52 protein-coding genes, 6 tRNA genes and 1 pseudogene (1 of these 59 only partly in view) are annotated in these 54,573 nt (G+C 63.0%); 30 read left to right on the top strand and 29 right to left on the bottom strand.

The features are described from left to right. From APH28_RS09885 to APH28_RS09875, 3 genes are all read right to left on the bottom strand, one after another. Positions 1-77, bottom strand: partial view of a Smr/MutS family protein gene (locus APH28_RS09885; protein WP_060508879.1) — the beginning only. The gene continues 484 nt to the left of window position 1, outside the view; 77 of the gene's 561 nt are visible here — the first part of the coding sequence; its start codon is at positions 75-77; its stop codon lies beyond the left edge, outside the window. Between the two features lie 104 nt (positions 78-181). Further along, the gene (locus APH28_RS09880) at positions 182-502 is read right to left on the bottom strand and encodes a hypothetical protein (protein ID WP_060508877.1); all 321 of its coding nucleotides are present in this window, start codon (positions 500-502) and stop codon (positions 182-184) included. Between the two features lie 89 nt (positions 503-591). Further along, positions 592-1,182: a cysteine hydrolase family protein gene (locus tag APH28_RS09875; RefSeq protein ID WP_060508875.1), complete on the bottom strand. Its 591-nt coding sequence runs from the start codon at positions 1,180-1,182 to the stop codon at positions 592-594. A 180-nt stretch (positions 1,183-1,362) separates the two neighbouring features. Here APH28_RS09875 and prmB point away from each other — a divergent pair, with 180 nt between their 5' ends. Next, a complete protein-coding gene (gene prmB / locus APH28_RS09870) occupies positions 1,363-2,271 on the top strand; it encodes a 50S ribosomal protein L3 N(5)-glutamine methyltransferase (protein WP_060508873.1) in 909 nt (302 codons plus the stop codon). Positions 2,272-2,393: 122 nt separating this feature from the next. On the opposite strand, the gene APH28_RS09865 is transcribed toward prmB, so the two are convergent. Further along, positions 2,394-3,182 carry a hypothetical protein gene (locus APH28_RS09865; RefSeq protein ID WP_060508871.1) on the bottom strand — a complete coding sequence of 263 codons (789 nt, stop codon included), beginning with the start codon at positions 3,180-3,182 and terminating at the stop codon, positions 2,394-2,396. A 103-nt stretch (positions 3,183-3,285) separates the two neighbouring features. Continuing rightward, a complete protein-coding gene (locus APH28_RS09860; protein ID WP_060508869.1) occupies positions 3,286-4,248 on the bottom strand; it encodes an alpha/beta hydrolase in 963 nt (320 codons plus the stop codon). A gap of 142 nt (positions 4,249-4,390) precedes the next feature. On the opposite strand from APH28_RS09860, the gene aroC reads away from it, so the two are divergent. The 3 genes from aroC (at position 4,391) to APH28_RS09845 (ending at position 7,292) form a co-directional block, all read left to right on the top strand. Then, on the top strand, positions 4,391-5,482 hold the full coding sequence (aroC, locus tag APH28_RS09855; protein WP_060508867.1) for a chorismate synthase: 1,092 nt from the start codon (positions 4,391-4,393) through the stop codon (positions 5,480-5,482). A 119-nt stretch (positions 5,483-5,601) separates the two neighbouring features. After that, positions 5,602-6,759 carry an MFS transporter gene (locus APH28_RS09850; protein ID WP_060508865.1) on the top strand — a complete coding sequence of 386 codons (1,158 nt, stop codon included), beginning with the start codon at positions 5,602-5,604 and terminating at the stop codon, positions 6,757-6,759. Beyond that, positions 6,756-7,292, top strand: coding sequence for an oxidase (locus APH28_RS09845; protein WP_060508863.1), 537 nt, complete (start codon positions 6,756-6,758; stop codon positions 7,290-7,292). The genes APH28_RS09850 and APH28_RS09845 overlap by 4 nt, the downstream gene beginning before the upstream one ends. A 118-nt stretch (positions 7,293-7,410) precedes the next feature. On the opposite strand, the gene APH28_RS09840 is transcribed toward APH28_RS09845, so the two are convergent. Continuing rightward, entirely contained in the window at positions 7,411-7,683 is a 273-nt protein-coding gene (locus APH28_RS09840; protein WP_027596016.1) for a DUF3509 domain-containing protein, read from the bottom strand. A gap of 267 nt (positions 7,684-7,950) precedes the next feature. Between APH28_RS09840 and APH28_RS09835 the strand changes: the two genes are divergently transcribed. Both APH28_RS09835 and APH28_RS09830 read left to right on the top strand, forming a co-directional pair. Then, the gene (locus APH28_RS09835) at positions 7,951-8,475 is read left to right on the top strand and encodes an ankyrin repeat domain-containing protein (RefSeq protein ID WP_060508861.1); all 525 of its coding nucleotides are present in this window, start codon (positions 7,951-7,953) and stop codon (positions 8,473-8,475) included. Positions 8,476-8,534: 59 nt separating this feature from the next. Beyond that, positions 8,535-9,065, top strand: a complete 531-nt coding sequence (locus APH28_RS09830) for a hypothetical protein (protein ID WP_060508859.1) — start codon at positions 8,535-8,537, stop codon at positions 9,063-9,065. A gap of 124 nt (positions 9,066-9,189) precedes the next feature. Here APH28_RS09830 and APH28_RS09825 read toward each other — a convergent pair whose 3' ends face one another. Further along, positions 9,190-10,128 (bottom strand): ZIP family metal transporter, encoded by a 939-nt coding sequence (locus tag APH28_RS09825; RefSeq protein WP_060508858.1) that lies wholly within the window; start codon positions 10,126-10,128, stop codon positions 9,190-9,192. Between the two features lie 124 nt (positions 10,129-10,252). Between APH28_RS09825 and APH28_RS09820 the strand changes: the two genes are divergently transcribed. The 4 genes from APH28_RS09820 to APH28_RS09805 all read left to right on the top strand — a co-directional run bounded on the left by APH28_RS09820 (position 10,253) and on the right by APH28_RS09805 (position 13,532). After that, positions 10,253-10,444 (top strand): PLDc N-terminal domain-containing protein, encoded by a 192-nt coding sequence (locus APH28_RS09820; protein WP_060508856.1) that lies wholly within the window; start codon positions 10,253-10,255, stop codon positions 10,442-10,444. Positions 10,445-10,588: 144 nt separating this feature from the next. Continuing rightward, entirely contained in the window at positions 10,589-12,646 is a 2,058-nt protein-coding gene (locus tag APH28_RS09815; protein WP_060508854.1) for an LTA synthase family protein, read from the top strand. A 142-nt stretch (positions 12,647-12,788) separates the two neighbouring features. After that, the gene (locus APH28_RS09810) at positions 12,789-13,025 is read left to right on the top strand and encodes a hypothetical protein (protein WP_060508852.1); all 237 of its coding nucleotides are present in this window, start codon (positions 12,789-12,791) and stop codon (positions 13,023-13,025) included. A 174-nt stretch (positions 13,026-13,199) separates the two neighbouring features. Beyond that, positions 13,200-13,532, top strand: a complete 333-nt coding sequence (locus APH28_RS09805) for a ribonuclease E inhibitor RraB (RefSeq protein ID WP_060508850.1) — start codon at positions 13,200-13,202, stop codon at positions 13,530-13,532. 55 nt (positions 13,533-13,587) lie between these two features. On the opposite strand, the gene APH28_RS09800 is transcribed toward APH28_RS09805, so the two are convergent. Continuing rightward, positions 13,588-14,388: a cytochrome c gene (locus tag APH28_RS09800; protein ID WP_060508848.1), complete on the bottom strand. Its 801-nt coding sequence runs from the start codon at positions 14,386-14,388 to the stop codon at positions 13,588-13,590. Positions 14,389-14,866: 478 nt separating this feature from the next. Between APH28_RS09800 and APH28_RS09795 the strand changes: the two genes are divergently transcribed. Beyond that, positions 14,867-15,601, top strand: a complete 735-nt coding sequence (locus APH28_RS09795) for an amidotransferase (RefSeq protein WP_060508846.1) — start codon at positions 14,867-14,869, stop codon at positions 15,599-15,601. 99 nt (positions 15,602-15,700) lie between these two features. Here APH28_RS09795 and APH28_RS09790 read toward each other — a convergent pair whose 3' ends face one another. The 3 genes from APH28_RS09790 to APH28_RS09780 all read right to left on the bottom strand — a co-directional run bounded on the left by APH28_RS09790 (position 15,701) and on the right by APH28_RS09780 (position 18,226). Continuing rightward, positions 15,701-16,672, bottom strand: coding sequence for a magnesium and cobalt transport protein CorA (locus APH28_RS09790; RefSeq protein ID WP_060508843.1), 972 nt, complete (start codon positions 16,670-16,672; stop codon positions 15,701-15,703). Between the two features lie 63 nt (positions 16,673-16,735). Further along, positions 16,736-17,455 carry a 1-acyl-sn-glycerol-3-phosphate acyltransferase gene (locus APH28_RS09785; RefSeq protein ID WP_060508841.1) on the bottom strand — a complete coding sequence of 240 codons (720 nt, stop codon included), beginning with the start codon at positions 17,453-17,455 and terminating at the stop codon, positions 16,736-16,738. A gap of 81 nt (positions 17,456-17,536) precedes the next feature. Next, on the bottom strand, positions 17,537-18,226 hold the full coding sequence (locus APH28_RS09780; RefSeq protein ID WP_060508839.1) for a crotonase/enoyl-CoA hydratase family protein: 690 nt from the start codon (positions 18,224-18,226) through the stop codon (positions 17,537-17,539). A gap of 290 nt (positions 18,227-18,516) precedes the next feature. Here APH28_RS09780 and APH28_RS09775 point away from each other — a divergent pair. Beyond that, positions 18,517-18,606: transfer RNA gene (locus tag APH28_RS09775), tRNA-Ser, on the top strand. Between the two features lie 120 nt (positions 18,607-18,726). Here APH28_RS09775 and APH28_RS09770 read toward each other — a convergent pair. The 4 genes from APH28_RS09770 to APH28_RS09755 all read right to left on the bottom strand — a co-directional run bounded on the left by APH28_RS09770 (position 18,727) and on the right by APH28_RS09755 (position 23,524). Beyond that, positions 18,727-20,865 (bottom strand): TonB-dependent siderophore receptor, encoded by a 2,139-nt coding sequence (locus tag APH28_RS09770; protein WP_060508837.1) that lies wholly within the window; start codon positions 20,863-20,865, stop codon positions 18,727-18,729. Between the two features lie 178 nt (positions 20,866-21,043). Next, a complete protein-coding gene (locus APH28_RS09765; protein WP_060508834.1) occupies positions 21,044-21,424 on the bottom strand; it encodes a hypothetical protein in 381 nt (126 codons plus the stop codon). A 119-nt stretch (positions 21,425-21,543) separates the two neighbouring features. Beyond that, positions 21,544-22,725, bottom strand: a complete 1,182-nt coding sequence (locus APH28_RS09760; RefSeq protein ID WP_060508832.1) for an MFS transporter — start codon at positions 22,723-22,725, stop codon at positions 21,544-21,546. Between the two features lie 49 nt (positions 22,726-22,774). Further along, positions 22,775-23,524: a 3-oxoacyl-ACP reductase family protein gene (locus APH28_RS09755; RefSeq protein ID WP_060508830.1), complete on the bottom strand. Its 750-nt coding sequence runs from the start codon at positions 23,522-23,524 to the stop codon at positions 22,775-22,777. 117 nt (positions 23,525-23,641) lie between these two features. Between APH28_RS09755 and APH28_RS09750 the strand changes: the two genes are divergently transcribed. Further along, positions 23,642-24,574, top strand: a complete 933-nt coding sequence (locus tag APH28_RS09750; RefSeq protein WP_060508828.1) for a LysR family transcriptional regulator — start codon at positions 23,642-23,644, stop codon at positions 24,572-24,574. Between the two features lie 84 nt (positions 24,575-24,658). On the opposite strand, the gene APH28_RS09745 is transcribed toward APH28_RS09750, so the two are convergent. Then, positions 24,659-25,129, bottom strand: coding sequence for a GreA/GreB family elongation factor (locus APH28_RS09745; protein WP_060508827.1), 471 nt, complete (start codon positions 25,127-25,129; stop codon positions 24,659-24,661). A gap of 2 nt (positions 25,130-25,131) precedes the next feature. Continuing rightward, positions 25,132-25,524 carry a hypothetical protein gene (locus APH28_RS09740; RefSeq protein WP_060508825.1) on the bottom strand — a complete coding sequence of 131 codons (393 nt, stop codon included), beginning with the start codon at positions 25,522-25,524 and terminating at the stop codon, positions 25,132-25,134. 130 nt (positions 25,525-25,654) lie between these two features. Between APH28_RS09740 and earP the strand changes: the two genes are divergently transcribed. Both earP and efp read left to right on the top strand, forming a co-directional pair. Next, positions 25,655-26,788, top strand: a complete 1,134-nt coding sequence (gene earP / locus APH28_RS09735) for an elongation factor P maturation arginine rhamnosyltransferase EarP (RefSeq protein WP_060508823.1) — start codon at positions 25,655-25,657, stop codon at positions 26,786-26,788. 48 nt (positions 26,789-26,836) lie between these two features. Further along, a complete protein-coding gene (efp, locus tag APH28_RS09730; RefSeq protein WP_060508821.1) occupies positions 26,837-27,406 on the top strand; it encodes an elongation factor P in 570 nt (189 codons plus the stop codon). A 56-nt stretch (positions 27,407-27,462) separates the two neighbouring features. Here the strand turns inward: efp and APH28_RS09725 are convergent, their stop codons facing one another. Next, positions 27,463-27,891: an organic hydroperoxide resistance protein gene (locus tag APH28_RS09725; RefSeq protein WP_060508819.1), complete on the bottom strand. Its 429-nt coding sequence runs from the start codon at positions 27,889-27,891 to the stop codon at positions 27,463-27,465. 141 nt (positions 27,892-28,032) lie between these two features. Next, a complete protein-coding gene (locus tag APH28_RS09720; RefSeq protein ID WP_060508817.1) occupies positions 28,033-28,488 on the bottom strand; it encodes a MarR family winged helix-turn-helix transcriptional regulator in 456 nt (151 codons plus the stop codon). Positions 28,489-28,664: 176 nt separating this feature from the next. Here APH28_RS09720 and APH28_RS09715 point away from each other — a divergent pair, with 176 nt between their 5' ends. Continuing rightward, on the top strand, positions 28,665-29,414 hold the full coding sequence (locus APH28_RS09715) for a sulfite exporter TauE/SafE family protein (protein WP_060508895.1): 750 nt from the start codon (positions 28,665-28,667) through the stop codon (positions 29,412-29,414). Positions 29,415-29,417: 3 nt separating this feature from the next. Here APH28_RS09715 and APH28_RS09710 read toward each other — a convergent pair whose 3' ends face one another. Beyond that, positions 29,418-30,269 (bottom strand): LysR substrate-binding domain-containing protein, encoded by an 852-nt coding sequence (locus tag APH28_RS09710; protein ID WP_060508893.1) that lies wholly within the window; start codon positions 30,267-30,269, stop codon positions 29,418-29,420. A gap of 96 nt (positions 30,270-30,365) precedes the next feature. On the opposite strand from APH28_RS09710, the gene APH28_RS09705 reads away from it, so the two are divergent. Together APH28_RS09705 and APH28_RS09700 are read left to right on the top strand one after the other, a co-directional pair. Continuing rightward, positions 30,366-30,584, top strand: coding sequence for a DUF1127 domain-containing protein (locus APH28_RS09705; RefSeq protein WP_027919490.1), 219 nt, complete (start codon positions 30,366-30,368; stop codon positions 30,582-30,584). 120 nt (positions 30,585-30,704) lie between these two features. Beyond that, positions 30,705-31,925: a winged helix-turn-helix domain-containing protein gene (locus APH28_RS09700; RefSeq protein WP_060508815.1), complete on the top strand. Its 1,221-nt coding sequence runs from the start codon at positions 30,705-30,707 to the stop codon at positions 31,923-31,925. On the opposite strand, the gene APH28_RS09695 is transcribed toward APH28_RS09700, so the two are convergent. After that, positions 31,906-33,252 (bottom strand): class II 3-deoxy-7-phosphoheptulonate synthase, encoded by a 1,347-nt coding sequence (locus tag APH28_RS09695; RefSeq protein ID WP_060508891.1) that lies wholly within the window; start codon positions 33,250-33,252, stop codon positions 31,906-31,908. The two genes, APH28_RS09700 and APH28_RS09695, sit on opposite strands and share 20 nt — an antisense overlap. Positions 33,253-33,369: 117 nt before the next feature. Between APH28_RS09695 and APH28_RS09690 the strand changes: the two genes are divergently transcribed. Together APH28_RS09690 and APH28_RS09685 are read left to right on the top strand one after the other, a co-directional pair. After that, positions 33,370-34,125, top strand: a complete 756-nt coding sequence (locus APH28_RS09690) for a spermidine synthase (protein ID WP_060508813.1) — start codon at positions 33,370-33,372, stop codon at positions 34,123-34,125. A gap of 398 nt (positions 34,126-34,523) precedes the next feature. Further along, a pseudogene (locus APH28_RS09685) lies at positions 34,524-36,249 on the top strand (DEAD/DEAH box helicase). 65 nt (positions 36,250-36,314) lie between these two features. On the opposite strand, the gene APH28_RS09680 reads toward APH28_RS09685, so the two are convergent. After that, positions 36,315-37,067 (bottom strand): class III extradiol ring-cleavage dioxygenase, encoded by a 753-nt coding sequence (locus APH28_RS09680; protein ID WP_060508809.1) that lies wholly within the window; start codon positions 37,065-37,067, stop codon positions 36,315-36,317. Between the two features lie 101 nt (positions 37,068-37,168). On the opposite strand from APH28_RS09680, the gene APH28_RS09675 reads away from it, so the two are divergent. Continuing rightward, positions 37,169-37,816 (top strand): thiopurine S-methyltransferase, encoded by a 648-nt coding sequence (locus APH28_RS09675; protein ID WP_060508807.1) that lies wholly within the window; start codon positions 37,169-37,171, stop codon positions 37,814-37,816. A 50-nt stretch (positions 37,817-37,866) separates the two neighbouring features. On the opposite strand, the gene htpX is transcribed toward APH28_RS09675, so the two are convergent. After that, positions 37,867-38,754 (bottom strand): protease HtpX, encoded by an 888-nt coding sequence (gene htpX / locus APH28_RS09670; RefSeq protein ID WP_023661073.1) that lies wholly within the window; start codon positions 38,752-38,754, stop codon positions 37,867-37,869. 245 nt (positions 38,755-38,999) lie between these two features. Further along, positions 39,000-40,211, bottom strand: coding sequence for a pyridoxal phosphate-dependent aminotransferase (locus tag APH28_RS09665; protein WP_060508805.1), 1,212 nt, complete (start codon positions 40,209-40,211; stop codon positions 39,000-39,002). Positions 40,212-40,389: 178 nt separating this feature from the next. On the opposite strand from APH28_RS09665, the gene msrB reads away from it, so the two are divergent. Beyond that, positions 40,390-40,791, top strand: coding sequence for a peptide-methionine (R)-S-oxide reductase MsrB (gene msrB / locus APH28_RS09660; protein WP_060508803.1), 402 nt, complete (start codon positions 40,390-40,392; stop codon positions 40,789-40,791). A gap of 2 nt (positions 40,792-40,793) precedes the next feature. After that, positions 40,794-41,282 (top strand): glutathione peroxidase, encoded by a 489-nt coding sequence (locus APH28_RS09655; RefSeq protein WP_060508802.1) that lies wholly within the window; start codon positions 40,794-40,796, stop codon positions 41,280-41,282. On the opposite strand, the gene APH28_RS09650 is transcribed toward APH28_RS09655, so the two are convergent. Further along, a complete protein-coding gene (locus APH28_RS09650) occupies positions 41,272-43,626 on the bottom strand; it encodes a response regulator (protein ID WP_060508800.1) in 2,355 nt (784 codons plus the stop codon). The genes APH28_RS09655 and APH28_RS09650 overlap by 11 nt on opposite strands. A 76-nt stretch (positions 43,627-43,702) precedes the next feature. Here APH28_RS09650 and APH28_RS09645 point away from each other — a divergent pair, with 76 nt between their 5' ends. Together APH28_RS09645 and APH28_RS09640 are read left to right on the top strand one after the other, a co-directional pair. Continuing rightward, positions 43,703-44,590, top strand: a complete 888-nt coding sequence (locus tag APH28_RS09645) for an ATP-binding protein (RefSeq protein ID WP_060508798.1) — start codon at positions 43,703-43,705, stop codon at positions 44,588-44,590. A gap of 2 nt (positions 44,591-44,592) precedes the next feature. Then, the gene (locus APH28_RS09640) at positions 44,593-45,075 is read left to right on the top strand and encodes a GAF domain-containing protein (RefSeq protein WP_060508796.1); all 483 of its coding nucleotides are present in this window, start codon (positions 44,593-44,595) and stop codon (positions 45,073-45,075) included. Between the two features lie 129 nt (positions 45,076-45,204). On the opposite strand, the gene APH28_RS09635 is transcribed toward APH28_RS09640, so the two are convergent. Beyond that, a complete protein-coding gene (locus APH28_RS09635; protein WP_060508794.1) occupies positions 45,205-45,972 on the bottom strand; it encodes a hypothetical protein in 768 nt (255 codons plus the stop codon). 337 nt (positions 45,973-46,309) lie between these two features. Between APH28_RS09635 and APH28_RS09630 the strand changes: the two genes are divergently transcribed. The 5 genes from APH28_RS09630 (at position 46,310) to APH28_RS09610 (ending at position 46,874) form a co-directional block, all read left to right on the top strand. Then, a tRNA-Glu gene (locus APH28_RS09630) sits at positions 46,310-46,385 on the top strand. A gap of 4 nt (positions 46,386-46,389) precedes the next feature. Next, positions 46,390-46,465: transfer RNA gene (locus tag APH28_RS09625), tRNA-Gly, on the top strand. A 92-nt stretch (positions 46,466-46,557) separates the two neighbouring features. After that, positions 46,558-46,633 (top strand) — tRNA-Glu (locus APH28_RS09620). A gap of 3 nt (positions 46,634-46,636) precedes the next feature. Continuing rightward, a tRNA-Gly gene (locus APH28_RS09615) sits at positions 46,637-46,712 on the top strand. Positions 46,713-46,798: 86 nt separating this feature from the next. Then, positions 46,799-46,874 (top strand) — tRNA-Gly (locus APH28_RS09610). 102 nt (positions 46,875-46,976) lie between these two features. Here the strand turns inward: APH28_RS09610 and APH28_RS09605 are convergent. From APH28_RS09605 to APH28_RS09595, 3 genes are all read right to left on the bottom strand, one after another. Next, positions 46,977-48,056 (bottom strand): fimbrial protein, encoded by a 1,080-nt coding sequence (locus tag APH28_RS09605; protein WP_060508792.1) that lies wholly within the window; start codon positions 48,054-48,056, stop codon positions 46,977-46,979. Positions 48,057-48,089: 33 nt separating this feature from the next. After that, positions 48,090-50,597 (bottom strand): fimbria/pilus outer membrane usher protein, encoded by a 2,508-nt coding sequence (locus tag APH28_RS09600; RefSeq protein WP_060508790.1) that lies wholly within the window; start codon positions 50,595-50,597, stop codon positions 48,090-48,092. Positions 50,598-50,838: 241 nt separating this feature from the next. Then, positions 50,839-54,531 (bottom strand): RHS repeat-associated core domain-containing protein, encoded by a 3,693-nt coding sequence (locus APH28_RS09595; RefSeq protein WP_218186518.1) that lies wholly within the window; start codon positions 54,529-54,531, stop codon positions 50,839-50,841. Positions 54,532-54,573 lie beyond the last annotated feature (42 nt).

Genomic DNA, 54,573 nt, shown 5'->3' with positions numbered 1-54,573 from the left:
ACGTCGGCGCGGTCATGCTTGATCGGCTTGACGCCGCGCACTTCGGCGCTGAACAGGGAAAAATCGTCGTCTTGCATGGTGCCTCCACGTGGGCGGCGTAGTTTACGCGATCAACCCAGTGTCGTCAGTACCGGCCTTGTGGGAGCGGGTTCACCCGCGAAGAGGCCAGCAGCACAAACCACTAATCATGCTTTTTCATCAAGTGCGGCGACAGGTTCAGCTCCCGCCCGCGGCGCAGGCGGATGCGGCTGCGCCGCCAGAAGCGCACGCCAAAATACAGCAGTAACAACCCGGCTACCGCCAGGATGGCGGCCAGCGGGCGGTTGGCATTGAGTTCGGCCAGGGCGGTGTAGTTGCCGAGCAGCCCGGCGATGCCGGCCATGGCCAGCAACACGCCGAGCGTGGCGATCAGGGCCGACAGGCCGGCGGCAATGCGCGCACCCCAGTTACGCGGTTCCCGCGGGCGCAGACGCTTGGCGTCGAAACTGCCTTTGAGCTTCATTCCAGTTTCCTCTGTGGACATCCGGAATTCGACCTGGGCCCGGGTCCCGGGTTCCGCCCGGCTGCCGGGCGGTCATCGCACCGTCCGCCTCAGATCAGGCTGGCAGTTGGGGCGACACAGGCGAAGTTATCGGCCATCACGGCCATCTCGCACGCGTGGATCTGCGCGGCGGGGATCACTTGATCCTTGAGCGCCAGGTCGCGCGTTGCCGAGGCGTCTTCCACCAGCGTGCAACGGTAACCATAGTCCTTGGCGCGGCGCACGGTGGTGCTGACACTGGAGTGGCTCATGAAGCCGCACACGATCAGGTCCAGGTGCCCCAGCGCCTGCAGGGTGTCGTGCAGCTTGGTGTTCTTGAAGGCGTTGGGCATGCGCTTTTCGATGACGATTTCACCTTCGTGCGGCTCCAGGCCCGGGATGAACTGGCCCGCCGGGCCCTGCGGGTCGAAGCGCCCGCCGACGGTGCCGAGGTGACGAACGTGGATGATCGGACGGCCAGCCTTGCGGGCGGCGTCGAGCAACCGGGCGATGTTAGCCACGGCCTCGTCCATGCCCGACAGTTGCAGAGGACCGCTCAGGTATTCCTTCTGCGCATCGATGATGATCAGGCTGGCTTGGCTCAGCTTGGCCGGCGGATAGTCGCGGCCAGTGAGGCGGAACATCGTGGTTGGAACAGACATCAAGGGCTCCTTCGGTAGGGCTTTTGTATACCTATTCTCCCCTGCCTTGGCGCCAATGGGAATGGTTGACATCGAAAGCGGCGTGGTTACTGGCCTGTGGCTTGCCGCTGGGGCATTGCGAGGAACAAATGTGCGGGTTGGGCTGTTAGACTTTTGTACGGTCTGAATTAGGAGTACCCCGTGATCACATCTCGTCTGCGCACGTTGCGCGACCATATCCGCTGGGCGGTCAGCCGCTTCCATGAGCACGAGCTGTTCTTCGGCCACGGTGCCGACAACGCCTGGGACGAAGCTCGCCTGCTGGTGCTGGGCGCCGTGCACCTGCCATGGGAAATTGCCGACAGCTACCTGGATTGCCAGCTCGAGGACGACGAGCGGGTACGCCTGCAGCACCTGCTCAAGCGCCGCATCGAAGACCGCGTGCCGACCGCCTACCTGCTGGGCGAAGCGTGGTTCTGCGGCATGTCGTTCATCGTCGACGAGCGTGTGCTGGTGCCCCGTTCGCCGATCGGTGAGCTGATCGAAAAGCGCTTCGAGCCGTGGTTGGCGCAGGAGCCGGCCCGTATCCTTGACCTGTGCACCGGCTCTGGTTGCATCGGCATCGTGGCCGCCGAAGTATTTCCGGAGGCCGAGGTGGTGCTGGCCGACCTGTCGTTCGACGCGCTGGAAGTGGCCAACCAGAACATCGAGCGCCACGGTCTCGACGAGCGTGTGTTCACCGTGCAGGGTGACGGCTTTGCCGGCCTGCCGGGGCAGCGTTTCGACCTGATCCTGTCCAACCCGCCGTACGTCGATGCCGAGGACTTCGGCGACATGCCGGCCGAGTATCACCACGAGCCGGAAATGGGCCTGGCCTGCGGCAATGACGGCCTGGACCTGGTGCGGCGGATGCTGGCCGAGGCGGGCGATCACCTGACCGAGAAGGGCTTGCTGATCGTCGAGGTCGGCAACAGCCAGGTGCATGTCGAGGCGTTGTACCCGGAAGTGGACTTCGCCTGGCTGGACTTCGAGCGTGGCGGGCATGGCGTGTTCATGCTCACCGCCGAGCAGTGCCGTCAGCACCAGGAGCTGTTCAAGGCCCGCGTCTGACGCCTGCCTGCCGGGGCTGCTTTGCAGCCCATTCGCGACACAAGGCCGCTCCTACAGGAGACCGCGATCCCTGTAGGAGCGGCCTTGTGTCGCGAAAGGGCCGCAAAGCGGCCCCCGGATGTTCAGCGGGTAGCGATCCAGATCAGCAACCCCGCCTGGAACACGGCAAATGCCACCAGGCAGGTGATGGTAAAGCGCAACCCGCCGTCCTCGCGCCGGTATTTGGCCACCCGCTCATCGCGCTCGCGCAGCTGCCCCTCTTTTTCCAGCAACTGCTGTTCGGCCTGCTGCAGCATGCCCGCCGCATCGAGCATGCTCACCTGCTGCACCTTCTCGGTATTCCAGCCGCCCTTGAGCTGGCTCACCGTGGTGTCGAGGGTGCGGCCCTTGAGGTGCTGCGGGTCGGCGTATTCCACCTCCAGGCCAGTGGCGGTGATGAAGCGGTCGCGGCGCAGGCGGGTGTCTTCGTTCAGCGCATCCTTGTTCGGCAGCGCCATGCCTTCGACCCGGTAGTTCGACCAGCGGCGCTGCAGCCACTGCACAGCCTGGCCCAGCATGAAGCGGCCGACGCCGCGGTTCAGCGGCTCCAGTTGCAGGCCGCTGTCACTGCCCAGGGTCACCAGGCGCTCGGTGTGATCCACCCGCACATCCAGCTGGTTCTGCTCCTTGCGCACTTTTTGCCCAGGCAGGCGGATTTCCATGCGCAGCAGGCTGTGGGCCTTGTCATGGCGCTCGGCGTAGGCGAACTCGACGAAGCGCAATGGCCGTGCTCCGCTGTTGCGGTCGGTGGGCATGGGTGCCAGGCGCAGTAGCTGGAAGTGTTCGACGGCCAGGTCGGACCAGGGCAGGGCGGCGGGTTCCGGGGCGTGCGGCTCTTCGGCCGGCTCTACGGCGGCGGGGGCATCGGTCATCAAGGCATTTCCTCAGATACGGGCGGGCGCTGACCGACGCCGCAAAGCGGCCACGTTCAGCACCAATACCGCGTTATCGGCAGGTTTTGCTGATGTTTGAGGGTCAGGCCGAAGGCAACTGGTGAATGAAGCTGACCACCCGCTCGCCGAGCTCCCGTGCCAGGGGCAGTTCCGGGTTCAGGTAGCTTTCACGCTGCTGGTGCATGTCCTTGGGGCTGATGCGCAACATGTGGTTCATGCCGTCGATCAGCACCAGCTGGGCGTCCGGCTTGGCCGCCTTGAGGCGTTCGGCGTCGGCCACGTCGACCTGCACGTCGTTGCGGCCCTGCACGATCAGCGCCGGCATCGGCAAGCGGGCGAAGGCCTGCGCAGGGTCCTGCTGCAGCAGGGTGATCAGGTACGGCTGCACGCTGGGCCGGAACACCTGGCGCAGCGGTGCCGGCACGTCCAGGCTGGTCTGCCCGGCCTGCAGGCGGTCGAGCAGGGCGCTGCCACCGGCCAGCTGCGCCGGCGACATGCGCTGGGCCAACTGCTCGCGCAGCACGTCTGCCAGGGGGCGGCCCATGCCGGCCAAGGTAATCACTGCGCTGGCACCGGCACGCTCGGCGGCCAGGCTGGCAATCAGCGCCCCTTCGCTGTGGCCGACCAGGATCAGCGGACCGAAGCGTGGGTCGGCCTTGAGCTTGCGGCTCCAGGCCACCACGTCGTCTACATAGCGTTGCACGCTGAGGTCACGCTCATCGGGCGTCGCCGGCTGGCTGGCGGCGACCCCGCGCTTGTCGTAGCGCACGCTGGCGATGTGCTCGTTGGCCAGCACCAGCGCCAGGCGCTTGAGGTTGTCGACGCGCCCCGAGGCGGGGTTGTTGCCGTCGCGGTCAGTGGGCCCGGAGCCAGCGATGATCAACACCACCGGCGGCGGTGTGGCCTGTTGCGGCAACAGCAGGCTGCCGTGCAGCACACCCTGGCCGGTGTCCAGATCGATGGGGCGTTGCAGCACGGTGGGGGCGGCGGCCTGGGCCAGGCCGGTGCACAGCAGGAGGAGGAAGGCGACGAGGCGCGACATCATGCGGTACTACAGTGGGAAGATGACGGTTTGACCCAATGTTTGCGGGAAGGTTCGCCGGCATGGCCTGCGCAGCGCACAGACAGCCATTCCATCTGTATACTGCCGGCTTTCGTTCATCTCAGGCAGATTTCGCGGAGCGTCCATGTCCGGCAATACCTACGGCAAGCTGTTCACTGTCACCACCGCTGGCGAAAGCCATGGGCCGGCGTTGGTCGCCATTGTCGATGGTTGCCCACCTGGCCTGGAAATCTCCCTCGCCGACCTGCAGCACGACCTCGACCGGCGCAAGCCCGGCACCAGCCGGCACACCACCCAGCGCCAGGAAGCCGATGAAGTGGAGATCCTCTCCGGCGTGTTCGAAGGCCGCACCACCGGCTGCTCGATCGGCCTGCTGATCCGCAACACCGACCAGAAGTCCAAGGATTACTCGGCGATCAAGGACCTGTTCCGCCCGGCCCACGCCGACTACACCTACCACCACAAATACGGCATCCGTGACTACCGCGGCGGTGGCCGCAGCTCGGCCCGGGAAACCGCCATGCGCGTGGCTGCTGGCGCCATCGCCAAGAAGTACCTGGCCACCCAGGGCATCCAGGTGCGTGGCTACATGAGCCAGCTGGGCCCGATCGAAATCCCGTTCAAAAGCTGGGATTCGGTGGAGGAGAACGCCTTCTTCAGCCCCGACCCGAGCAAGGTGCCGGCGCTCGAGGCCTACATGGACCAGCTGCGTCGTGACCAGGACTCGGTCGGGGCGAAGATCACCGTGGTCGCCGAAGGCGTGATGCCGGGCCTGGGTGAGCCTATTTTCGACCGCCTCGACGCGGAACTGGCCCATGCGCTGATGAGCATCAACGCAGTCAAGGGCGTGGAAATCGGCGCCGGTTTCGCCAGCGTTGCCCAGCGTGGCACCGAGCACCGTGACGAACTGACCCCGGAAGGCTTCCTCAGCAACAACGCCGGCGGCATCCTCGGCGGCATCAGTTCGGGCCAGCCGATCGTCGCTCACCTGGCGCTGAAGCCGACCTCGAGCATTACCACCCCGGGCCGTTCGATCGACGTCGATGGCAACCCGGTCGACGTCATCACCAAGGGCCGCCATGACCCGTGTGTCGGCATCCGTGCCACGCCGATCGCCGAAGCGATGATGGCCATCGTGCTGATGGACCACCTGCTGCGCCACCGTGCGCAGAATGCTGATGTGAAGGTCGACACCCCGGTGCTGGGCCAGCTCTGACTCAAGCAGGGCCGGCCTGTTCGCGGGGCAAGCCCGCTCCTACAAGGATACCCACTCACCCTGTAGGAGCGGGCTCGCCCCGCGAATAGGCCGGCACAGGCAAACCCAAGGCCCCACCCATGCCCCCGATCCCCTACTGGCGCCTGTCCAGCTTCTACCTGTTCTATTTCGCCTTGCTGGGCTCCACCGCGCCGTTCCTGGCCCTGTACTTCGATCACCTGGGCTTCTCCCCGGCACGCATCGGCGAGCTGGTGGCGATCCCTATGCTGATGCGCTGCATCGCCCCCAACCTGTGGGGCTGGCTGGGCGACCGCAGTGGCCAGCGCCTGCTGATCGTGCGCCTGGGCGCCTTGTCGACCCTGGCCACCTTCTCGCTGATCTTTTTCGGCAAGAGCTACGCCTGGCTGGCGTTGGTCATGGCACTGCACGCGTTTTTCTGGCACGCGGTGCTGCCGCAATTCGAAGTCATTACCCTGGCCCACCTGCATGGGCAGACCTCGCGCTACAGCCAGGTGCGCCTGTGGGGCTCGATCGGCTTCATCCTCACCGTGGTCGGCCTTGGGCGGCTGTTCGAATGGCTGAGCCTGGACATCTACCCGGTGGCCCTGGTGACCATCATGGCCGGCATCGTCGCCGCCAGCCTGTGGGTGCCCAACGCCCAGCCGGTGGAGCAGGGTGAGCGCCGTGAGGCGGGCGGTTTCCTGCGCCAGCTGACGGCGCCGGGGGTGATTGCCTTCTACATCTGCGTGGCGTTGATGCAGCTCAGCCACGGGCCGTATTACACCTTCCTCACCCTGCACCTGGAACACCTGGGCTACAGCCGCGGCGCCATCGGCTTGCTGTGGGCGCTGGGGGTGGTCGCCGAAGTACTGATGTTCATGGCCATGAGCCGCCTGTTTGCCCGTTTCAGCGTGCAGCGGGTGCTGCTGGTCAGCTTCCTGCTGGCGGCGCTGCGCTGGCTTTTGCTGGGCAACCTCGCCGATGAGCCGGCCGTGCTGATTTTTGCCCAATTGCTGCATGCAGCCACCTTCGGCTGCTTCCATGCAGCTTCCATTGCCTTCGTCCAGTCCAGCTTCGGCGCCCGCCAGCAAGGCCAGGGCCAGGCGCTCTACGCGGCGCTTTCGGGTACCGGCGGTGCATTGGGCGCCTTGTATTCGGGTTACAGCTGGAAACTGCTGGGGCCGACCTTCACCTTTGGTATGGCCAGTGCCGCAGCGCTGACGGCAGCCGTTATCATTGCCACCCGTTCGAAATCGACCAGGACCAGCAGCCGATGAGTATCCTTTGTGTTTTTCACCCGTCCAGCCCGGCCCTGCCGAACAAGGTGCTGACCCACCACGACGATATCGCCGCGACCCTGGCCGAGCAGGGCGTGCGCTTCAGCCACAGCTCGCTTGAACTGCGCGTGCGCCCGGGCAGCAGCCAGGCTGATGTGCTGGAAGCCTGCCGTGACCACCTCGACCAGCTGATGACCGCCCAGGGCAGTGCGGCGTTCACGCTGCTCAACCGCGATGGCCTGGACCCGACGCAGGCCGATGTGCGTGACGAGCATGTGCACGATAGCGATGAAGTGTTTGCCGTTGTGAGCGGCCGCGCGCAAGTCGGCCTGCGCCTGGGCGATTACGTGTATGCGGTGTTGTGCGAGAAGGGTGACCAGCTGGTGGTGCCGGCGGGGGCGCGGCGCTGGGTGGAGCTGGGGGACAATCCGTTCTGCCTGGCGTTGCGCCTGTTTGGCAGTGAGCAGGGCGTGGAGCCTCGGTTTACCGGCGATGCTACAGCTCGGTCGTTTCTTGGGATCGACGAGTTGTAATGACTGTGCCGGCCTCTTCGCGGCTAAAGCCGCTCCCACATGAACCCCGCCATCCCTAAGGGCAATGCAGTACCTGTGGGAGCGGCTTTAGCCGCGAAAGGGCCGGTACAGATAAACCTTAGCGGTAGGTCGGCAGCGCAAAACGCTGCTGGCTCTGCAGCATGGAAATCACCGGCAACTCACTGGCCTGCTCGGCCAGGTCACGGCGAATGGCACTGATCGCCCAGGACAGTTGCTCGGCACTGTGCAACTGGCCGTAGGTCAGCACGCGGCGGGTGACCTTACCGTCAGCGGCGCGCAGGGTCAGCAGCACGCCACCGTCAGGGCGAGGCTGGGTGGCAACCTGGTAGGCCGAGAACACCGAGACGAATTTTTCCTGGATGAGGTCCATATCAACTCCTGACTGTTGTGTGGGCAGACGTGAGTTGATGGTTGCAGTGACCGTGCCAGAATTTGGAGGTGGGGAAAATCCAGCAAATACAGGGTGTTACGAGGATTTTTCAGAGACGGGGTCGTGCAGGCTGCAAGGTCGTGCATTTTGCACAGTGCATTTTGCACGGATCAGGCTTCGCCTATCGGGCCCATAGAATCTGAACCTTTGACCGCAATGGCGTGCCTGACAAAAACTTAGGCAATCATTTATGCCAGGAGGTTCCCGATGTCCGCTCAACCCACCGCTACCGCCATGACCGATGACGAAACAGCCGCCTTCGCCGAGCAGGTCTTCGAGCGTGCCCGTCAGGGCGACGCCGAGATGCTGGAGCGTCTGCTGGCCAGCGGCCTGCCCGCGAACTTGCGCAACCACAAGGGCGATACGCTGCTGATGTTGGCCAGCTACCACGGCCAGCATGAAGCCGTACGGGTGTTGTTGGCCCACGGGGCCGACCCGCTGATCGCCAACGATAATGGCCAGCTGCCTATCGCCGGTGCGGCATTCAAGGGTGACCTGGCGATGATCCGCCTGCTGCTGGAAAGCGGCGTTCCGGTGGATGCTGCCGCGCAGGACGGGCGGACCGCGCTGATGCTGGCGGCGATGTTCAACCGCAGCGAGATTCTCGAGTATTTGCTGGCCCAGGGTGCCGACCCGGCGCGCCAGGACGCCCGCGGTGCCACGGCGCTGATGGCGGCGCAGACCATGGGCGCGGTGGACACTGCTGCACGCCTGCAAGTGCTGGCCGGCTAACTGCCTGGGGGCATTTGCGGCTATCCTTGGTGACTTTTCACCCGTCGCAGGCCCCCTTCATGAAAAACCAGTTGCTCGAATTCATCAGTCTCATCGGCGCCGGCTGCATGCGCGATGAGGACATCGAGCGCATTGCCGACGAGGCTGCCCAGGCCTACGCCGACCCCGCCGCCTTCCTGGCCGCCAACCCCGATATCAACTACGACGACAGCTTTCCCATCCCGTTGGGTGAATGGGTCGTGCTCGGCAGCCTGCCTGACACCGTGCTGTTCCAAGCTGACAGCTACCAGGAACTGTTCCAGCACATCAGCGACTCGTTCGACCAGAGCGTGCCGTTCACCCTCAAGCCCAAGCAACTGGCGCGCACCGAGCCGCTGACTGCGCTCAACCGCATCCAGGTGCAAATGGGGGCGTTGAACAAGGAAGCCGGTGGTTATGTACTGTTGAACTTCAGCCAACTGCTCGATGATGAATTGCAGATGGTGATGGTTGGCCAGCAGGACCTGGCGCGGGTGCTGGAGCTGGGGGCAGAGGTGGGGATCAAGGTTGAGCCGGCGCTGGAGGCCCTGAAGGTCGCGGTTCACGTCTGAATGCATCTTCTGCTTCTTCGCGGGCATGCCCGCTCCCACAGGACCTCTACAAGTCTTCAGTTGTGTGAGGAACCTGTGAGAGCGGGCGCGCCCGCGTAGAGGCCAGCACAGTCAACCAACAGCGTCAGCCCAGCGCAGTATCGAGAAACATCATCACCGCAAACCCACCCATCAACCCCAATGTCGCCGAAGTCTGGTGCCCGTTGCGGTGGGTCTCGGGAATCACCTCGTGGGACACCACGAAGATCATCGCCCCCGCCGCCAGCCCCATGCTGATCGGGTAGGCCAGGGCAAACCCGGTGGAAATGCCCAGGCCGATCACCGCGCCCAAGGGCTCCATCAGCCCCGAACCGATCGCCACCAGTGCAGCCTTGAGGTTGGACAGCCCGGTTGCCCGCAAGGCCAGGGCTACGGCCAGGCCTTCGGGGATGTCCTGAATGGCGATGGCGCTGGTCAGTGGCAAGCCGATGTTCATGTCGCCATTGGCGAAACTCACCCCGATCGCCATGCCCTCGGGCAGGTTGTGCAAGGTGATCGCCAGCACGAACAGCCACACCCGGTTGATGCGCTCGGCCTCCGGGCCGCAGGGGCCGGTGCTTTCATGCTCGTGCGGGGTGAAGCGGTCAAGGCCAAGCATCAGCAGCACGCCCAAACCCATGCCCAGTACCACGGTGAGCGCTGCCGCCGGGCCGTTGCCGGTGATTGCGCGCGCGGCATCCAGGCCCGGCAGGATCAGTGAGAACGAACTGGCGGCGAGCATCATGCCGGCGGCAAAGCCGAGCATCACATCCTGGCTGCGCGCGCTGACATCGCGCAACACCACGGCCAGCACCGCGCCCAAGGCCGTGGCGGCGAAACCGGAAAGCCCGCCCAGTGCGGCCAGGTGCAGGTTGTCGGCATGGTCGCCGTTGATGGCATTCCAGAAGCTGGCCGCCAGCAGCACGATGACCGCCAGCAAGCTCACGCCCAGGCCCGCGCTTAGCCATGGTGTGCTGAGCACTTGCTGGCGCCAGGCGCTGAGCAGGGAAGGTGGGGTGGCGCTGTGGCTGTGGGCGGGGGGCATACGAACCTCGAATCCATGAATGCTTGCAGTTTATGCAGTGACCAGCGTCGCAGGCCAAGGATTCCCTTCTATGACCCCAATAGAGGACTATGCTCAGCAACAGCCTTTCAAGGAGAACGTGGCAATGGGCTCTACCTTCAATGGCCTGGTCGGCCTGATCATCCTCGCCCTGGACATCTGGGCAATCCTCAATGTGATCAAGAGCGGCAGCGAAGTCGGGATCAAGGTGCTGTGGATTCTTCTGATAGCCCTGTTGCCGGTGCTCGGCCTGGTGATCTGGGCGATTGCCGGGCCACGGGGTAATGTGCGGATATGAAAGCCGCGTCCCAGACAAAATCAGCAATAGTGACGTGACAAAATTTTCACATTGGATTAAACAGAATCCGCTCCCGCATAATGCTTGCGTTGGGCCAGCCCCAGCGCCACCTCCGCAAACCGCAATCCTAGGACCTTCCCATTCATGGCTAACACGGATGCCTTGAGGCAACAGGGCGCGCGAGCGTTCACGCCGACCTTGAAATCGCACCTGGCCTATACGCTGCTCAGCGGCCTGGTGATCATGTTGATGCTCAGCCTGGTGCGCCTGGCGCTGCTGGTCTACAACAGCGACATGATCGGCGACACCCCATACTCGACGGTCGCCGAAGGCTTCCTCAACGGTTTGCGCTTCGACCTGCGGGTGGTGGTGTACCTGAGCATTCCTCTGCTGCTGGCGATGCTCAGCCCCTGGCTCATGGCCCGGCGCGGGCTGTTCCGCTTCTGGCTGACCCTCGCTTCGAGCGTGGTGATGTTCCTCGGCCTGATGGAGATGGACTTCTACCGTGAGTTCCACCAGCGCCTCAACGGCCTGGTCTTCCAGTACATCAAGGAAGACCCGAAGACCGTGCTGAGCATGCTCTGGTACGGCTTCCCGGTGGTCCGCTACCTGCTGGCCTGGGCCTTCGGCACCTGGCTGCTGAGCCTGCTGTTCAAGGGCATCGACCGCCTGACCCGCGGTACCGGCGAACAGCGCGTGGCGCCATGGTACGCCCGCGTGGCGGTGTTCATGGTGATCCTCTTGGTAGCCGTGGTCGCCGCCCGTGGCACCCTGCGGCAGGGCCCGCCGATGCGCTGGGGTGATGCCTTCACCACCGACTCCAACTTCGTCAACCAGCTGGGCCTGAACGGCACCCTGACCCTGATCGACGCCGCCAAGAGCCGCTTCGGCGAAGACCGCGCCAATATCTGGAAGCCGGTGCTGAAGCAGGACCTGGCCACCGAGACCGTGCGCAAGCAGCTGCTGACTGCCAACGACACCCTGGTCGATGCCGACGAGGCTGCCGTGCGCCGTGACTTCGTGCCGCCGGCCGACCGTACCCTGCCGATCAAGAACGTCGTCGTTATCCTCATGGAGAGCTTCGCCGGCCACTCGGTAGGCGCCTTGGGCAGCCCGAACAACATCACACCGTACTTCGACAAGCTGGCCAAAGAGGGCCTGCTGTTCGACCGCTTCTTCTCCAACGGCACCCATACCCACCAGGGCATGTTCGCCACCATGGCCTGCTTCCCCAACCTGCCAGGTTTCGAATACCTGATGCAGACCCCAGAGGGCGGCCACAAGCTGTCGGGCCTGCCGGCGCTGCTCAGTGCCCGTGACTACGACGACGTCTACGTCTACAACGGCGATTTCGCCTGGGACAACCAGTCCGGGTTCTTCGGCAACCAGGGCATGACCACCTTCATCGGCCGTAACGACTTCGTCAATCCGGTGTTCTCCGACCCGACCTGGGGCGTGTCCGACCAGGACATGTTCGACCGCGGCAACGAGGAACTGGCCAAACACGACCAGAAGAAGCCGATCTACGCGCTGCTGCAGACCCTGTCCAACCACACCCCGTACGCGCTGCCGGCCAACCTGCCGGTCGAGAAGGTCACCGGCCAAGGCCGCCTGGACGAGCACCTGACCGCCATGCGCTACTCCGACTGGGCGCTGGGCCAGTTCTTCGAGAAGGCGCGTAAAGAGCCGTACTTCAAGGACACCCTGTTCGTCATCGTCGGCGACCATGGCTTCGGCAACCAGCAGCAGGTCACCGAGCTGGACCTGGGCCGCTTCAACGTGCCGCTGCTGCTGATCGCGCCGGGCATCCAGGAGAAGTTCGGTGCGGTCAGCCACACCGTGGGTACCCAGGTCGACATCGTGCCGACCATCATGGGCCGCCTGGGTGGCGAAACCCGTCACCAGTGCTGGGGCCGTGACCTGCTCAACCTGCCTGAGGGCGACCCGGGCATGGGCATGATCAAGCCGTCGGGCAGCGAGCAGATCGTCGGCATGGTCAAGGGCGATCACCTGCTCATCGAGTCCAAGGACATGAGCCCGCGCATGTACCGCTACCAGCTGGGCAGCGAGTTCAAGGCCGAGCTGATCGAAAGCCCGGAGCAGCCGATGATGCTGCAGCAGCTTGAGGCCTTCATCCAGACGGCCACCAAGAGCTTGCTGGACAATACCGCCGGTGTTGTCCACGGTACGCCAAAGAAGTAAGCATCAGGCAGTAAACGGAAAGGGCCGCTTAGCGGCCCTTTCTGTTTTTGTGGCTGGCGCTGGCATGAACGAATTCCAACCCCCAAGGTCTGCATTTACAGGCGTCACTCACCGGGTGTTCTTTGAATGAGAGGGCAATTCAATGAAAGAGTGGGAAGTCATCTTTGCCGACCAGAAAGGCGAGCCGACCACGTTATTGCTGCACGGTGAACATTGCCCCAGCGAGGAGGAGGCGGCCCGCGCCATCCGTTCGCATCTGTTTCCGGTCATGGATGAGCTGGACCTCAACGACTTCCAGGACCGCGCCCCATCCCCTACTGCACGCTGGCTCAAGGAGCAGAGTGGCGTGATCATCACCAGCATTCAAGAAGCGCCCTGAATCACGGGTTGGCGTGGTGCCTGCACAGGCACTACGCTGGTGGGAGGTGCTGGCCTTTTCTGCGGGCCTGCACCCATTCAATTCGCGTCTTGCATCAGCTCGATCTGCCGGCAGTGCTGGCAGGTGCGTAGTGCACGGAAAGTCTATCCATCGCATTATTCGGGAGGACGATTCATGAGCAGCCTGAACGACGATATCAGCAGTAATGTCCTGCGCCAGATGAAAGCTGGCGGTTTCGACTTCACCCGCATCCACCCCATCGAGTTCTACGCGGTATTTCCAGATGAAGCCGGCGCGCGACGGGCAGCCGGGCAATTTCGTGGCGAATCATTGAATGCTCAGGTGCGTGAACTGGACGATGGCGCGTGGCACCTGGAACTGAGCAAGGTCATGTATGCCACCTACGGTGGGATCGGTGACTTCGAGGAGGCCTTCGAGCAGGTCGTTTCACCCTATGGCGGCGAAGTCGAAGGGTGGGGCGTCAAGCAGGAAAGGCTGATTGCCTGAACGGGAATGTGTTGCCTTCTTCGCGGGCGTGCCCGCGAAGATGCTCCCCCCAATTTCAAGGCCTGCGCCCAGCCATATGCGCCAGATAAGCCAATAGCGCATCAAGCTCCCGTTCACTCAACACACTTTCGGCAAACCCCGGCATCCGCGAGTGAGGCCATTGCCGCAAGCTCTGCGGGTCGCGAATATACATACGTAAATACTCAGGCCGGAAATACTCGGTCGGGTTGTGTGGCACGTTCAGATCCGGGCCGAATTGGGCGTCCCCGGCACCATTGAGCCGATGGCAGGCCAGGCAGTTCTGCTGGAACAGCGCAAACCCCTGACGCACCGGGTCGTTGGCCGCCAGTTTTGGGTCCGGTAGCAGCGCCGGAAAACGTTGCTCAACTGACGCCAGGCGGCGAATCGTGGCGACTTGGAAGGGCCATTGCTCAGGGCGAATGCTGCTTGCCTGCGGGTTGGTCCATACCAGGTAGAACGGCCCGGCGCTCGGCTTGCCGTCACCCAGCGCTGGCCACGGTTTGGCCGGGTCCTCGACGGCCAGCCAGGCCCGTGCCGGACCCTCCTGCAGCAACGGCCCAGCCGGCATTTCTGCAGCAAATCCGTCCATGGCCACCGCCTGCAGGTGGTCATCGGCTTTGACCCCTTGCAGCAGCGTTGCCAAAGGTACGGCGCGATAATGCATGGGCCGTTTGTAGGAAACGTCCTGATCGATGTCGATGTCTTGCGCCTGAGGGTGCTTCAACAGTTCGTCGCTGGACCATTGCCGGGCGCTGTCGCCCAGCTCCAGATGCAACTGCGCCGCCGATAGCGGCAGGCTCAACAACAGGGCTAGCGCGGCAAGGCAGTGGCGCATGGATAACCTCCGACCGTAAAGCCAGAAGATTAACCCAAGCGCAGCATGGGCGCTGTCAGCCGAACAACCGCGTAAGGTTGGGAAGTATGAGCAGCAAAGTCGTGGCGAAAAGAATGAGCCCGGCTTGGCGAAGTTTCGATTGTCTGAACATGGCGGACCGCCTTCTTGTTGTTATTCCTGAATACCCGGTGGCTTCCTTGTCGGGTCTGCTTGTCTCATGTAAGTGGATATAAACCACGCGCAGGGTGTGCGTCATCCATCGTCGAGAACCCTTTGTTCTAAGTAGCAGTTGTGCGATATCGAATGGCTATGAGGCCATTGGCTATCGCGCTGGCACGCTCTGCCTAGACAGCCGCGTATCCACTGGCGCTTCCCCGACAAAATGTGACCGTTCGTCAGTGCAGCCTACTTGCTTGTACGTGGCTTTCGCGTCAGTCTCTACACCAGATTCCCACCCATGTCGTTCAGGACTATCCCTATGTCGTTACGCATCTGCATCCTTGAAACCGATGTCCTGCGACCGGAGTTGACCGCGCAGTACCAGGGCTACGGAAGGATGTTCGAGCAGCTTTTCTCGCGTCAGCCGATCGCAGCCGAGTTTCGTGTGTACAACGTGATGAACGGCCACTACCCGCCCGAAGGCGAACGCTTCGATGCCTATCTGGTGACGGGCAGCAAGGCCGATTCGTTCGGGAGCGACCCCTGGATCCAGACGCTCAAGGCCTACCTGCTCAAGCTCTACGAGCGTGGCGAGAAGCTGCTGGGCGTGTGCTTCGGTCATCAGTTGCTGGCGCTGACCCTGGGTGGCAAGGCCGAGCGCGCTGGCCAGGGCTGGGGCGTGGGCGTTCACCGATACTCGTTGGCGGCGCATGCGCCGTGGATGGACCCGGAGGTTTCCGAGCTGACCTTGCTGATCAGCCACCAGGACCAGGTCACCGAGCTGCCGGAAGGCGCCACGGTGATTGCCTCCAGCGATTTCTGCCCGAATGCGGCGTACCACATCCGTGACCAGGTGCTGTGCTTCCAGGGCCACCCGGAGTTCGTTCATGACTACTCGCGGGCGCTGCTCGATGCGCGTCAGGAGTACCTGGGGGACGAGGTGTACCACAAGGCCATTGCCAGCCTGGCCACCGAGCACCAGGGCGACCTGGTTGGCGAGTGGATGATGCGCTTCATTCAGCAGCCGACCAAGGCCAGCGACAGCGCTGCGTGACAGATTGCTGGGCGACACAAGGCCGCTCCTACAGCAGATCGCGTACCCCTGCAGGAGCGGCCTTGTGTCGCGAAAGGGGCGCAAAGCGCCCCCTGCGTTCTAAAGCCAGCCAGATTTTTTGAAGCTGGCATACAACGCCGTACAGCCCACGCCGATCAGCCCCAGCACCGCGAAGTAGCCGTAGTGCCAGCTCAACTCCGGCATATTCTGGAAGTTCATCCCGTAAACCCCGGCAATCGCTGTGGGGAAGGCGAGGATCGCCGCCCAGGCGGCGAACTTGCGTTGCACGATGCTCTGCCGTGACGATTCCAGCAGCATGCCAATCTCGATGGTCTGGCTGGCAATGTCGCGGATCCCGGCCAGGTCTTCCATCTGCCGTGTGACGTGGATCTGCACATCGCGGAAGTACGGGCGCATGTTCTTGTCGATGAACGGGAAGCTCAGGCGCTGCAGTTCCTCGCTCACTTCCACCATCGGCGCCACGTAGCGGCGCAGGCGCAGGATGTCGCGTCGCAAGCTGTGCAGGCGCTGGATGTCCTCTTCCTGCAGCGTCGTGCTCAGCACGCTCTGTTCCAGCTCCTCGATCTCGCCATGAATGGCTTCGCTGACCGGCTGGTAGTTCTCGGTAACGAAGTCGAGCAGGGCATACAGCACGAAGTCCTCGCCGTGTTCGAGCAGCAGCGGGCGCGCTTCGCAGCGTTGGCGCACCAGGGCGTAGGATTTCGAGTGGCCGTTGCGGCAGGTGATGATGTAGCCGTTGCCGGCGAAGATGTGGGTTTCGATGAACTCCAGCTTGCCCTCATGGCGTACCGGCGAGTAGGTGACGATGAACAGCGCGTCACCGAAGGTTTCCAGCTTGGGCCGGCTGTGCTTTTCCAGTGCATCCTCGATGGCCAGCTCGTGCAGGTTGAACTGGCATTGCAGGTTGGCCAGCTCTTCGGCATTGGGCTCTTCCAGGCCGATCCACACGAAGTGCCCCGGCTTGCGCGCCCACTCGCTGCCTTCGTCGATGCTGATGTTGGTGACCTTTCTGCCTGCGGCATACACCGCCGATGCCACGACTCGACCCATGGTTATCCACTTCTCAGGTTGCACACGGGTAACAGCTTGGGCCGTCGTGGCGCGCAGAGCAACCTAATGGTGGGCGAGTTCATCTTCCATGCGGTCGATGCACTGCTGCATCTGGGTGCGGCACTGCTCGATCAGCGCCGGCAGGTCCTGGTGGCCGAGGCCGTTGGTGGCGATCGGTGGCAGCGAGCGCACGATCACGGTACGCCGCCGCCAGCTGTTCAGGCTCAGGCGCCGGGCATAGCGGCTGACGCACACCGGCACGATGGGGACACCGGCGTCGATGGCCATGTGGAACGCACCTTTCTTGAACGCCAGCAACTGATCTTCAGGGTTGCGCGTGCCTTCGGGGAAGATCCAGATCGAGGTGTCGTCCTGCAGGATGCGTGTGGTGGTCTGCATGGCCTTGCGCGCCTGGTAGGCGTTTTTGCGGTCGATCAGCACATTGCCACCGAGCCAGAACAGCTGGCCGAACAGTGGAATCCAGCCGAGGCTTTTCTTGCCGATGGCGACGGTGCGTTGCGGCACCACATGGCCGAGAATGAACAGGTCGAAGTTGGACTGGTGATTGGCGACGATCACGCAGCCAGGCGGCTGGTCCCACAGCGGGCCGACTTCGGCCTTGACCTTGATGCGCATCAGCCAGGTGGCCGGCAGGCTGTAGAGGCGGGCGAAGAGGCGGCTATTGTCGCGGTTGAAGGGGCGCAGCAGGCCGATCAGCAGGCCAACGGCACCCACTATCAGGAAGTGCAGCGCCAGCAGGAGCATGCGAAGCGAGTAAAGCATGGTATGGCTCACACCAGACAGTCGCGGCGCAGTGTACGGCTGTGCACTGGCCGGAGCAAACCTTGGTGTGAGCCGGTGTTATCAGCCCATGTGGCCCTGGTCGAGCAGAATGGCCTCGTCCAGTGTTTCCAGCAGCTCCTTGCGTACCTTCAGTTTGGTGTTCTTGTGGGCGAGCATATTCAGCTTTTTCAGCTCCCCGGCAACACCCTTGGCCACCTCAAGCAACTGCTCGGCCGGCACGACCTTGTCGAGGAAACCAGCATCCAGTGCATCCTTGGGCTCGAACATTTCGGCATTGATCACCGAGCGGTGGAAGGCCGAGCGACGCAGGCGGTCGCGGGCCAGTTCGATGCCGGCGTGGTGCATGGTCATGCCGATCTGCACTTCGTTCAGGCCGATCTTGTACGGGCCTTCAACGCCGATGCGGTAATCCGCCGATAACAGCAGGAACGCGCCCTTGGCCACGGCATGGCCGGGGCAGGCGACGATCACCGGGAACGGGTGCGACAGCAGGCGGCGGGCCAGGGTGGAGCCGGCGGTGACCAGGGCGACGGCTTCTTTAGGGCCGGAGGTCATCACCTTGAGGTCGTAACCGCCGGAGAGGATGCCCGGCTGGCCGGTGATGATCACCACGGCACGCTCCTGTGTGGCGCGGTCGAGGGCGGCATTGAAGGCCGCGATGACATCCGGCGAGATGGCGTTGACCTTGCCGTTGTTCAGGGTCAGGGTGGCGATGCCGTCTTCGGCGTGGTAGGTAATCAGCTCGCTCATGGCGCAATCCTTAGGGTGACGTGGCGATGACGTTACCCAGCACGGCGGGCCAGGTAAAGGAGCAAGACTGACCGGCCAGTCAGCGTCGGGCCGCGATGCCTTGCACGGCGAGGGCAGGGGGTTTGCAGCGGGTAAAAGCGCAGGCGAGATTGGCAGCATTGCCCTGGCGACCTCGGTTTTTCAGTGGGTTGGCTTAAATGCATGAAAAATTTGAAAAAAATGCTTGCCAAAGAAAAGCGCTTCTACTAAATTAGCGCGCCTCGACGGGGTGAAAGCCTTGAAGAGAAAACGGTGAAGTGTCCGAGTGGTCGAAGGAGCACGCCTGGAAAGTGTGTATACGAGAAATCGTATCAAGGGTTCAAATCCCTTCTTCACCGCCACATTCGCAAAAGCCCCCGAACTGAAAAGTTCGGGGGCTTTTGCATTCTGGGGCCTTGCGGGTGCGGCCTTGCCGGGGCGCCGGACCGGTCGGAAAGGGCTGCAGAGCAGCCCCGGCATTATCAGAAGTTAACCGATGCCGACAACCGCGCTGTCCGCGGTGCGCCCTGGAACAGGTAGTTGTCCCCCAGGTAATCCCCCACATCGCGCCAGTAACGCTTGTCGAAGACGTTGTCCACGGTCAGCCGCAGCGTCGTGTCGTAGCCACCGATACGCGTGCGGTAGCGGCTGCCAAGATCGAACACGGTATACCCACCCACCTCCACATTCCCCGCCTGGCTCGCATACTTGCTGACGCTGTAGCGCGCCCCGCCAAGCAATGCCAGGCCCGGCACGGGCAGGCTGTACTCGGCCTGAAGGGCGGCGCGCAGCCGCGGCACGTTGATTGCCTGGTGGCCTTCATAGGCACCGGTGCCGCTTCCCTGCACCCGGGCGCGAATCGCGGCGGCGCTGGCCTGAAGTTGCAGGTTCGAGGTTGCCCAGCCGCTGGCCCCCAATTCCAGGCCGATGTTCTTCTGCTGGCCCTGCTGCACATACGTAAAACTGCCGTCGCCTTCCGGGCGTGCGTACTGGTACGCCTGTCGGATCTGGAACAGCGCGGCGCTGAAGCTCATGCCTTGCCAGTCGCGCTTGATGCCCAGCTCCAGCTGGTGCGAAAGGGTGGGGGCGAGGATCTCCGCTGCGTTACTGGCGTACCAGGGTGCTGTGCCGCCAGCCGACAACCCCTTGGCGTAGCTGGCATACACAGTCGTATCGGGGCGTGGCTTGTAGATCAGCGCGGCATTGGGCAGCAGCTGGTATTGCCGGGTATGGCGCCCGGCCACGCCGTTCTCGTCCCAGGTTTTTTCGTCCAGCCGCACTTCGCGGGCGCCAAGTATGGTCTGCCATTGCTCGTTGAAGCTGATGCGATCGCTGAAGAACAGGCCGTACTGGCGGCTGTCCAGGCGCTTTTCACTGGCACCGACGGGCTTGTCCGACGGCGCCACGCCAGGCGCGCCGGTATAGATGTTGCCGCTGCCGACCAGCTCGTTGTAATAGGGGCGTTGATCGAGCGTGCGGCGTTGAGCGCTACCGCCCACGGTCAGGTCGTGCTGCACACCCAGCGCGTCGAAGTGGCCATTGAGCATGGCCTGGGCCTCATCGGTGCGGCGGGTATCGTCGGGGCTGCGGAAGTCGTAGATGTCGTAGTCGCCTTCGGGGCTGAAATGCGACTGCCAGCCGCCCTCGCTGCCCCAGGCGAACGCGCTGTAGTCATCGATCACCACTTTGCTGCGCGACGCGCTCAGGGTGCCGGACCAGGCTTCGCTGAAGCGGTACTCGAAGCGCCCGCCGAGGTTCAGCGAATCGTTCTGCACCGGTTTGGCCCAGTGCTGGTAGGCCAGGCGGTCGCTCGGGTCGATGCCGTGGGGCAGTTCGTTGCCGCCCAGCAGTTGGTAGCCCGGCACTGAGCGCTGCTCACGGTGTTGGTACTCGGCATCCAGCTGCAAAGTGGCATCGGGGCTGATCTGCCAGTCGAAGGCCAGCGAGGCGAAGTCGCGTTTGCCATCGGCATGGTCGACGTAGGAACGGATGTCCTCGTGGGCCAGGTTGGCGCGCAGGCCGAACTGCCGCTCGCTACCGAACCAGCCGCCGAGGTCGGCGGCCAGGTAGCGCTCGCCTTGTGCGTTGGTCGAAACCGTCACGCTGCGCACGTCGGCGGCGCGCTTGGTCACGTAGTTGATGAGGCCGCCAGGCTCCGATACGCCGCTCTGCAACCCAGACAGGCCCTTGAGCAGCTCGACCTGCTGCTTGTTCTCCAGTGCCACGTTCTGCTCGCCGGCGATGGTCTGGCCATTGATGCGATAGCTGCTGGCGGCGTTGAGCTCGAAGCCGCGCACGTTGAAATTCTCGTAATAGCCGATCGGGGCGTAACTCTCGCCCACTGAGGCATCGCTTTGCAGGACTTCGCTGAGCAGGCGGACCTGGCGGTCTTCCAGCAACTGCTGGCTGAACACGCTGACCGAGGCGGGGGTGTCGAGCAGCGGGGCGGGCTGGAAGCCGCTGACCGAGGCCTCGCGCACCTGGTAGCCCTCATCGCCGTAGGTATCGGACACTTGCACCGGGGCTAGTTCCAGGCTGTTTTCGGCCAAACCATGGGGGCTGTGCAGGGCCAGGCCCAGGCTGAGCAGGCTCAGGGGCAGGTGAGGGCGAAGCAGGGGCATGCAGGGACGTCCTTGGGGCGAAGACCGCGCAGGCCTTTTCGCGGGCTCGCCCGCTCCCACAGGTACTGCACCGCCTTTGAGGACGGCGCATAACTTGTGGGAGCGGGCAAGCCCGCGAAAGGGCCGGAACAGGCAGAAAAAGGGGCGCTATCTTATCAGGCCCCAGTCCAGCGGGTCTTCAGTCGACAGTTGTCGGCCGGCGATGCTGGCGCCAGGTATCGTCGATCTTCGACCACGTCTTGCCGTCGGTGATGGCCATCAGTTTGCGGCCATCCTTGAAGGTGGCCAGAAAGGTGGCTTCTTCTTCTTTGCCACCGAGCCACAGCCCGGCCAACAGGCCCACCGGGCCGGCCACCAGCGCCCCGGCAACGCCCCAGCCGAGGGCGGTACCCAGGCTGCGGCTTGATTCGAGGCTGGCCAGGCGCAGGTCAGCGATGCGGGCCAGTGAAATTCGCTCGCCGGGAGAAGGGCTGCGCGGGGTCTTGAGTGTGAGCGATCCATTGCGAAACTCGCCTTCACCTTGCAAGAGATCGCCGGATTGCACCGTGAGTCTTGTCATTGATTCATCCTGTCAGTGAAAGGTCTTTGACCAGCGCCTACTGAGCGCCGCCAGGGCAGGCAAGTCAACGACCAGGCGACGGAGGGTAATGCGGCGGGTTGTCACGCTCAATGATGGCTTCAGGCTAGCTGCGCCGCGGTTTTGCGCTGCGCCAGGCCCCATACCACCAAGGCCAGCGTGCCGATCGCCAGGCCTGCCACCACGATGCCCATCCACCCTTGGCGCTGGAACAGCTGTGTGCCCAGCAACGAGCCTAGCGCACCGCCGATGAAGTAACAGGTGATGTAGCCGGCATTCAGCCGCGTACGTGCTTCAGGCCGCAAGGCGATCACCGCATTCTGGTTGCTCACGTGCACCAGTTGCACGGCCAGGTCCAACACCAGCACGCCCGCCAGCAATGCCAACAGCGAGTTTTCGGCAAAGCCCAGCGGGACCCACGACAACAGCAGCGCCACCAGGCCAACCGTGGTGCCCAGCGCGCCTTTGCCACGGTCGGCCAGGCGCCCAGCCCAGTTGGCCGCCAGTGCACCGGCGGCGCCGGCCAGGCCGAACAGCCCGATGGCGGCGTCGGAGTAGTGGTAGGGCTCGCGCGCCAGCAGGAAGGCCAGCGGCGTCCAGAACAGCGCGAACAGGCTGAACGCCAGCAAGCCGAGCAGCGAGCGCAGGCGCAGCACCGGTTCTTCGAGAAACAGGCGGAACACCGAGCCGATCAGCGCCGGGTACTTCAGGCCGGCGTGGCTGTTGTACTCGGGCAGGTTGCGGTACAGCGCCAGCGCCGCGAGCGCCATCAGCGCGGCGGCCAGCACATAGATGCTGCGCCAGCCGCCCAATTCGGCCATGAAGCCGGCCGCAGTGCGCGCCAGCAAGATGCCCAGCAGCAGACCGCTCATCAACGTGCCTACTGCTCGGCCGCGCTGATGGGGCTCGCTCAGGGTGGCGGCCATCGGCACGAGGATCTGCGCCACCACCGAGAACAGGCCGGTGAGCGCAGTGCCGAGCAGCAACCAGGGAAGGCTCGGGGCACAGGCGCTGATGACCAGGCCCAGGGTGGAGATGGCTGTCATCACTACGATCAGCCGACGCTGTTCGAAGAGATCGCCGAGCGGTGCCAGCAGCAGCAGGCCGGCGCCGTAGCTGAGCTGGGCGGCGATAACGATGCTGCCGGCGCTGGCGGTACTCAGGCCGAACTGTTGGGCGATGCTGTGCAGCAGGGGTTGGGCGTAGTAGTTGCTGGCCACGGCCAGGCCGGTGGCGGTGGCCATCAGCAAGATCAGCGCTCGGCTGAGGGTTGGGGATTTCATGTGTCTCTCGTGTTCGATGGCAATCTGGGGGCGTGAAGCCCCCAGTCTATCAGGCGGCAAACCCACCATCGGCCAACAAGCTGGCACCGGTGATGTAACCCGCCTCAGGCCCGGCAAGGTACGCCACGAAGCTGGCAATCTCATCCGCCTGCCCATACCGCCCGATCGCCATCAGCGGGATCAGGCTCTCGGCAAACTCGCCGCTGGCTGGGTTCATGTCGGTGTCCACCGGCCCCGGCTGTACGTTGTTCACGGTGATTCCCTGCGGCCCCAGGTCACGGGCCATGCCCTTGGTCAGGCCGACCAGCGCCGACTTGCTCATGGCATACGGAGCGCCACCGGCGAATGGCATACGCTCGGCATTGGTGCTGCCGATGTTGATGATGCGCCCGCCTTGGCCCATGTAGCGGGCAGCTGCCTGGCTGGCGACGAACACGCTGCGCACGTTGACCGCGAGGGTGCGGTCGAAGTCCGCCAGGTCGAACTCGGCCAGCGGCGCAACCGCCAGCACGCCGGCGTTGTTGACCAGGATATCGAGGCGGCCGAAGGCCTTCACGGCGTCGTCAATGGCCAGTTGCAGTGCGGCGGCGTCGGCGCTGTCGGCGCGCAGGGCCAGGGCCTGGCCACCGGCGGCCTTGACCTCTTCAACCAGCGCTTCGGCAGGGCCGGCAGAGCTGACGTAGGTGAAGGCCACCTGTGCACCTTCGCGGGCCAGGCGCCGCACGATGGCTGCGCCAATACCGCGCGAGCCGCCTTGGACGAAGGCGACTTTGCCTTCGAGGGTAAGTTGCTTGGACATGCTGATCTCCTGCTGGAAGCAAGGCCAAATGCCTTGGATGGGCGCAGTATCGACCGATGATTACCTGCTGATAAGATGGCAATCACTATCAGCAGAGTAAACCTTTGGTTGGTAATCATGGCCATGGAGTCTTTCAACGCCCTTGAGTGCTTCATTCGAAGCGCCGAGGTGGGCAGTTTTGCCGAGGCGGCCCGGCGCCTGAGCATCACCCCGGCGGCAGTGGGCAAGCATGTCGCCCAGCTGGAAGCACGGCTCGGGGTACGGCTGTTCCAGCGTAGTACGCGCAAGCTGACCTTGACTGAGGCGGGGCAGCGTTTTCTCGGCGAGGTCAGCGACAGCTTCCGCACCATCCAGTACGCCGTGGCCAACCTGGCCAGCGCCGAGGGCCAGCCGGCCGGGCTGCTGCGGGTGAGCATGGGCACGGTATTCGGCCGCCTGTATGTGCTGCCGCTGCTGAGTGAATTTTTGCGCCGCTACCCGGCGATCACCCCGGACTGGCATTTCGACAACCGCCAGGTCGACCTGATCGGCCAGGGCTTCGATGCGGCCATTGGCGGCGGGTTCGAGCTGCCGCTGGGGGTGGTAGCGCGTAAGCTGACCCCGGCGCATCGTGTGCTGGTGGCGGCGCCTGCGTACCTGGGCCGGCATGCTGCTATCGAAGATCCGCAGGTGCTGCAGCGCCATGACGGGATTCTGATCCGCTCGCCGCAGACCGGGCGGGTGCGTTCCTGGCCCTTGACCAGCCGCTGGCAAGAGCAGCAGCCGTTGCTATTGCGCCAGGCAATGACCATGAGCGATTCGGATGCGGCCTGTGCGGTGGCGCAGCAAGGGTTGGGGATTGCCCTGGTGAGCTTGCCGTTTGCCGTGCCTTATCTGGAAGCAGGGCAGCTGCAGCGGGTGTTGCCGGACTGGTATGTGGATGATGGGCATATCAGCCTGTATTACGCCGAGCACAAGCTGTTGCCGGGCAAGACCCGGGCGTTCATTGACTTTGTGGTGGAGCAGTTTGCCGAGCGGGGGGTGGCGGGGCGGTTTGATGCTTTGGCCTAGAGCTGTGTTGCTTTTGCGGGCCTCTTCGCGGGCACGCCCGCTCCCACAGGGACGGCGCTGCCCTCTGCCCGCGAAGAGGCCGGTTCAGGCAACATCAATGATGTAGAAGGACTGAGCCCCAAGGCTCACCTCATCATCGACCTTTTTCCCCGCCAATTGCTGCCCAAGCGGCGAGCGGGGGGTAATCACGGTCACCGACTCACCCCCCTCGCCAATCTTCAAACCCGCCGCCTCAGGCCCAAGGAACAGCAAGCGCTGCTCGCCATCCTCATCCTCCAAAGTCACCAGGTTGCTCACCTGCACCCCTCGCGCCGGGTCATACTCGCGCAATAGCAGCTGCTGATAAGTCAGTAGCGCCTGGCGTATCTCGGCCGTGCGCCGCGCCTGCCCGGTGGCCAGGTACGAGGCCTCCAGCCCGAGGGTGTCGTACTTGTTCTCGGCGATGTTCTCTTCGGCAGTGGCCGCTTCGTAGGCGGTTTGTGCCGCGCGGCGTAATACCTCCATGTTGGTTTCCAGGGCGGTGACGATGCGGCTGAGCAGGGTGGCCTTGTCCATGGTCAGTAACAGAACTCCAGCACGTTGGCCTGGCTCTTTTCGGTCGGCGCGGTGCGGTTCTGCGCAAGCCAGAACTGGCACTTGGGGCTGTTGAGGTTACGCGGGTTGCCTTGGGCGGCCTCGGCGGCCTGCTGGATTTCCTGCTTGTGCAGGATGTCCTTGTAGTGCTCGAACATTTCGCTCTGCGCATCCACCGGCTGTGCCGGTGCTGGTGCCGGCTTGCTGTAGACAGGTGCCACCGCCTGGGCAACGGGCTCTACCTGTTCTGGCCAAAACTGCAGGGCCAGCCACAGGCTCAGGGCGATGGCCACGGCGCCAAGCCACAGGCCAAAGGCTACACAGAAAATCAGTTGCAGCGGTTTGAGGGTGATCTTCAGTTCACGGTGGCGGGGCATGGCGGCCTCCTGGCAGGGCGGGCGAGGGGGCCATTGTCGCATGGCATCAGGCTTTTTTCCGCGCGGTGCTTTTGTCGGCGACACTTTATCCGCAGAATTCGCGGTTTTTATGCAGGGCGAGGCAGGGCACATGAAAACCACCTGGGACATTTTCTGCAGCGTCGTCGACAACTATGGCGATATCGGTGTGACCTGGCGTCTGGCCCGGCAACTGGTGGCCGAGCACGACCTGGCGGTGCGCCTGTGGGTGGACGACCTGAACGCCTTCGTGCCGCTGTGCCCGGGTGCCGATGCCAGTGCTGCGCAGCAATGGCAGCAGGGTGTCGATGTGCGTGCCTGGCCCGCCGAGTGGCAGCCCGCGGTGCCTGCGGATGTGGTGATCGGTGCCTTTGCCTGCCAGCTGCCGGCAGCTTACGTCGAAGCGATGCGCGCACGTACGACGCCGGTGCTGTGGCTTAACCTGGAGTACCTGAGCGCCGAGGACTGGGTGGAAGGCTGCCACGGTTTGCCATCGCCCCAGCCCAATGGCCTGCGCAAGGTGTTTTTCTTTCCCGGGTTCACGGACAAGACCGGCGGGCTGTTACGTGAGGCCAGCCTGCTGCCGCGGCGGCAGGCCTTCGCGCAATCGGCCGAGGCGCGCGCGGCGTTTCTCCAGGGGATTGGCGTGCAGGTGCAGCCGGGTGCACTGTTGATGTCGTTGTTCGCCTACGAAAACGGGCAACTGGGCCGTTGGCTCGATGCGCTGGTCGAGGATCCCGACCCGGTGCACCTGCTGGTCCCGCAAGGGCGCATTCTCGGCGATCTCAGCGCCTGGCTGGGCGAGCAGCAGCTGCAAGCCGGCGATGTGCGCCAGCGCGGTACTTTGACGGTGCAGATCCTGCCGTTCGTCAGCCAGGACGATTATGACCGCCTGCTGTGGAGCTGCGATTTCAACGCGGTGCGCGGGGAGGACTCGTTCGTGCGCGCCCAGTGGGCCGGTCGGCCGATGTTGTGGCACATCTATGTGCAGGACGAAAATGCGCACTGGGAAAAGCTCGAAGCCTTCCTCGCCCATTATCGTCAAGGCCTGTCCGGCGCTGCCAGCGAGGCACTGATGGCCTTGTGGCGCGCCTGGAACATGGACCGCGACATGCATGCGGCCTGGCAAGGTGCCCGCAAACACTGGGCAGAACTGCAGCAGCACGCCGCTCAGTGGGCGGCGACTCAGGCCGCTCGGCCGGACCTTGCCAAGGCGCTGGTACAGTTTTACCGAAATTGGCTATGATATGCGGCCTCGATTTTTATAAATCCATCCAGATTCGGATACTTCGTAATGAAAACTGGTAAAGAACTGAAACCCGGTACCGTACTGCGGATCGACAACGACCCGTGGCTGGTTCAGAAAGCCGAGTTCACCAAGTCGGGTCGCAACAGCGCGATCATGAAAACCAAGCTGAAAAACCTGCTGACCGGCTACAAGACTGAAACCGTCTACGGTGCAGACGACAAGCTGGATGACGTGATCCTGGATCGCAAAGAAGCGACCCTGTCGTTCATCAGCGGTGACTCGTACACCTTCATGGACACCACCGACTACACCATGTACGAACTGAACGCCGAAGACATCGACGCCGTTCTGCCGTACATCGAAGAAGGCATGGAAGACGTCTGCGAAGCCGTGTTCTTCGAAGGCCGTCTGGTATCGGTTGAACTGCCGACCACCATCAGCCGTCAGGTTGTCTACACCGAGAACGCTGCTCGCGGCGACACCTCGGGCAAGGTCATGAAGCCTGCCAAACTGAAGAACGGTACCGAGATCCAGGTTGCCGACTTCATCCAGATCGACGAGTGGATCGACATCGACACTCGCGACAACAGCTTCAAAGGCCGCTCCAAGAAGTAATCCTTCTTGCGAACGCAAAAAACCCGGCCTCGGCCGGGTTTTTTTCTGCCTATGATTTAAACGGTCACGTGCAGGCGCACATCCACATTGCCGCGGGTGGCGTTGGAATACGGGCAGACCTTGTGGGCCTTTTCCACCAGCGCTTCGGCGTCGGCCTGGGCCAGTCCTGGCAAGTTTATGTTCAGGTCGATATCCAGGCCGAAACCACCCGGGATCTGGCCGATGCCGACCTTGGCGGTGATCGAGGCATCGGCTGGCAGGGCTTTCTTTTCCTGGCCGGCGACGAATTTCAGCGCACCGATGAAGCAGGCCGAGTAGCCGGCCGCGAACATCTGCTCTGGGTTGGTACCGTCACCGCCGGCGCCGCCGAGTTCCTTGGGGGTGCTCAGCTTGACTTCCAGCTTGCCGTCGCTGGAGCGGGATGTGCCGTCGCGACCGCCGGTGGAGGTGGCTTCTGCGATGTACAGCGGAGTGACCTTTTGCATCTTGAGCCTCGTTAATGTGCTGTGCGCCCCTGGTGATCAGGTGGCGTCATGTGAAGACGGGATTTAAATTAGCGCGCAATTAGTTAGCGCGCAAGATAAATCTTCACCGTTCATCCGAACGGGCATCACACAGCGTAGCCGTCAGAGGTTTTTTTGCAGGCTGTCGCGCAGCTCGAGCAGGTCGGCCTGCAACTGCTGCAGGCGTTCGAGGCTGCGGCCGCTGGCCTTGAGGATGCAATGCGGCACCTCTCGGGCCTGCTGCTGCAAGGCGCGGCCTTTGTCCGTCAGTTGCACCAGCACCACCCGCTCATCTTCGCGGCTGCGGTTGCGCTGCAGCAGGCCTTCGCTTTCCAGGCGCTTGAGCAGTGGTGTGAGGGAGCCAGGGTCGGTTAGCAGGTGCTGGCTGATTTCGCCTACCGTGAGGCCGTCCTGCTCCCACAGCACGAGCATGGCCAGGTACTGCGGGTAGGTCAGGCCCAGCGCTTGCAGCAGGGGTTTGTAGACCTTGGTCATCAGCAACGAGGTGGAGTGCAGGGCGAAGCAGACCTGGTTGTCCAGCAGCAGCTCGTCACAGGAAGCTTGGGTGTTGGCGTTCATGCAGGTCCTTGAATGTCATCAATGGAGGAATCTAGCACGCTGATGAGAAATTCGAGCAGCAAACGGCTGCGAGAGTTCGGTTGGAGTTCAAGGTGCCGTGCATGCATTTCGCGTTTCCCTGGCAGCGCACAATCGTTAGCATGCTCGCTTTCAAAACGCAGGCGAGTGAAACCCTGATGATCGAGTGGTTGTTGTTTAGCGTGCTGGGCGCCGCCCTGGGTACCATGGGCGGGTTGTTCGGCATCGGCGGCGGGCTGATCGCCATCCCGGCGCTGGGGGTGCTGTTCGGCCTCGATCAGCAACTGGCCCAAGGCACGGCGCTGGTGATGGTGGTGCCGAACGTGTTGCTGGCACTGTGGCGCTATCACCAGCGCAACCGCATCGAGCTGCGCCACGCCTTGCCACTGTCACTGTGCAGTTTCCTGTTCGCCTGGCTGGGGTCGATCTGGGCGGTGGGGATCGATGCCCACGCCATGCGCCTGGGCTTTGTCGGCTTCCTGGTGGCGCTGGCGGTGTGGAACGTGGTGCGGATGTTCCTCAAGGTTTCCCCGCCCAGCGCCCAGATGCGCTATGCCTGGCCGTGGCTGGGTGTGCTGGGCAGCTTTGCCGGGACCATGGGCGGCCTGTTCGGTGTGGGCGGGGCGGTGGTGGCCACGCCGATCCTGAGCAGTGTGTTCGGCACCACCCAGGTGGTGGCGCAGGGGCTGTCGCTGGCGCTGGCGGCGCCGAGTACCTTGGTGACGTTGGTGACCTATGGGGTGCACCACAGCGTTGACTGGAGTATGGGCATTGCGTTGGCGGTCGGTGGGCTGCTGAGCATCAGCTGGGGGGTGAAACTGGCCCATGCCCTGCCTGAAAAAGTACTGCGGGCGATGTTCTGTGTGTTCCTGGTGGTATGTGCGGTGATGCTGGGCTTCGAGTTGTAAGCGTCACAGGAACCCCTCGACGATGTAATCGGCCATGCAGTCGGTGATCGGCGACTGGCTCTGGCTGTTGCGCAGCAACATTACGTTGGCCACCGGCAACTGCGGCAAGCCTTCGTTCTCGCCGAGAATGCGGATGTTGCCAGCTATCAAGCTCTGCAATTGCGCCGTCACCGCCAGCCCCGCAGTGACGATGGCAAATATCGCCGCCAGGCTGGGACTGGTGTAGGCGATGCGGTAGTCGATGCCCTGGGCCTCCAGGGCATTGCAGGTCCAGGCCCGGCAGAAGCAGTCGGTGTTGAATAGCGCCAGCGGCATTGGCCGTTGCTCCTGCGGGCAAAAACCTTCGGCGGCGGCCCAGACCAGGCGCTCCTGGCGCAGCAGCTGGCCAACCTCGTTGCCCGGCTCGCGGGTAACGATGGTCAGGTCCAGGTCCTGGCGCAGCATCAGCTGCTTTGACGAGTCGCAATGCACCTCCACCTGCACCAGCGGATAGGCTTGGGCGAAGCTGGAGAGAATGGTCGGCAGAAAGCGCATGGCGTAGTCATCTGGCGTGCCGATGCGCACCATGCCGACCATGTGCGGCATGCGCAGGGTGTTGAACACTTCGCCATGCAGCTTGAGGATGCGCCGTGCATAGCCAAGCAACACTTGGCCTTCGGCGGTAAGCCGGACCTGGCGGCCATCGCGCTCGAACAGCTGGCGCTGCAGGATGTCTTCCTCCAGGCGTTTCATCTGCATGCTCACCGCCGACTGGGTACGGTTGACCACTTCGCCGGCACGGGTGAAACCGCCTTGTTCGGCGATGGCGACGAAGGTGCGCAGCACGTCGGCATCGAGGCTCTGGTACTGGGACATTGCATCAATCTCCGAGATGCATGGCATCAGAAACATTCGTTGGATTGATCTTAAGCCTGGGCAGAGACTGGAGCCATCAACACGGAGGGCTTCACGATGAAAGGTCATGTCAGCAGCATCCAGCAACCTGCCTTTTCCCTGAACCACCTGTGGCATGTAGCCCTGGACCGCCCGGCCCGGTGGCTGCAGCTGTACCGCCAGCGCCAGGAACTGGCCAGCCTGAGTGATGCGACCCTGCATGACCTGGGCTTGAGCCGGGCGGATATCCAGCAAGAGGCCGAGCGGCATTTCTGGGATGATCCGCTGCGTAAATAGGCTAAACCTGTAAGGGCCCTTTCGCGGGGCAAGCCCGCTCCTACAAAGGCTACGCATATCCCTGTAGGAGCGGGCTTGCCCCGCGAAAGGGCCGGTACTGCCCGCACAAGGAGATCAGGTTTGCCCCTCAAGCTATCCATCAACCAGGCCCGCCGTCTGGCCCTGTCTGCCCAAGGATTCGGCAAACAGCCTGACTCCCCACCGACCCTGACCGCACTCAAGCGCATGCTGCACCGCCTGGGCGTGGTGCAGATCGACTCGGTCAACGCCGTGGTCCGCTCCCATTACCTACCGCTGTTCTCCCGCCTCGGTGACTATCCGCCGGCGATGCTCGACCAACTCGCCTGGGGCGGGGGGCGCCAGCGCCAGCTGTTCGAGTACTGGGGCCATGAAGCCTCACTATTACCCCTGAACCTCTACCCATTGCTGCGCTGGCGCATGGCCCATGCCGCCGATGGCCGCGGCATCTACCGCCAGCTTGCCCAGTTTGGCCGCGAGCGCCAGGACGTGATCGCCCGTGTGCTGGCCGCCGTCCGCGAACACGGCGCCCTCGGCGCAGGCAGCCTGTCCACCCGTCAGGAGCGGGCCGGCCCGTGGTGGGACTGGAGCGAAGAAAAGCACGCACTGGAATGGCTGTTCGCTGCCGGTGAAGTGACGGTGGCGGGGCGCCGCGGTTTCGAACGGCTCTACGACGTACCGGAAAAGGTGCTGCCCAAGGCGATCCTCGATCAAGCGCCGCCGGGCGAAGCCGAAGCCCATCAAAGCCTGATGCTGCGCGCCGCCACGGCCTTGGGCGTGGCTACCGAGCGCGACCTGCGTGACTACTTCCGCCTTGAACCTGGCCAGGGCAAGGCGGCGCTCGATGAGCTGGTTGCCGATGGCCGGTTGCAGCCGGTCGAGGTGCAGGGCTGGAAGCAGCTCGCCTTCTGTGCCGGCACACCGCGCATCCCTCGGCGCATCGAGGCCAGCGCGCTGCTGTCGCCGTTCGATTCACTGGTCTGGGAGCGCAACCGCACCGAACGGCTGTTCGACTTCCACTACCGACTGGAGATCTACACCCCGCTGCACAAGCGAGTCTACGGCTACTACGTACTGCCTTTCCTTTACCAAGAGCGTATCGCCGCGCGCCTGGACCTGCGCGCCGAGCGCGCCGCTGGGCAACTGGCGGTGCATGCCGTGCACGCAGAATCGATAGCGTTGGACGAGGAGGGCTATAAGGCCCTGGCGGGTAATCTGCTGCGCCTGGCCAAGTGGTTGGGCCTGGCGCGCGTGCAACTGAACTGCCCTCGGGCAGAGGGCAGCCAGTTGCGTCAGGCTTTACTCAGCGCCGCACCTGCTTGAGGGTTTCGGCGATCATGAAGGCCAGCTCCAGCGACTGATCGGCGTTCATCCGTGGGTCACAGTGGGTGTGGTAGCGGTCGGACAGGGCATCCTCGGTGATCGGCCGGGCGCCACCGATGCACTCGGTAACGTTCTGCCCGGTCATCTCGATATGGATGCCGCCAGCATGGCTGCCCTCGGCCTGGTGCACCTGGAAGAACTGCTTCACCTCGTCGAGGATCTGCGCGAAGTCGCGGGTTTTGTAGCCGCTGCTGGCCTTGATGGTGTTGCCGTGCATCGGGTCGGAACTCCACAGCACCTTGCGCCCCTCGCGCTCGACGGTGCGGATCAGCCCAGGCAGGTGCGCGCCAACCTTGCCGGCACCCATGCGCACGATCAGGTTGAGGCGGCCGGGGTCGTTAGCTGGGTTGAGTGTGTCGATCAGGCGGATCAGCTGTTCGGGGTTCATGCTTGGGCCGACCTTGACCCCGATCGGGTTGTGCACCCCGCGCAGGAATTCGACGTGGGCGCCGTCGAGCTGCCGGGTGCGGTCGCCGATCCACAGCATGTGCGCCGAGCAGTCGTAGTAGTCGCCGGTCAGGCTGTCCTGGCGGACGAAGGCTTCTTCGTAATTGAGTAGCAGCGCTTCATGGGCGGTGAAGAAGCTGGTCTCGCGCAGTTGCGGTGCGCTGTCCAGCCCGCAGGCGCGCATGAAGGCCAGGGTTTCGTCGATGCGGTTGGCCAGTTGGTGGTACTTGTCGGCCAGCGCCGAGTTGGCAATGAAGTCGAGGTTCCACTTGTGCACCTGGTGCAGGTCGGCGAAACCGCCCTGGGCGAAGGCGCGCAGCAAGTTGAGGCTGGCGGTGGCCTGGTGATAGGCCTGCAGCAGGCGTTCCGGGTCCGGCATGCGGCTTTTTTCGTCAAAACCGATGCCATTGACGATGTCGCCACGGTAGGCCGGCAGGGTGACGTTGCCGATGGTTTCGTCGTTTGCTGAGCGCGGCTTGGCGAATTGCCCGGCCATGCGCCCGACCTTCACCACCGGGCAGCCGGCGGCAAAGGTCATGACAATGGCCATCTGCAGCAGCACCTTGAAGGTGTCGCGGATCTTCGCTGCCGAGAACTCGGCAAAGCTTTCGGCGCAGTCACCACCCTGCAGCAGGAAGGCACGGCCCTCGGTCACCTCGGCGAACTGCCGGCGCAGCTCGCGCGCTTCGCCAGCGAACACCAGTGGCGGGTAGCTGGCCAGGGTCTGCTCGACCTTGAGCAGGTGCGCGGCATCGGGGTAGGTCGGTTGCTGCTGGATCGGCAGGGCACGCCAGCTGTCAGGGCTCCACGGTCGGTTCATCACAGGCTCGGTCATTGTCTGTTTAGGCTGCCTGCCATGTTAACAGTTGGCGCCACGCTTGTTGCATCCGGGGCGTTGACGGACAATGCGCGTTTTGCGCGGGTGGGTGGCAGTTAGATGGCGACGGAGCGGGAAGAGAAGCTGTTGGCCCGGGTCGAGGATGCCTTTGGCGTGATCAGCGTGTATGAGGTGGAGGATTACCGCTTCCTCGAGTTTGGCGATGCCATTGAGCAGAGCTGCGTGTTCACCGCCGACCCCAGCTGGCTGGAATACGACTACACCCGCGCCATGCTGGTCGGTGCGCTGTGCCATGAGCAGCCGGAGAGTGCGCTGTTTCTTGGCCTGGGCGCCGGTACTCTGACCCAGGCGTGCATGAAGTTCCTGCCGCTGGAAGACATCGAGGCCATCGAACTGCGCGCGGACGTGCCACGCCTGGCCATGGAATACATGGGGCTGGACGATGACCCACGGCTGTACGTGCGCATTGGCGACGCCCTCGAGTTGCTGCCCACGGCCGAGCAGACCGACCTGCTGTTCGTCGACCTTTATACCGACCACGGGCCGGGTGTCGGGCACCTGGCGTGGAATTTCCTCGAGAACTGCCAGAAGCAGCTCAACCCAGGGGGTTGGCTGGTGATCAACCAGTGGGCCAACGATGACGGCAAGCCGCTGGGCGCGGCGTTGCTGCGCGGGTTGTACCACCGGCATTACTGGGAATTGCCGGTGAAGGAGGGCAATGTGATCCTGTTAGTGCCGGCGGACCTGGAGCAGCAACTGGACCTCGACGGCCTGCGGGCGCGGGCCGAGGCGCTGGCGCCGCGCTTGGGGTATAGCCTGGAAGGGCTGATTGGCGAAATTCGCCCTGCCACCTGAAGACCGCGTCGCCCTTTTCGCGGGCTTGCCCGCCCCCACAGGAATATCCCTGCCCTCAGGATCTGAGCGGTACCTGTGGGAGCGGGCGAGCCCGCGAAAAGGGCAACTCGGAACCCTCAGAAGAAATCGATTCAGCAGGCCAAGGTTGATGGCCAGACACTGGCCGTTGGGCCAGAAAAATTTCCTCACTCCCCACCGTTATTTCGGGTATAGTACGCGCCGGTCTTTTAGCGGGCCTCAAAATCAGGTGGTGCAAATCCTCCGAGTCCAGCTTCGGCTGCACGTCCGCTAGGCGGACCTTCCCAAAGTTTTCTTTTTCAATCGTTTTCGCAAATCCCCGCCGACAAAGCTGCCTGGGTGACCGTTCCGGTCTTTCAAGGCATGTGCAGCTTTGCAGCATGGGTCTTTGCGGATGCACTTAGAGGCAGACCCATGACCCAGGAAACCGGCGGCTTCGCCGCTCTCGATCTTAATCCGAACATTGTTGCTGCCGTTCTGGCTACCGGCTACGAAGAGCCGTCCGCCATTCAGCAACAATCGATCCCGATCATCCTCGCCGGTCACGACATGATCGGCCAGGCGCAGACTGGCACCGGCAAGACCGCTGCCTTCGCACTGCCGATCCTCAACAAGATCGATGTGAGCAAGCGCGAACCGCAAGCCCTGATCCTGGCGCCAACCCGTGAGTTGGCGCTGCAAGTAGCCACCGCTTTCGAAACCTACGCCAAGCAGATGCCAGGCGTTAATGTAGTGGCCGTTTACGGTGGTGCCCCAATGGGCCCACAGCTGCGTGCCATTCGCAACGGTGCGCAAATCGTCGTCGCTACCCCGGGCCGCCTGTGCGACCACCTGCGTCGTGACGAGAAAGTCCTGTCGACCGTGCAGTACCTGGTACTGGACGAAGCCGACGAAATGCTCAAGCTGGGCTTCATGGACGACCTCGAAGTGATCTTCGATGCCATCCCGGCCAGCCGCCAGACCGTTCTGTTCTCCGCAACCCTGCCGTCGTCGATCCGCTCGATCGCCGAACGCCACCTGCGCGAGCCCAAGCACGTCAAGATCCAGAGCAAGACCCAGACCGTCACCGCAATCGACCAGGCCCACCTGATGGTCCACGCCGACCAGAAGATCCCGGCTGTGTTGCGTCTGCTGGAAGTCGAAGAGTTCGACGCGCTGATCGCCTTCGTGCGCACCAAGCAAGCCACCCTGGACCTGGCCGCCGCGCTGGAAGCCAAGGGCTACAAGGCTGCCGCGCTGAACGGTGACATCGCCCAGAACCAGCGTGAGCGCGTGATCGACTCGCTGAAGGATGGCCGCCTGGACATCGTCGTCGCCACCGACGTCGCTGCCCGTGGTCTGGACGTACCGCGCATCACTCACGTGTTCAACGTCGACATGCCGTACGACCCGGAATCCTACGTGCACCGTATCGGCCGTACCGGCCGTGCCGGTCGCGATGGCCGTGCGCTGTTGCTGGTCACCCCGCGTGAGCGCCGCATGCTGCAGGTGATCGAGCGCGTGACCGGGCAGAAGGTTGCCGAAGCCCGTCTGCCGAACGCCCAGGCTGTCCTGGACGCCCGCATCAAGAAGCTGACCAACAGCCTGGCGCCGCTGGTTGCAGAAGCTGAAGCCACCCATGGCGAGCTGTTCGACCGCCTGACCGCCGACCTCGGCTGCAGCGCACGTGCCTTGGCTTCGGCCCTGCTGCGCAAGGCCACCAACGGCCAGGCGCTGGACCTGGCCGCGGTAGAGCGCGAGCAGCCGCTGGTACCAAGCTTCGCCCCACGTGGCGAGCGTACCGAGCGTGGTGAGCGCAGCGACCGCGGTGATCGTGGCGACCGTGGTGGTGACCGCGAGCGTCGTGCGCCAATGCCGCTGGCTGAAGGCCGCGTGCGTTGCCGTACCGCCCTGGGTGCCCGTGACGGCATCGCCGCCAAGAACCTGCTGGGCGCGATTCTCAACGAAGGTGGCCTGGCCCGTGACGCCATCGGCCGCATCCAGGTACGCGACAGCTTCAGCCTGATCGAGCTGCCGGAAGATGGCCTCGAGAAGCTGCTGACCAAGCTGAAGGACACCCGCGTTGCCGGCAAGCAGCTGAAGCTGCGCCGTTATCGCGAAGATTGATCCTGATGCAATGAAAAAATCCCCGGCCTAGGTCGGGGATTTTTTTTGCCTCTTCGCGGGGTTTTTCAGTCGAACCGATAGATGTCCATCCCCAGTGCCCCCAGGGTAAAGCCTTGGTGCACAACCCCGAAGCTGCCTCCAGCCCCTAGGGCAAAGAACAACGGCAGCAAATGCTCATCACTGGGGTGATTGCGCACCGCAAACGGCGCCTGTTGCCGGTAATCGAGCAGCGCGGCCTGGTCATCTGCCTTCAACCGCTCCACCACCCAATCCCGGAACGCCAGCGCCCAAGGCTCGATCACGTCTGGCCCGGCGTGCCAGTCCAGTTCACCGAGGTTATGGGTAATGCTGCCGGAGCCCATCAGCAAGATGCCTTCCTTGCGCAGCCCGGCCAGCGCCTGGCCGACCTTGATCTGCAAGGCAGGCCCCATCTGGCTGGGCAAGGAGATCTGAATCACCGGGATGCTCGCATCCGGGTACATCAACGACAGCGGTACCCAGGCGCCGTGATCGAACGGCCGCTGTGGGTCCAGGCGGGCCTGCAGCAGTTCAGCAACCCGGCTGGCCAGGGCTGGCTCGCCCGGCGCCGGGTATTGCACCGCATACAGTGCCGGCGGGAAGCCGTAGAAGTCGTGCCAGGTCTCTGGCTGTGCGCTGCTGGTTACCAGCAGCTCGCGGCTCTCCCAGTGTGCCGACACCACCACGATCGCTTTCGGCCGAGGCAGGCTATTGGCAAGTCCCGCCAAAGCCGGCCCGCTGGCGCCAGGTTGCAAGGCGAGCATGGGAGAACCATGGGAAATAAACAGGCTGGGCAGCATGGCGGGGTCCTGAGGGTTAAGATGCAATCATCTTCGATCAACTACTGATCGAAATCCAAATCAAGTTTTGCCGTCAATCCATCTAAAAATCGGGAGTGATCATGGAGCCAGCGTTCTGGCAAAAACGATGGGCCGATAACCAGATCGGTTTTCATCAAGCGCGGGTGAACCCTTTTCTGCAAAAGTATTGGCCGCGGTTGCAACTGGCACCGGGCAGCCGTGTGCTGGTGCCGCTGTGCGGCAAGAGCCTGGACCTTGCCTGGCTGGCGGGGCAGGGGCACCGTGTTTTAGGGGTAGAGTTGTCACGCCAGGCTGTGGAGGCCTTCTTCCATGAGCATGGGCTGGAACCACAGGTTGTGCAGCAGGGTGCCTTCGAAGTCTGGCGCAGCGGTGATGTGGAGCTTTGGTGTGGCGACTTCTTCGCCTTGCGCGTTGAAGACCTGGCGGATTGCGTGGCGCTCTATGATCGCGCCGCACTGATTGCCCTGCCACCGCACATGCGTGCGCAGTACATGCGCTTGCTTTTACAGGCATTGCCGGCCGGTGACGGGCTGCTGCTGACACTGGATTACCAGCAGGAACTGCTGGCCGGACCGCCGTTTTCGGTGGCTGACGATGAGGTGAGGCTCGGGTTCGCCGGTTGGCAGGTTGAAGCGCTTGAAGAGCAGGAGGTGATCGGCGAGAGCCCGAAGTTCCAGGAGGCCGGGGTCCAGAGCCTGGTCGAACGGGTGTACCGCGTGCAGTTCTGAGCGAAAACGAAAAAGGGCGACTGCAGTCGCCCTTTTTTTTACCGGTCGAATCAACCGCGGCGGCGCAGGGCCTCGATGCGGTCTTCCAGTGGCGGGTGGCTCATCAGCAGGCCAGCCAGGCCGTGCTTCAGGCCGCCGTTGATGCCGAAGGCCTTCAGGGTGTCGGGCATGTGCACCGGCAGGCCTTGCTCCACGCGCAGGCGCTGCAGGGCGCCGATCATGGCGGCGGTACCGGCCAATTGTGCACCGGCTTCGTCGGCACGGTACTCGCGGCGGCGCGAGAACCACATGACGATCATGCTGGCGAGGATGCCTAGGATCAGCTCGGCAACGATGGTCGCCACATAGTAGGCAATACCTTGGCCTTCTTCGTTCTTGAAGATTACCTTGTCGACGAAGTTGCCGATAATGCGGGCAAAGAACATCACGAAGGTGTTCACCACGCCCTGCACCAGGGCCAGGGTGACCATGTCACCGTTGGCCACGTGGCCGATTTCGTGGGCCAGCACGGCGCGCACTTCATCGGGCGAGAAGCGCTCCAGCAGGCCCTGGGACACGGCTACCAGTGCGTCGTTGCGGTTCCAGCCGGTGGCGAAGGCGTTGGCCTCGTAAGCCGGGAAAATACCCACTTCGGGCATCTTGATGCCGGCTTCACGTGACAGCTCCTCGACCGTTTGCAGCAGCCACTGCTCGTGGCGGGTGCGCGGCTGGCTGATGATCTGGGTGCCGGTGGTCATCTTCGCCATCCACTTGGAGATGAACAGCGAGACCAGGGAGCCAGCGAAGCCGAACACGGCGCAGAAGACCAGCAGGCTGCTGAGGTTGAGGTCAACCCCGTTGGCGGCCATGAACCCGTTGAAGCCGAACAGGCTCAGGGTAATGCTTGCAACCAGCACCACCGCGAGGTTGGTGGCTACAAACAACAGAATGCGCATCATGGTTGTTACGTTCTCCTGACGGATGAGTTGTTGCTTACTGCGGGGTATATAAGGTGCCGGTCGCACAGATTCAATCGGGCGACTATTTCAAACTGTGTACGGCGGAGTATGGCAGAGGATTAAGCACGGGCTGTGAGGTAGAGCGTTGCAGGATGTAAGAAACATCCTGTGAGATTGCAGCGGCTGCTTGTAGGAGCGGCCTTGTGTCGCGAAAGGGGCGCAAAGCGCCCCCCCGGGGCCATCACTTACTGCGAATAAGTCCGCAGGAAGTTACCAATCCGCCCAATCGCGGCCTCAAGGTCATCCACCCGCGGCAAGGTCACCACGCGGAAGTGGTCCGGCCACGGCCAGTTGAACGCCGTACCCTGAACGATCAGCAGCTTCTCCGACAGCAGCAGGTCGAGGGCGAACTTCTCGTCGTTGAGAATCGGGCACACCTTCGGATCAATGCGCGGGAACGCATACAGGGCGCCCATTGGCTTGACGCAGCTCACGCCCGGGATGTCGTTGAGCAGCTCGTAGGTGCGGTTGCGCTGCTCCAGCAGGCGCCCTGGCGGCAGCACCAGGTCGTTGATGCTCTGGTAGCCGCCCAGTGCGGTCTGGATCGCATGCTGTGCTGGCACGTTGGCGCACAGGCGCATGTTGGCCAGCATGTCGATGCCTTCGATGTAGCTCTGGGCGTGGTGCTTGGGCCCGGAGATGATCAGCCAGCCGGAGCGGAAGCCCGCCACACGGTACGACTTGGACAAACCGTTGAAGGTCAGGCACAGCAGGTCCGGGGCCAGCGAGGCAGTGCTGATGTGCACGGCTTCGTCGTAAAGGATCTTGTCGTAGATCTCGTCGGAGAACACCACCAGGTTGTGCTGGCGCGCCAGCTCCAGCATGCCCAGCAGCAGCGCTTTGGAATACACCGCGCCGGTCGGGTTGTTCGGGTTGATGATCACCAGGGCCTTGGTATTCGGGGTGATCTTGGCCTTGATGTCTTCCAGGTCGGGGAACCAGTCAGCTTGCTCGTCGCACAGGTAGTGCACCGGCTTGCCGCCGGCCAGGCTCACGGCAGCGGTCCACAGCGGATAGTCGGGGGCCGGGATCAGTACTTCGTCGCCGTTGTTCAGCAGTGCCTGCATCGACATCACGATCAGCTCGGACACACCGTTGCCGAGGTAGATGTCCTCGATGGTGACGCCTTCGATTTCCTTCTGCTGGCAGTACTGCATCACGGCCTTGCGTGCGCTGAACAGGCCCTTGGAGTCACTGTAACCTTGAGCGGTGGGCAGGTTGCGGATCACATCCTGGAGGATTTCGTCCGGCGCTTCGAAGCCAAACGGTGCCGGGTTGCCGATGTTCAGCTTGAGGATGCGGTGGCCTTCCTCTTCCAGGCGTTTGGCGTGCTTGAGCACCGGGCCGCGAATGTCGTAGCAGACATTGGCGAGCTTGTTCGATTTGCTGAACTGCATGATGTGGTCCCGATTGAGAATACGCGCCGCGGCCCTCTTCAAAACAGTCTAAAGGTTTGAAAGGGCAGGAAGCGGGTGCCAGACTGGAGGCCTTGCACACGAAGCCAACTAATATACGTGCCACCCGCGTTACGGAAAAGACGGCGCGAGGTGAAATTCAGCCTGCCGAGGTCCAGTTATGCAAAAGATCGACAAGACACTTGAAGAATGGCGCGAAATGCTCGACCCCGCGCAGTATCAGGTGTGCCGCCTCAAGGGCACCGAGCGGCCGTTCAGCGGCAAGTACAACAGTGAGCGCCGGGCCGGCATTTACCATTGCATCTGCTGCGACCTGGCGTTATTCGACGCGCAGACCAAGTTCGATTCCGGCTGCGGCTGGCCAAGTTTTTACGCGCCGATCGAAGAAAGCGCGATGGTCGAGATACGCGACACCTCCCACGGCATGATCCGCACCGAGGTCACCTGCGCCCAGTGCGACGCCCACCTGGGCCATGTATTCCCCGACGGCCCGCCACCGACTGGCTTGCGTTACTGCATCAACTCGGTGTGCCTGGACTTCAAACCCCGCGACGGAGCCTGAAAATGGCCGGATCGATGCTGGACATCCCCTGCGTGACCCTGGGCGGCGAGCAGAAGACGCTCGGCGACTTTGCCGGCAAGGCGCTGCTGGTGGTCAACACCGCCAGCCAGTGCGGCTTCACCCCGCAGTACAAGGGCCTGGAGCAGCTGTGGCGTGACTACCGCGCGCGCGGCCTGGTGGTGCTGGGCTTTCCTTGCAACCAGTTCGGTAAGCAAGAGCCAGGGGATGCACGGGAAATCGCGCAGTTCTGCGAAGCCAATTTTGGCGTGAGTTTCCCGCTGTTCCGCAAGGTCGAGGTCAATGGCCCTGGCGCCCATCCACTGTTCGCCGCACTCAAGCAAAGCGCGCCGGGCCTGTTCGGCACGCAGAAGATCAAGTGGAACTTCACCAAGTTCCTGGTCGACCCGGCCAGCGGCAAGGTCACCCGCTATGCGCCGAGCACCAAGCCGCAAGCACTGGAAGCCGACATCGAGCGCCTGCTCAGCCGCTGAGCGGCACCCAGTGGTCGATCAGCGCCAGTAGCTCCTCGCGGCGGAACGGCTTGGCCAGGTAGTCGCTCATGCCTGCCGCGCGGCAGCGCTCACGCTCTTCGGGCATGGCGTTGGCGGTCAGGGCGACGATCGGCAGTTCCGGCCAGCGCCCGCTCTGGCGAATGCGCCGGCTGGCTTCATAGCCGTCCATCACCGGCATGTTGCAGTCCATCAGCACCATGTCGAAGCTTTCTCGTTCCAGCCATTCCAAGGCCTCGACGCCCTGGGTGGCGACTTGCACCTGGCAGCCGAGCTTGGCCAGCATGCCCTTGGCCACCAGCTGGTTCACCGGGTTGTCCTCCACCAGCAAAATGCGTGCGCGGCCGTCGGCGGTGGTGAGCGGCGGGGTGGCCAGTGGGTGCTCCGGAGCATGGCCCTGCAAGGTGCGGCGCAGCGTCTGGTACAGGGCATTGCGCGCCAGCGGCCGGGCCAGCTGGTGCAGCGGCGCCAGTTGCGCTGATTGCTCGCTGGGCAGGAAGTTGCCATAGGCGGTCACCAGCAGGATCGGGACCTTGAGTGCCGGGCGCAGCTGGAACAGGTGCTCCAGGTCGTCGGTGATCAGCAAGTCGAGGTTGCCGTCGAATGCAGCAGGGCTGTCGTGCCGCTGGTAATCGAGCCCCCAGCCGGGCAGCAGGTTTTGCAACAGTTCGCTCAGGCCACTGCCCGCATCACTCAGGGCAACGACCTTGCCTTGCAAGGGCGCCGCAGCGATGGCTTCGGTATGGGCGGTCAGGGGTAGCTCGGCGCTGAAGCGGCTGCCAAAACCCGGCTCGGACTGGATGTGCAAGTGGCCCTGCATGGCCTTGCACAGGTTACGGGTCAGGGCCAGGCCCAGCCCGGTGCCGCCGTATTGGCGGGTAATGCCCGCGCCGGCTTGGGTGAATGGCTGGAAGATGCGCGCCTGGGCGTCCTCGGGGATGCCGATGCCGGTGTCGCGCACTTCGAGACGTACACCGCCAATAATGCGCACCAGGCGCACGTCGACACGGCCGAAGCGGGTGAACTTGAGGGCGTTGGACAGCAGGTTGCTGACCACCTGGCGCACCCGCGTGGGGTCGCCCAGCACCGAGCTCGGGAAGTCGCCAGCGATCAGGCAGGTCAGTTCCACGTTCTGTGCGGCATTCTGCGACAGCAAGTTGGCGGTGTCCTCGACCATGGCGCCCATGTCGAAAGGAATGCGCTCCAGCTCCAGCTGCCCGGCATCGAACTTGGACAGGTCGAGGATATCGTTGAGCAGTTCCACCAGCACCTTGCCCGAGTCGTGGGCGATCGACAGCTGCTGGCGCTGTTCGCCGGCCAACGGGCTGTCCAGGGCCAGGGCGATCATGCCGAGCATGCCGTTGAGCGGGGTGCGGATCTCATGGCTCATGTTGGCCAGGAAGGCCGCGCGCGCCTGGGCCATGTCGAGGGCGCGCTGGCGCGCCTCTTCCAGCTCCTGATTGGACTGGCTGAGGCGGCTGTTGCTGGCCTTGAGCTCCTCGGTACGGGCCGAGACGATGTCTTCCAGCTCGTTGAGGTACTGGGTCAGGCGGTTTTCCGCGGTGCGCCGCTGCTGGATCTCGGTGGCCATGCTGACGAACTGCTGGTTGGCGACTTTGACCAGTACGCCGATCTCGTCGAGCTCGTGGCCGGGCGGGCAGTCCACCCGAGTTTGCCCGGGCTGGCGCGGGTCGCGGCCGGTGAGGGCGCCGATCACCGTCACCAGCGGCTTGGTCAGCATCATGTAGAACAGCGCCAGGAGGATGCCGGTGAGCACCAGGCTGCGGGCGAAGCCATTGAGCAGGGTAACCCCGGCGCGGTCGAGGAAGCGCCTTCCAAAGGTGTAAGTGTCGACGTCCAGATACAGGGTGCCGAGGTATTCCTCGGGCATATGGGTCAGGTACAGGCGTTCCTTGAACTGGCGCTTCTCGCCGAACAGAAAGTCGCTCAGCGGCCGGTAGTGGTCCTCAACCGGTGGCCGTTCAACATCGGCCAGCACCGTTTCGTTGTTGTCGATCAGCCGCGCCCGGATGACCGCTGGCGATTGCAGCAGGCCGCGGGTGAGCTCCAGTGCCAGCTCCGAATCGATGTTGTAGGCGATGCGCGATGCCGGATTGTGGCTGATTTGCAGCAACGCCCGCACTTCGCGGTTGATGGATGCGTCTTCGCTGGCATAATCGATGCCGATCTGGATGAGACTGAGCAATGTTCCCAGGATGAAGCCGACCAGGACTGTCAACCGGGCTTGCTTGTATGACAGGCGATTGGTGAACTTGATATCCATGAGTCCCGAGCCGGTTTCACATCCCTTGCGCTGCGCAAGCATAGCCGATCAGCCCCGGCTGCTGGCGGGCCTGTCACACATTCAGCTTTAAATCTCACCTGTCTTGCTAGGAGTCGTCATGGACGCTCGCTTGAATGCTTTCCTGGAGCGCGCCGAATCGGTGCTGGCGCGTCTCGAACCCCTGCTGCCGGCGCCGCGCCCGCACATCGACTGGAACACCACCCTGGCTGCGCGCTGGCAGCGCGATGGCCGCACGGGCTACCTGATGCCGCTGGACGTCAGCCTGGACATTCGCCTGACTGACCTGATCGGCGTTGACAAACAGCGTGACCAGCTGGGCCGCAACACCCACCAGTTCATCAGTGGCATGCCGGCCAACCACGCTTTATTGTGGGGCTCGCGCGGCACCGGCAAGTCGTCGCTGGTACGCGCCCTGCTGGCCGAGCACGCGGGCGCCGGGCTGCGGCTGATCGAAATCGAGCGCGACCACCTGGCCGAGCTGCCACGCGTCGTCGAGCAGCTGCAGAAGCTGCCGCAACGCTTCATCCTGTTCTGCGATGACCTGTCGTTCGAAGCCGGGGAGGGCGACTACCGGGTGCTGAAAAGCGTGCTTGACGGCTCGCTCGAGCAGGCCCCGGACAACGTGCTGCTGTACGCCACCTCCAACCGCCGCCACCTGGTGCCGGAAAAGCAGAGCGACAACGAAAACTGGAAGAGGGTCGACGGCGAACTGCACCCTAACGAGGCGGTGGAGGACAAGATCGCCCTGTCCGACCGTTTCGGCCTGTGGCTGTCGTTCTACCCGTTCACCCAGGAACACTTCCTCGACGTGGTCGAACACTGGATCGGCCAGTTGGCCCGCCCTGCAGGCCTGGCCTGGCAGCGTGACGAAGCCCTGGAAATTCTCGCCGTGCGCTGGGCAACCGGTCGCGGCAATCGTAATGGCCGTTGTGCCTATCAGTTCGCCCGCTACTGGGTCGGGCTGCAATTGCTGGAGCAAAAGTAAACATGATCGACCTCAATGCCAGTGGCACCGGCCTCGACGGCTATAACCTGCTGGCGGCGCAAGTACAGGCGCTGTTCGCCGACGAGCGCGACTTCATCGCCAATGCCGCGCAGTTTTCGGCGTTTCTCTATAACCAGGTCGACGACCTGAACTGGGCGGGGTTCTACCTCAACCGCAACGAAGAGCTGGTGCTCGGCCCGTTCCAAGGCCAGGTGGCCTGTGTGCGCATTCCGTTCAGTAAAGGCGTGTGTGGCGCGGCAGCGGCCACGCGGGAGACCCAGCGGGTCGAGGATGTCCACGCGTTCCCGGGGCATATCGCCTGCGACAGTGCGTCCAACAGCGAGTTGGTGATTCCGCTGGTCAAAGAAGGGCGATTGATTGGTGTGCTCGACCTGGACAGCCCGAAACTGGCGCGTTTCAGTGAGGCGGATCAGGCGGGGCTGGAAAGGTTGGCGGCGATCTTTCTGGAGCTGACCGACTGCTAGATGTTGTGTCGCTTGTACCGGCCTCTTCGCGGCTGAAGCCGCTCCCACAGGTAGTGCACTGCCCTCAGGCCTGGTGCAAACCCTGTGGGAGCGGCTTTAGCCGCGAAGAGGCCGGTACAGGCTAAAAACTCAATCGTAGATCACCCGCTTCTTCCAGGTCTCGTCCTCATCGGTCTTGAGGCCCTCGGTCAGTTCGTTCTGCTCCCCTTCCGCCGGCTCCATCTTGTCCAGCACCTGGGCATTGGCCCGCGCCAGCAGTTTCTCCAGATAGGTAAGCTGCTCTTCATACATCTTCGGCTCCGGCTGCTTGCGCAGGTACTGCACGCCGCGCTCGAAGGCCAGTCGCGCCTGGCCGGGCTGCTCCTGCTGCAGAGCCTGCTGGCCGAGGTTGTTGAAGAACTCGATGTGAAGCAGCACCAGAATGTGGCGGATCTCCTTGACCCACTGCTTGGCTTCGCTGGTCTGCAACACGTTTTCCTGGCTGCCCTTGACGACCTGGGTATGCAGCGCTTCGAGCAGGAAGCGCACATCCTTGGCCTTGGCCTCGGTATGGATCGGGGAGGGCGGGTTGTTCACCGGAATGCGTTCGCCCTGAGCGATCAGCCCCTGAAGTTCGGCGATGCGCGCCTTGAGTTGGGCGCTGTTCTTGTCCAGCGCCAGTTGCCGCTGGTTGAGGTTCAGCTCCAGGCGCGCCAGCAACAGTTTGAGGGCCGGGGTCATGAACTGGCCCGGGAAGGTCTCGGTGATTTCGCCACAACGGCGTACCCGGTCGGCGAGTTCGACTTTCAGCCGCGCGCGTTCGAGCTTACTGTTTTCGACCACGTTGTTGAGGTAGCCGATCACGATCAGCAACGCGATACCGGCCACGATGAGTAGAGTGATCAGAAGTGGTGTCACCGTTAACGCCTCATCAATAAGTTTTGCTTAATAGAGTGTAGTGGTAGCGGCCGCTACCCGCGAAGGGACCGACGTGGCACCTTGCTGCACTTTGTCGGCCGATTGCCGCTTTCCTCAAGTGATGGCACTTTGCGACGACTGCGTCAGGAAATCAACGCCAATCCTTCGGCGTCGCCTGGCGGCGCCTCCCATATGAGCCGAAGTCATTGATTTAAATAAATTTCTACAAAGGGGTTGACGACCCTTCGAAGCATCCATAGAATGCGCGCCACTTGCAGCGTAAAGCACACAGCGAAACGCGGCAGGGAGTGAAAGCAGGCAGCAATGCCAGCAGCGTGTCCCCTTCGTCTAGTGGCCTAGGACACCGCCCTTTCACGGCGGTAACAGGGGTTCGAGTCCCCTAGGGGACGCCAAATTGCGGGAATAGCTCAGTTGGTAGAGCACGACCTTGCCAAGGTCGGGGTCGCGAGTTCGAGTCTCGTTTCCCGCTCCAAATTCTCCGGCAACGCTTAACGGCGGGGCAGGAAATAAAAATCCAGTCTGAATCGTGAGGTTCGGGTGCTGGTGCACTGAAAAGTGTTGTGTGTCCCCTTCGTCTAGTGGCCTAGGACACCGCCCTTTCACGGCGGTAACAGGGGTTCGAGTCCCCTAGGGGACGCCAAATGCGGGAATAGCTCAGTTGGTAGAGCACGACCTTGCCAAGGTCGGGGTCGCGAGTTCGAGTCTCGTTTCCCGCTCCAGTTTAAATACTGTGGCGTTCGCACGGTGCAGTGGTGGTGAGGGTCGTCAAGGCGCTTCACGCCGATTAGCGGTAAAGCTTCAAATTGCGGGAATAGCTCAGTTGGTAGAGCACGACCTTGCCAAGGTCGGGGTCGCGAGTTCGAGTCTCGTTTCCCGCTCCAAACATGTAACGCAAAAAGGGACCTTAGGGTTCCTTTTTGCGTTTTCGTCGTTTGGCTTTTCCAGGCCTCAGCGGGCGCGTCCTGCGCCCGTGGCAAGGGGCATCAGCGGTAGCTGATGGTGAAATTCAGTGCCCCGCTGGCAGTCCCTGCCGACACCTTTGGGCCAATCTGGTAGTAACGAGCCTTGAAGTCCAGGCGGGTGTTGCCAATAGTCAGCCAAGTTACCGGCTCGTCCTGCTCAAGGGTCATGGGTGAGCTGTCACTGCGCAGTAGCTGGATGGCAATGCCGGGTGCCGGAGTGCTGTCGCTGAGGCTGAACAGCCCCAGGCTGGGGTCGATCACAGTTGAACCCAGTGCACCTTCGAGGCGAATGTGCGCGCGCGCCACGCTGCCCGCCGGGTCATCTTCGCAGTCGCTCAGCGTGATATGGAAGTTGACCGGCGGCGAGGTATCACCGGGCTTGGTGAAGATGGCTGCATCGTGGCTGCCCAAAAGAACGGGGTTGTCGCTCACCGCATCGGCCTTCAGGGTGCATTGCGCCTGGTTCACCCCTGCCCCCACGCTCAATCGCAGTGCCGAACCCAGGTCGGTGATGGTGCCTGTTGCCGCTTGCGTGTTGAATCGGGTGTGGCCTGCCGGTATGGGGCCGGTCTTGATCAGGTAGTAATTGGCATTCAAGTCGTTTACCAGCAGCGGTGTTGGCGAGATGTTTACCGTATTGCGCCCTTCATAGGGAATGGCCACATCGTCGACGGGGCGAAAGCCGTTGTTGGCACCGGTGTAAGGGTGGTTGAGGCGGATGTACAGGCCGACCCCATGAATGCCGGTTTCCATTACTTTGCCAGTGACGTCCCAGCCGTTGATCGGCGGCAGCGGTGCCCCATGCACGGGTAAGGTGGCGGCCATCTGGAACGTCAGTACGCCGATGCCGTCGTTGTCGCAGCGGATTTCGCGGTTCAAAGGGTCTTTGCTGACCAGGCGGTCGCGGGAGCCGATGATAGTGCCGACCGCGGCGTCCCTGGGCACCCAGAAATCGCCTAGGTTGACACTGTGGCTCACCGGGCCGCTCGCCCCTTGCCAGGTACAGCCTGTAATGGCATGGGCCTGCGATGGGCTGATGAGCTGTACGCCAAGGGCCAGGCCCAAGGCCAACAGGCTTGGCAGGTATCGTTGAGGTCGCATGTATAGGTTCCGTTGTTGGGCAGGATTGAGCCGTCAGGCCTCAGTGGCGGGGCAGGTCAGGGTTTGCAGGTAGAAGCCCTGCTGCTGACGCATGGCGGCAGGCTTGATCGGCAACTGGCATTGCTCGGCCGGTTGCTCGCCCCATCGCACGCTCAGCACTTGGCTGGTTGCATCGGTAGCCACCAACGCCTGACCGCCTTGTCCCACCACCGCCAGCGTCTTGCCCTGGGTGTCCTTGACCTGGGTGCCGAAAGGCAATGGCTTGCCATCGGTGTTCAGCAGGGTCAGTACCAGCCGCGCAACGCGACGTGCGGTGAACGTGCGCTGCACGATCGCGCCTCGTCGCGGTATCGCCTGGGCCGTGCCGTTGTCGATTTCCACGTCCGGTTCGAGCTGGTCGGTGGTGAGTGTCAGGCGGTTGACCCGATAGGGCTGCAGGTGCGGTGCCAGGGCATAACCCTTCGCGTTGGTGCGTGCTGCGGTTGCGTTTTCCATGCCCACGCCGGGGGTGTCGGGCACATGGACCAACGCGTTGGTCTCGCCGAAACTGGGGCTGAACACCAGGCCATCACGGTGCGCCAATGCAGAGCCGCTGGCGTTGACCGACAGGCTGCGGTGCTCGTTGCCTTCAAAATAGCCGGCACCGAAGTTGGCGTGTGCGGTCAGGTAGCCGGCCGATAGCTCGGCGCTCTTGTTCTGCTGGCCATCGTGGGCCACAGCCGCCCGATAATTGAGGCGGTTGTCCAATGCGCCGCCGCTGAGGCTGGCGCGCTGACTGAATCGCCCTGCCTGTTGCTGGGCGTCGAGGGTGACGCTGCTGCCCAGGCCGAAATCCAGGGGGAAGGACACACTGAGGCCGAGCATGCGGTCGTTTTCGTGGGTCTTGTTCAGCGACTGCGAGGCGAACAGGCTGTAGCTGATACCTTTGTGATGGGTGCTGAAGTAGAACTGGTATTGACGGCGCTGACGCTGGCTTTGCCAGTAGTCATCCTGGCTCAGGTTGAAGCTGAGCGAGCTGCTGCGGCCTACTTGCTGGTAGATCGAGGCTTCCAGGCGGCTGCGCCGGCTGCCTTGCCAGTGGTCGTCGTTTTGCCGTTGCGCCACGGCTTCGTCAAAGTCGCGAAAGCCCTCGGTGGAGTAGCGATAGCCGGCAAAACGCAGGTGGGTTCGGGTAGGGAATGCCTTGCCATAACGGGCGGCGTAACTGTTGCCGCTGACCTGGCCAAGTGCCGCGCCCAGGTCGCTACGGGCATGGGTGACATCGAACGACAATGCGCCGGCCGCGCCAAAGTCCTTGCCCAGCCCCAGGGCATTGGCGCGGTAATCGTCGCTGGTCAGTACGCCGCCATAGAGCGTGCTGCTCCAGCCGATGCCGCGCGCCAAGGTGCCCTGCAGCAGCTGGGGCGTTTCGTCACCGTTGGCGCTGTTGTAGCGCCCGGCTGCGAGGTTGTAGCGCCAGATGCCGTCGCGCAGCAGGTTGCTCAGGGTCGAATAGGGTTGGGTGAAGCGGCGTACCTGGCCATCGGCCTCGGTCAACACCACTTCCAGTTCGCCGCTGCCGCCACCGACACTAAGGTCGTCGATTTCATAGGGGCCGGCGGCGACGTAGGTGCTGTAGATGGGGAAGCCGTTCTGCAGCACCTCGAGCTTGGCACGGCTCTGGGCCACGCCGCGGATCACCGGGGCATAGCTTTGCAGGGTGTCGGGCAGCATGCCGAGGTCGGAGGCCAGTTGCAGGCCTTTGATGGGCTGGCTGCGAAACACCTCGCCATTGCTGAAGGTCTCGCCCAGGGTTAGCGTGCCCCAGGCGGCGGGCAGGTCGGTCTGGGCGTAGGTATTGCTGTGGCGCCAGCGCTGATGCCCCTGGCCATCCTCGCGCAGGCTCTGGCTGCTGCGCAGACGCCAGCCGGCCAGGTTAAGGCCGCTGTTGAGCAGCAGGTCGTGCTGGCTACGGCTGCGCCCGTCGCGCTGGCTGCTGTGCATGGCCGAAGCCTGGTAATTGACGAATGCGGCATCGATGCCGCGCTCCCACTGGTCCGGGGCGACACTGCCGGCCTTGTCCCGCTGCAGCGCGGCCTGTGGAATGGACAGGTCCAGTCGCAGGCGGCTCGAATCGAACTCCACCTGGGCGCCCTCCACCAGGGCGGGCAGGTCAATGCACGGTGCCTTGGCCATTGCCGGTTCGGCCAGGCTGCGCTCGCGCAACCCCAGGCTGAACAGCAGGCTCGGCGCCAGGCACGGGCTCAGTGTTGGCTGGCCTTTGCGTTGCAGGAATTCGATGTCGTGTTCGCCAGCGGGGGCCAGGTTGACGCGGACCTCCACGCGATAACGCCCGGGGGCCAGGCGTTGCTCGTTTGCCAGCGCGCGCAGGGCAGGGGCGGCGCTGCCGGCGGCGTGGCCGCTGGACTGGTGCAGGAAGCCGGATTGGAATTGCAGCGGGGGCTCGTTGGCCAGTGCCAGGCAGGCAGGCGCTGCCAGGTAGCTGCCACCGAGGGCGAGCAAGGGCGTGATGCCCCGCCAGCGCCGGGGGAGAGGACACATAGGGATTCTCGATTATCTACTGGGTGGCGGGCCACCGCGCGCAGGTGTTGGCTCAAGGCCGGGGCCGGGAGGGCCGGGGATATGAGCGGTGAGCGCGTGAGATTAAGGAGAAGATGGAGGAGGGGATGTAGGAGATATCTGGAGGCTTGTACGATATCTCGATAGGTAAGAGGTGTTGGGAAGGGTAACATGGCAACCAATTACTCTCGCCGGGCAGCGAGAGTAATTGGGCTATGGAACTTTATTTCTCGGTGTACATGTGCGAGGCCAAACCTGGATTAAATCTCCCTCCACTTATGCTCCATTCCAAGTGTGCCTTGGGGAATCTTCCACTGCCTTGGGGGTCGTTGTTTGGTGTTTCCGTTGGATTTTGTGAGGCCAATTGCTTTCGCACTTCGTTGTGGATTTGCGTATTGATAGCGTTGTAGTCGACGACGCCACTTCTTCCTCTGGCCCCTCGCTCCCCAGGGACTCCAGGCTGACCAGGTACCCCTGGTGCTCCAGGTTGACCAGGTACCCCTGGTGCTCCAGGTTGACCAGGTACCCCTGGTGCTCCAGGCTGACCAGGTGGTCCTTGAGGGCCAGTTGCCCCTGGCGCGTCCGCTGCCATTCCTTTCATTGCCATTGCCTTATATCGGCCAAAGCCGAGCCCATTTACGAACTTTACAATAAGGTAGTTTGCGGGATTATCTGATGCGAACTTGACAATATCTCTGGTCAAGCTAGCGGCGCCATTAAACGCAGCCACACCCGCCATCAAAGACCCTAAGTTCGCCAGCCCACCACCAATTGCCGTCAGTAATGTGCTCTTTTCCGGATCGTCCTCCAGCACCCCTGCAACCTGAGTACCCAGGCCACCGATCGTCGTGACAGAGCCGGCAGTTCCCACCACCAGCCACGCGGTGGTTTTAGCGCTCAGGGCGATCCCTGCATTCACTGTGGCGGCTGCCCCGACCGCGAATACCCCGAAAGAGGCAACGGCAATGATGGCGAAGGCTACTGACACACCAAGCGTGATCCAGGCAGCTGTCTTGCTCGGCTTTTTGCGCTTGCTTGCCGATTGATCGGGAGGCGCCATGGGGCTGGCGGCATGCCCGGTAGGGTCACGCCACATGACCGGGTTGCCGTTGCAGTACAGGTACGGGTTGATGCCGACGTCTTCCGGATCAAGCCCATCAGGGCTGTGGAAGCGCATCAGGCCAGGGTTGTAGGCCCGATAACCGCGGCCCAGCAGGTACCAGCCCATCGCCCGTTCGCGGGCTTCACCGTTGAAGGCCAGCAGCCCGGTCAATGCAAGCGACTCCGGGGTTTCGCCAAAAGCGGTGTACTGGGCATTCTCCAGGTCGCCCTGTGCACTCTCGGCGATCACGCTGTTCGTCATGTTGGTCCAGAACAGGCGCGGCGAGGCAGGTGCCTTGCCGTGTTGCAGGCCCAGTGGGCGCTCGCCATCGTGCAGGTAATAGAGGTCGGTTGCACCTGCCCGGGTACAGACCAGCCGGTTGCCCTGATAGCGCCGCAGCACTTCATCCTCGTCGGTCGCTTTCACGCCGATCAGGTGGCCATGGCCATCGTAGCGGTAGGTCAGCAGCAATTGCTTGTCGTCCTGGCTACGCACTTCCTGCAAGCGGCCAGATTCGTCATAACGCAGCCTGTGCCCCCACTCATCGTTGAGCATGTGGCCATCATCGTCGTAGGCGAAATCCATCGAAGGCAGGTAGTCGGCATGGGAATGGGTGGCGTTCTTCAGCTGGAACCCTTCACAGATGAAGTGCGCCTTGTCCGCAGTGCCGTCAGCGAAGTCGGTACGGCTGTAGATCAGGTTGTCGACATCGTCATAAATATAGGACTGTTGCGTGATCTGGCTGCCTTTGGCATTGCGTGGGTAGTCACCCGTTTCGCTTTCGCAGACATAGCCGATAAGCCGGTCCAGCTCGTCATAGCTAAACGTCTCCAGCAGCAGTCGCTGGTCCTCACGCCAGAGGGACCGGCTGTGCAGCACGCCGTCGTCACGCCAGTGTTGCTTGAGGATCTTCAGTTCGCCGGGTGTTTCGCTCTTGAACAGCGTTAGAATTCGAGTTTCTTCCCGGCCGCGGCTGTCATACTGCTGCTCGCACTGCAGCTTGTAGTCGCTGTCAAGGTCGCGCGTACAGGTAAATTGCACGCGGCCGTTGTTGTCGTAGGTGAAATCGGCGCGCAGTCGGCCCTGGGTAGTCCATGCCAGGCGTCCGTGACGGTCATAGCCGTGGCGCGTCTGCATGCCATTGCTGTCGTCCAGCGCGAAGGTGCGGCCTTGCAGCGAATTGCGATAATCGCGGTGGTAGGTGTCCGTCGTCTGGTCGTCCGCCCATTCCTCGCGGAGCAGGTAGCCCTGGTCGGTGTAGTCGTACTTGCGTTTGCCTTGATCGTTGACGGCGTTGTTGAGTGCAGCACTGGTGGGATCGAATTTGAATGCGCTGCGCTTCCCACCCGCAGTGACGGCGCTTGGCGTGCTGGTCAGGTCCAGCAAGTACTCGTAGTCAAATGTCCGCAGTCTGGTCGTGCGCCGGGAAGGCACCATCTGATCATCTTTATCGCCGTAAGTGTAACGCTCGCTGCGCGGCCCAGCCACCAGGCTTTTCAGGCGACTGAGGTCGTCGTATTCGCGCTGGCAGACTACCGTACCTTGCTTGTCGCCTGCGGCGTGCAGGCGCAGTTCCTCGGTCAACTCCTCGGCGGCATGGGCGGCAAACTTGCGGCTCAGGGCGGTCTGGTTCGGCCGTACGGTTCTGGTGATACGGTTATAGGCGTCATATTCAAAGCGTGTGGTGCGCAGCAACTCGGCCTTGCTGGCCGCGTCGGGTTCACGTACCCGGCTCTCCTCGCGCGTGCAGCGGCCAATGCCGTCATAGAAGAAATCGTAACGATCGAGCGCTTCCTTGGCTGGCCCCAGGTACTTCACCTGAACGGGTTTGTTGAACAGGTTTTCCTGACTGACCTGGTGATTGAGCCGTAAGTCGGGGGCGTCTGGGCTGGTCTGCCAGGTTGCGGTGTAGTCGTAAAGGAAACGATCGTTGTCATCGACCTTGCTCAGCGGGAGGTAAGCACTGTGCTGGCAAGTCTCGTCAGTGTAGGTAGTTTTTGTCAGTTCACCCCAGGGGCCGTAGTCGAACAGAGTGGTCAGTGACAACTGCTGCCCTTCAAAGCCATCGCCATGGTCGAAGGAGGTTTCCTCAATCCGTTGGCCCAGTGCGTTGTAACTCGCCCGGTAGGTTTGCAACTGGGGTAGACGTCGCGTCGGGTTTTCTGGGTCGCTGGTTTCGCGCCATTGTTCCACGACCTGGTTGGCGCCATTGAACACCGTGCGAATGACCACGCCCTTGGCGTCCGTGGTGGTCTGGGTCAAGCCTGCGCCGGCAGTTTGTGCAAAATGGTAGTCATAGCTGCGCACGGCCGTGTTGCCCGTGGGGGCCACGGTTGCCTTCGTCGGGCGGTTCAGGCCGTCATATTCGTAGATCGTCTGCGTGTGATGCAGATCTTCGCTCGAGCTGACAGCGCCGGACACTGCGGACAGGTAGCGCGTCTGTTTGCGTTCGCTAAGCTCGAAACCTTTGATCGTCTCGGTGACGCCGTAATCGGCGTACGGCTTTCTTGCATCGCGTGGCAGGTAAGACCAATCCGTGCGGGTGGTCAGTTGCTTGAGCAGGTTGCGCAAGGTGCCCGCAGGCGCGTCGACTGGGTAGAACGTTTGTTCTTCGTAGGCCTGGCGACCATACAGATAGGGCGAATTTTTGTCCTTGTAGATGTCCTTGTCGGTGCTGTGCAGTAAGCGTTCTCCCTCGCTGGTTTGTTCATGCAACGTCTGCTGGGTCAGCACAAGCCATTGATCGGTAACGCCATGCGGGCGTGTGGCGTCGGGCAACGCGTCGTACAGAGCGTAGGTGTATCGTTCGATCAAGACAGGGGCAGTGCTTTCCAGTCCCGGTTTTTTGCTCGGCGT

Origin of the sequence: Pseudomonas sp. NBRC 111124 (assembly GCF_001320245.1) — a bacterium.
Lineage (GTDB): Bacteria > Pseudomonadota > Gammaproteobacteria > Pseudomonadales > Pseudomonadaceae > Aquipseudomonas.
The sequence above is the reverse complement of the archived record's forward strand: the minus strand, read 5'-3'. Positions and strand labels throughout refer to the sequence as shown.

What these genes read in the sequence shown, in the direction of transcription:
- APH28_RS09770 (WP_060508837.1), bottom strand. Translation starts at nt 20,865, where the DNA reads ATGCCCCTGCTTCGCCCTCACCTGCCCCTGAGCCTGCTCAGCCTGGGC.
- aroC (WP_060508867.1), top strand. Translation starts at nt 4,391, where the DNA reads ATGTCCGGCAATACCTACGGCAAGCTGTTCACTGTCACCACCGCTGGC.
- APH28_RS09755 (WP_060508830.1), bottom strand. Translation starts at nt 23,524, where the DNA reads ATGTCCAAGCAACTTACCCTCGAAGGCAAAGTCGCCTTCGTCCAAGGC.
- APH28_RS09680 (WP_060508809.1), bottom strand. Translation starts at nt 37,067, where the DNA reads ATGCTGCCCAGCCTGTTTATTTCCCATGGTTCTCCCATGCTCGCCTTG.
- APH28_RS09825 (WP_060508858.1), bottom strand. Translation starts at nt 10,128, where the DNA reads ATGCCCCCCGCCCACAGCCACAGCGCCACCCCACCTTCCCTGCTCAGC.
- APH28_RS09790 (WP_060508843.1), bottom strand. Translation starts at nt 16,672, where the DNA reads ATGGGTCGAGTCGTGGCATCGGCGGTGTATGCCGCAGGCAGAAAGGTC.
- APH28_RS09740 (WP_060508825.1), bottom strand. Translation starts at nt 25,524, where the DNA reads ATGCCCCGCCACCGTGAACTGAAGATCACCCTCAAACCGCTGCAACTG.
- APH28_RS09690 (WP_060508813.1), top strand. Translation starts at nt 33,370, where the DNA reads ATGGCGACGGAGCGGGAAGAGAAGCTGTTGGCCCGGGTCGAGGATGCC.
- APH28_RS09795 (WP_060508846.1), top strand. Translation starts at nt 14,867, where the DNA reads ATGTCGTTACGCATCTGCATCCTTGAAACCGATGTCCTGCGACCGGAG.
- APH28_RS09725 (WP_060508819.1), bottom strand. Translation starts at nt 27,891, where the DNA reads ATGCAAAAGGTCACTCCGCTGTACATCGCAGAAGCCACCTCCACCGGC.
- APH28_RS09810 (WP_060508852.1), top strand. Translation starts at nt 12,789, where the DNA reads ATGAAAGAGTGGGAAGTCATCTTTGCCGACCAGAAAGGCGAGCCGACC.
- APH28_RS09750 (WP_060508828.1), top strand. Translation starts at nt 23,642, where the DNA reads ATGGCCATGGAGTCTTTCAACGCCCTTGAGTGCTTCATTCGAAGCGCC.
- APH28_RS09650 (WP_060508800.1), bottom strand. Translation starts at nt 43,626, where the DNA reads ATGCTTGCGCAGCGCAAGGGATGTGAAACCGGCTCGGGACTCATGGAT.
- APH28_RS09765 (WP_060508834.1), bottom strand. Translation starts at nt 21,424, where the DNA reads ATGACAAGACTCACGGTGCAATCCGGCGATCTCTTGCAAGGTGAAGGC.
- APH28_RS09835 (WP_060508861.1), top strand. Translation starts at nt 7,951, where the DNA reads ATGTCCGCTCAACCCACCGCTACCGCCATGACCGATGACGAAACAGCC.
- APH28_RS09715 (WP_060508895.1), top strand. Translation starts at nt 28,665, where the DNA reads ATGATCGAGTGGTTGTTGTTTAGCGTGCTGGGCGCCGCCCTGGGTACC.
- APH28_RS09640 (WP_060508796.1), top strand. Translation starts at nt 44,593, where the DNA reads ATGATCGACCTCAATGCCAGTGGCACCGGCCTCGACGGCTATAACCTG.
- APH28_RS09820 (WP_060508856.1), top strand. Translation starts at nt 10,253, where the DNA reads ATGGGCTCTACCTTCAATGGCCTGGTCGGCCTGATCATCCTCGCCCTG.
- APH28_RS09760 (WP_060508832.1), bottom strand. Translation starts at nt 22,725, where the DNA reads ATGAAATCCCCAACCCTCAGCCGAGCGCTGATCTTGCTGATGGCCACC.
- APH28_RS09710 (WP_060508893.1), bottom strand. Translation starts at nt 30,269, where the DNA reads ATGTCCCAGTACCAGAGCCTCGATGCCGACGTGCTGCGCACCTTCGTC.
- APH28_RS09845 (WP_060508863.1), top strand. Translation starts at nt 6,756, where the DNA reads ATGAGTATCCTTTGTGTTTTTCACCCGTCCAGCCCGGCCCTGCCGAAC.
- APH28_RS09695 (WP_060508891.1), bottom strand. Translation starts at nt 33,252, where the DNA reads ATGAACCGACCGTGGAGCCCTGACAGCTGGCGTGCCCTGCCGATCCAG.
- APH28_RS09605 (WP_060508792.1), bottom strand. Translation starts at nt 48,056, where the DNA reads ATGCGACCTCAACGATACCTGCCAAGCCTGTTGGCCTTGGGCCTGGCC.
- APH28_RS09645 (WP_060508798.1), top strand. Translation starts at nt 43,703, where the DNA reads ATGGACGCTCGCTTGAATGCTTTCCTGGAGCGCGCCGAATCGGTGCTG.
- APH28_RS09800 (WP_060508848.1), bottom strand. Translation starts at nt 14,388, where the DNA reads ATGCGCCACTGCCTTGCCGCGCTAGCCCTGTTGTTGAGCCTGCCGCTA.
- APH28_RS09705 (WP_027919490.1), top strand. Translation starts at nt 30,366, where the DNA reads ATGAAAGGTCATGTCAGCAGCATCCAGCAACCTGCCTTTTCCCTGAAC.
- APH28_RS09880 (WP_060508877.1), bottom strand. Translation starts at nt 502, where the DNA reads ATGAAGCTCAAAGGCAGTTTCGACGCCAAGCGTCTGCGCCCGCGGGAA.
- APH28_RS09720 (WP_060508817.1), bottom strand. Translation starts at nt 28,488, where the DNA reads ATGAACGCCAACACCCAAGCTTCCTGTGACGAGCTGCTGCTGGACAAC.
- APH28_RS09665 (WP_060508805.1), bottom strand. Translation starts at nt 40,211, where the DNA reads ATGCAGTTCAGCAAATCGAACAAGCTCGCCAATGTCTGCTACGACATT.
- APH28_RS09830 (WP_060508859.1), top strand. Translation starts at nt 8,535, where the DNA reads ATGAAAAACCAGTTGCTCGAATTCATCAGTCTCATCGGCGCCGGCTGC.
- APH28_RS09860 (WP_060508869.1), bottom strand. Translation starts at nt 4,248, where the DNA reads ATGATGTCGCGCCTCGTCGCCTTCCTCCTCCTGCTGTGCACCGGCCTG.
- APH28_RS09600 (WP_060508790.1), bottom strand. Translation starts at nt 50,597, where the DNA reads ATGTGTCCTCTCCCCCGGCGCTGGCGGGGCATCACGCCCTTGCTCGCC.
- APH28_RS09785 (WP_060508841.1), bottom strand. Translation starts at nt 17,455, where the DNA reads ATGCTTTACTCGCTTCGCATGCTCCTGCTGGCGCTGCACTTCCTGATA.
- msrB (WP_060508803.1), top strand. Translation starts at nt 40,390, where the DNA reads ATGCAAAAGATCGACAAGACACTTGAAGAATGGCGCGAAATGCTCGAC.
- htpX (WP_023661073.1), bottom strand. Translation starts at nt 38,754, where the DNA reads ATGATGCGCATTCTGTTGTTTGTAGCCACCAACCTCGCGGTGGTGCTG.
- APH28_RS09805 (WP_060508850.1), top strand. Translation starts at nt 13,200, where the DNA reads ATGAGCAGCCTGAACGACGATATCAGCAGTAATGTCCTGCGCCAGATG.
- APH28_RS09745 (WP_060508827.1), bottom strand. Translation starts at nt 25,129, where the DNA reads ATGGACAAGGCCACCCTGCTCAGCCGCATCGTCACCGCCCTGGAAACC.
- APH28_RS09865 (WP_060508871.1), bottom strand. Translation starts at nt 3,182, where the DNA reads ATGACCGATGCCCCCGCCGCCGTAGAGCCGGCCGAAGAGCCGCACGCC.
- APH28_RS09840 (WP_027596016.1), bottom strand. Translation starts at nt 7,683, where the DNA reads ATGGACCTCATCCAGGAAAAATTCGTCTCGGTGTTCTCGGCCTACCAG.
- efp (WP_060508821.1), top strand. Translation starts at nt 26,837, where the DNA reads ATGAAAACTGGTAAAGAACTGAAACCCGGTACCGTACTGCGGATCGAC.
- APH28_RS09815 (WP_060508854.1), top strand. Translation starts at nt 10,589, where the DNA reads ATGGCTAACACGGATGCCTTGAGGCAACAGGGCGCGCGAGCGTTCACG.
- APH28_RS09780 (WP_060508839.1), bottom strand. Translation starts at nt 18,226, where the DNA reads ATGAGCGAGCTGATTACCTACCACGCCGAAGACGGCATCGCCACCCTG.
- APH28_RS09655 (WP_060508802.1), top strand. Translation starts at nt 40,794, where the DNA reads ATGGCCGGATCGATGCTGGACATCCCCTGCGTGACCCTGGGCGGCGAG.
- APH28_RS09850 (WP_060508865.1), top strand. Translation starts at nt 5,602, where the DNA reads ATGCCCCCGATCCCCTACTGGCGCCTGTCCAGCTTCTACCTGTTCTAT.
- earP (WP_060508823.1), top strand. Translation starts at nt 25,655, where the DNA reads ATGAAAACCACCTGGGACATTTTCTGCAGCGTCGTCGACAACTATGGC.
- APH28_RS09675 (WP_060508807.1), top strand. Translation starts at nt 37,169, where the DNA reads ATGGAGCCAGCGTTCTGGCAAAAACGATGGGCCGATAACCAGATCGGT.
- APH28_RS09875 (WP_060508875.1), bottom strand. Translation starts at nt 1,182, where the DNA reads ATGTCTGTTCCAACCACGATGTTCCGCCTCACTGGCCGCGACTATCCG.